Origin of the sequence: Pseudomonas sp. RL_105y_Pfl2_101 (assembly GCF_963970585.1) — a bacterium.
In the GTDB taxonomy this organism is placed as follows: Bacteria; Pseudomonadota; Gammaproteobacteria; order Pseudomonadales; family Pseudomonadaceae; genus Aquipseudomonas.
Genome location: NZ_CAXAPG010000031.1, coordinates 1 through 55316 on the forward strand (window position 1 = coordinate 1; position 55316 = coordinate 55316).

The 55316-nt window shown below is 61.1% G+C and carries 57 protein-coding genes (1 of these 57 running past the window's edge); 26 read left to right on the forward strand and 31 right to left on the reverse strand.

Annotated features, from left to right (window positions below):
• Positions 1 to 228: 228 nt before the first annotated feature.
• The 5 genes from AACY31_RS23515 to AACY31_RS23535 are packed head-to-tail and all read right to left on the reverse strand — an operon-like array spanning position 229 to position 4134.
• Positions 229 to 864, reverse strand: coding sequence for an SCO family protein (locus AACY31_RS23515; RefSeq protein WP_305387194.1), 636 nt, complete (start codon positions 862 to 864; stop codon positions 229 to 231).
• On the reverse strand, positions 861 to 1760 hold the full coding sequence (gene cyoE, locus AACY31_RS23520) for a heme o synthase (RefSeq protein ID WP_339505142.1): 900 nt from the start codon (positions 1758 to 1760) through the stop codon (positions 861 to 863). Before cyoE ends, AACY31_RS23515 begins: the two co-directional genes overlap by 4 nt.
• Entirely contained in the window at positions 1748 to 2827 is a 1080-nt protein-coding gene (locus AACY31_RS23525; protein ID WP_339482467.1) for a COX15/CtaA family protein, read from the reverse strand. Before AACY31_RS23525 ends, cyoE begins: the two co-directional genes overlap by 13 nt.
• 10 nt (positions 2828 to 2837) lie before the next feature.
• On the reverse strand, positions 2838 to 3431 hold the full coding sequence (locus AACY31_RS23530) for a hypothetical protein (protein WP_339482466.1): 594 nt from the start codon (positions 3429 to 3431) through the stop codon (positions 2838 to 2840).
• Positions 3397 to 4134: an SURF1 family protein gene (locus AACY31_RS23535; protein WP_339482465.1), complete on the reverse strand. Its 738-nt coding sequence runs from the start codon at positions 4132 to 4134 to the stop codon at positions 3397 to 3399. Before AACY31_RS23535 ends, AACY31_RS23530 begins: the two co-directional genes overlap by 35 nt.
• 70 nt (positions 4135 to 4204) lie before the next feature.
• Between AACY31_RS23535 and AACY31_RS23540 the strand changes: the two genes are divergently transcribed.
• Entirely contained in the window at positions 4205 to 4408 is a 204-nt protein-coding gene (locus tag AACY31_RS23540) for a twin transmembrane helix small protein (RefSeq protein ID WP_014335867.1), read from the forward strand.
• 7 nt (positions 4409 to 4415) lie between these two features.
• On the opposite strand, the gene AACY31_RS23545 is transcribed toward AACY31_RS23540, so the two are convergent.
• The 4 genes from AACY31_RS23545 to coxB form a co-directional block, all read right to left on the reverse strand.
• Positions 4416 to 5303 carry a cytochrome c oxidase subunit 3 gene (locus tag AACY31_RS23545; RefSeq protein ID WP_339482463.1) on the reverse strand — a complete coding sequence of 296 codons (888 nt, stop codon included), beginning with the start codon at positions 5301 to 5303 and terminating at the stop codon, positions 4416 to 4418.
• A 24-nt stretch (positions 5304 to 5327) separates the two neighbouring features.
• Positions 5328 to 5879 (reverse strand): cytochrome c oxidase assembly protein, encoded by a 552-nt coding sequence (locus AACY31_RS23550; RefSeq protein WP_339482461.1) that lies wholly within the window; start codon positions 5877 to 5879, stop codon positions 5328 to 5330.
• A gap of 117 nt (positions 5880 to 5996) precedes the next feature.
• Positions 5997 to 7583, reverse strand: coding sequence for a cytochrome c oxidase subunit I (ctaD, locus tag AACY31_RS23555; RefSeq protein ID WP_057449249.1), 1587 nt, complete (start codon positions 7581 to 7583; stop codon positions 5997 to 5999).
• 82 nt (positions 7584 to 7665) lie between these two features.
• The gene (coxB, locus tag AACY31_RS23560) at positions 7666 to 8793 is read right to left on the reverse strand and encodes a cytochrome c oxidase subunit II (RefSeq protein ID WP_339482460.1); all 1128 of its coding nucleotides are present in this window, start codon (positions 8791 to 8793) and stop codon (positions 7666 to 7668) included.
• Between the two features lie 373 nt (positions 8794 to 9166).
• Between coxB and AACY31_RS23565 the strand changes: the two genes are divergently transcribed.
• Complete coding sequence (locus AACY31_RS23565) at positions 9167 to 9817, forward strand: hypothetical protein (RefSeq protein WP_339482458.1); 651 nt, start codon at positions 9167 to 9169, stop codon at positions 9815 to 9817.
• A gap of 128 nt (positions 9818 to 9945) precedes the next feature.
• On the opposite strand, the gene AACY31_RS23570 is transcribed toward AACY31_RS23565, so the two are convergent.
• The 3 genes from AACY31_RS23570 to AACY31_RS23580 form a co-directional block, all read right to left on the reverse strand.
• Positions 9946 to 11472 (reverse strand): SulP family inorganic anion transporter, encoded by a 1527-nt coding sequence (locus tag AACY31_RS23570; RefSeq protein ID WP_339482457.1) that lies wholly within the window; start codon positions 11470 to 11472, stop codon positions 9946 to 9948.
• A 91-nt stretch (positions 11473 to 11563) separates the two neighbouring features.
• Positions 11564 to 12295, reverse strand: a complete 732-nt coding sequence (locus AACY31_RS23575; protein ID WP_339482456.1) for a carbonic anhydrase — start codon at positions 12293 to 12295, stop codon at positions 11564 to 11566.
• Between the two features lie 198 nt (positions 12296 to 12493).
• Positions 12494 to 13552 carry a PA0069 family radical SAM protein gene (locus tag AACY31_RS23580; RefSeq protein ID WP_339482455.1) on the reverse strand — a complete coding sequence of 353 codons (1059 nt, stop codon included), beginning with the start codon at positions 13550 to 13552 and terminating at the stop codon, positions 12494 to 12496.
• Positions 13553 to 13734: 182 nt separating this feature from the next.
• Between AACY31_RS23580 and AACY31_RS23585 the strand changes: the two genes are divergently transcribed.
• A complete protein-coding gene (locus AACY31_RS23585; RefSeq protein WP_339505143.1) occupies positions 13735 to 14415 on the forward strand; it encodes a dual specificity protein phosphatase family protein in 681 nt (226 codons plus the stop codon).
• On the opposite strand, the gene AACY31_RS23590 is transcribed toward AACY31_RS23585, so the two are convergent.
• From AACY31_RS23590 to prlC, 3 genes are all read right to left on the reverse strand, one after another.
• Entirely contained in the window at positions 14391 to 16406 is a 2016-nt protein-coding gene (locus AACY31_RS23590; protein WP_339482453.1) for a M3 family metallopeptidase, read from the reverse strand. The two genes, AACY31_RS23585 and AACY31_RS23590, sit on opposite strands and share 25 nt — an antisense overlap.
• Positions 16407 to 16518: 112 nt before the next feature.
• Complete coding sequence (locus AACY31_RS23595) at positions 16519 to 16800, reverse strand: YheV family putative zinc ribbon protein (RefSeq protein ID WP_339482451.1); 282 nt, start codon at positions 16798 to 16800, stop codon at positions 16519 to 16521.
• Positions 16797 to 18848, reverse strand: a complete 2052-nt coding sequence (gene prlC / locus AACY31_RS23600) for an oligopeptidase A (RefSeq protein WP_339505144.1) — start codon at positions 18846 to 18848, stop codon at positions 16797 to 16799. The genes AACY31_RS23595 and prlC overlap by 4 nt, the downstream gene beginning before the upstream one ends.
• Positions 18849 to 18947: 99 nt before the next feature.
• Here prlC and AACY31_RS23605 point away from each other — a divergent pair, with 99 nt between their 5' ends.
• Both AACY31_RS23605 and AACY31_RS23610 read left to right on the forward strand, forming a co-directional pair.
• Positions 18948 to 19493, forward strand: coding sequence for a gamma carbonic anhydrase family protein (locus tag AACY31_RS23605; RefSeq protein ID WP_339482448.1), 546 nt, complete (start codon positions 18948 to 18950; stop codon positions 19491 to 19493).
• Positions 19494 to 19520: 27 nt separating this feature from the next.
• A complete protein-coding gene (locus AACY31_RS23610; protein ID WP_339492536.1) occupies positions 19521 to 20171 on the forward strand; it encodes an HAD family hydrolase in 651 nt (216 codons plus the stop codon).
• 40 nt (positions 20172 to 20211) lie between these two features.
• On the opposite strand, the gene AACY31_RS23615 is transcribed toward AACY31_RS23610, so the two are convergent.
• The 4 genes from AACY31_RS23615 to aspA form a co-directional block, all read right to left on the reverse strand.
• A complete protein-coding gene (locus AACY31_RS23615; protein ID WP_339482446.1) occupies positions 20212 to 21204 on the reverse strand; it encodes an AraC family transcriptional regulator in 993 nt (330 codons plus the stop codon).
• A 127-nt stretch (positions 21205 to 21331) separates the two neighbouring features.
• Positions 21332 to 22336 (reverse strand): asparaginase, encoded by a 1005-nt coding sequence (locus AACY31_RS23620; RefSeq protein ID WP_339505145.1) that lies wholly within the window; start codon positions 22334 to 22336, stop codon positions 21332 to 21334.
• 135 nt (positions 22337 to 22471) lie between these two features.
• On the reverse strand, positions 22472 to 23923 hold the full coding sequence (locus tag AACY31_RS23625) for an alanine/glycine:cation symporter family protein (RefSeq protein ID WP_339482443.1): 1452 nt from the start codon (positions 23921 to 23923) through the stop codon (positions 22472 to 22474).
• A 488-nt stretch (positions 23924 to 24411) separates the two neighbouring features.
• On the reverse strand, positions 24412 to 25836 hold the full coding sequence (gene aspA / locus AACY31_RS23630; protein WP_339482442.1) for an aspartate ammonia-lyase: 1425 nt from the start codon (positions 25834 to 25836) through the stop codon (positions 24412 to 24414).
• A 179-nt stretch (positions 25837 to 26015) separates the two neighbouring features.
• Here aspA and AACY31_RS23635 point away from each other — a divergent pair, with 179 nt between their 5' ends.
• The 5 genes from AACY31_RS23635 to AACY31_RS23655 all read left to right on the forward strand — a co-directional run bounded on the left by AACY31_RS23635 (position 26016) and on the right by AACY31_RS23655 (position 29829).
• Entirely contained in the window at positions 26016 to 26933 is a 918-nt protein-coding gene (locus AACY31_RS23635) for a LysR substrate-binding domain-containing protein (RefSeq protein ID WP_339482441.1), read from the forward strand.
• 332 nt (positions 26934 to 27265) lie between these two features.
• Positions 27266 to 27757, forward strand: a complete 492-nt coding sequence (gene purE, locus AACY31_RS23640; protein WP_018604706.1) for a 5-(carboxyamino)imidazole ribonucleotide mutase — start codon at positions 27266 to 27268, stop codon at positions 27755 to 27757.
• A gap of 12 nt (positions 27758 to 27769) precedes the next feature.
• A complete protein-coding gene (locus AACY31_RS23645) occupies positions 27770 to 28855 on the forward strand; it encodes a 5-(carboxyamino)imidazole ribonucleotide synthase (protein WP_339505146.1) in 1086 nt (361 codons plus the stop codon).
• A gap of 102 nt (positions 28856 to 28957) precedes the next feature.
• On the forward strand, positions 28958 to 29203 hold the full coding sequence (locus AACY31_RS23650; protein ID WP_339492534.1) for a GlsB/YeaQ/YmgE family stress response membrane protein: 246 nt from the start codon (positions 28958 to 28960) through the stop codon (positions 29201 to 29203).
• Positions 29204 to 29292: 89 nt separating this feature from the next.
• Entirely contained in the window at positions 29293 to 29829 is a 537-nt protein-coding gene (locus AACY31_RS23655) for a DUF3299 domain-containing protein (RefSeq protein ID WP_339505147.1), read from the forward strand.
• 65 nt (positions 29830 to 29894) lie between these two features.
• Here AACY31_RS23655 and AACY31_RS23660 read toward each other — a convergent pair whose 3' ends face one another.
• Complete coding sequence (locus tag AACY31_RS23660) at positions 29895 to 30794, reverse strand: D-hexose-6-phosphate mutarotase (protein WP_339482433.1); 900 nt, start codon at positions 30792 to 30794, stop codon at positions 29895 to 29897.
• 57 nt (positions 30795 to 30851) lie between these two features.
• The gene (locus AACY31_RS23665) at positions 30852 to 31256 is read right to left on the reverse strand and encodes an acyl-CoA thioesterase (RefSeq protein WP_003177184.1); all 405 of its coding nucleotides are present in this window, start codon (positions 31254 to 31256) and stop codon (positions 30852 to 30854) included.
• A gap of 377 nt (positions 31257 to 31633) precedes the next feature.
• Here AACY31_RS23665 and AACY31_RS23670 point away from each other — a divergent pair, with 377 nt between their 5' ends.
• From AACY31_RS23670 to AACY31_RS23705, 8 genes are all read left to right on the forward strand, one after another.
• Positions 31634 to 32932, forward strand: coding sequence for an MFS transporter (locus AACY31_RS23670; RefSeq protein ID WP_339482432.1), 1299 nt, complete (start codon positions 31634 to 31636; stop codon positions 32930 to 32932).
• A 189-nt stretch (positions 32933 to 33121) separates the two neighbouring features.
• A complete protein-coding gene (locus AACY31_RS23675; protein WP_339482431.1) occupies positions 33122 to 34120 on the forward strand; it encodes a phosphate ABC transporter substrate-binding protein PstS in 999 nt (332 codons plus the stop codon).
• Between the two features lie 153 nt (positions 34121 to 34273).
• Positions 34274 to 36559, forward strand: coding sequence for an ABC transporter permease subunit (locus AACY31_RS23680; protein ID WP_339482430.1), 2286 nt, complete (start codon positions 34274 to 34276; stop codon positions 36557 to 36559).
• Between the two features lie 15 nt (positions 36560 to 36574).
• Positions 36575 to 38245, forward strand: a complete 1671-nt coding sequence (gene pstA / locus AACY31_RS23685) for a phosphate ABC transporter permease PstA (protein ID WP_339492531.1) — start codon at positions 36575 to 36577, stop codon at positions 38243 to 38245.
• A gap of 174 nt (positions 38246 to 38419) precedes the next feature.
• Positions 38420 to 39253 carry a phosphate ABC transporter ATP-binding protein PstB gene (gene pstB / locus AACY31_RS23690; RefSeq protein ID WP_339482426.1) on the forward strand — a complete coding sequence of 278 codons (834 nt, stop codon included), beginning with the start codon at positions 38420 to 38422 and terminating at the stop codon, positions 39251 to 39253.
• A 97-nt stretch (positions 39254 to 39350) separates the two neighbouring features.
• Positions 39351 to 40112, forward strand: coding sequence for a phosphate signaling complex protein PhoU (gene phoU, locus AACY31_RS23695; protein WP_339482425.1), 762 nt, complete (start codon positions 39351 to 39353; stop codon positions 40110 to 40112).
• 167 nt (positions 40113 to 40279) lie between these two features.
• Entirely contained in the window at positions 40280 to 41218 is a 939-nt protein-coding gene (locus AACY31_RS23700) for a response regulator (protein ID WP_339482423.1), read from the forward strand.
• 236 nt (positions 41219 to 41454) lie between these two features.
• Positions 41455 to 42351: a M23 family metallopeptidase gene (locus tag AACY31_RS23705; protein WP_339482422.1), complete on the forward strand. Its 897-nt coding sequence runs from the start codon at positions 41455 to 41457 to the stop codon at positions 42349 to 42351.
• Positions 42352 to 42571: 220 nt separating this feature from the next.
• Here the strand turns inward: AACY31_RS23705 and AACY31_RS23710 are convergent, their stop codons facing one another.
• The 3 genes from AACY31_RS23710 to phoB all read right to left on the reverse strand — a co-directional run bounded on the left by AACY31_RS23710 (position 42572) and on the right by phoB (position 46081).
• On the reverse strand, positions 42572 to 43912 hold the full coding sequence (locus AACY31_RS23710) for a hemolysin family protein (RefSeq protein ID WP_030138217.1): 1341 nt from the start codon (positions 43910 to 43912) through the stop codon (positions 42572 to 42574).
• A gap of 111 nt (positions 43913 to 44023) precedes the next feature.
• Positions 44024 to 45310 carry a phosphate regulon sensor histidine kinase PhoR gene (gene phoR / locus AACY31_RS23715; RefSeq protein ID WP_339482490.1) on the reverse strand — a complete coding sequence of 429 codons (1287 nt, stop codon included), beginning with the start codon at positions 45308 to 45310 and terminating at the stop codon, positions 44024 to 44026.
• An 81-nt stretch (positions 45311 to 45391) separates the two neighbouring features.
• Positions 45392 to 46081, reverse strand: coding sequence for a phosphate regulon transcriptional regulator PhoB (gene phoB / locus AACY31_RS23720; RefSeq protein ID WP_003177195.1), 690 nt, complete (start codon positions 46079 to 46081; stop codon positions 45392 to 45394).
• 152 nt (positions 46082 to 46233) lie between these two features.
• On the opposite strand from phoB, the gene AACY31_RS23725 reads away from it, so the two are divergent.
• Complete coding sequence (locus AACY31_RS23725) at positions 46234 to 46617, forward strand: COG4315 family predicted lipoprotein (protein ID WP_339482419.1); 384 nt, start codon at positions 46234 to 46236, stop codon at positions 46615 to 46617.
• A 109-nt stretch (positions 46618 to 46726) separates the two neighbouring features.
• Here AACY31_RS23725 and ubiA read toward each other — a convergent pair whose 3' ends face one another.
• Positions 46727 to 47617 carry a 4-hydroxybenzoate octaprenyltransferase gene (ubiA, locus tag AACY31_RS23730; protein WP_339482418.1) on the reverse strand — a complete coding sequence of 297 codons (891 nt, stop codon included), beginning with the start codon at positions 47615 to 47617 and terminating at the stop codon, positions 46727 to 46729.
• Positions 47617 to 48180: a chorismate--pyruvate lyase family protein gene (locus AACY31_RS23735; RefSeq protein WP_339482417.1), complete on the reverse strand. Its 564-nt coding sequence runs from the start codon at positions 48178 to 48180 to the stop codon at positions 47617 to 47619. Before AACY31_RS23735 ends, ubiA begins: the two co-directional genes overlap by 1 nt.
• A gap of 176 nt (positions 48181 to 48356) precedes the next feature.
• Between AACY31_RS23735 and AACY31_RS23740 the strand changes: the two genes are divergently transcribed.
• The 3 genes from AACY31_RS23740 to AACY31_RS23750 all read left to right on the forward strand — a co-directional run bounded on the left by AACY31_RS23740 (position 48357) and on the right by AACY31_RS23750 (position 50164).
• The gene (locus AACY31_RS23740; RefSeq protein WP_339482416.1) at positions 48357 to 48524 is read left to right on the forward strand and encodes a rubredoxin; all 168 of its coding nucleotides are present in this window, start codon (positions 48357 to 48359) and stop codon (positions 48522 to 48524) included.
• 24 nt (positions 48525 to 48548) lie between these two features.
• Positions 48549 to 49697 (forward strand): NAD(P)/FAD-dependent oxidoreductase, encoded by a 1149-nt coding sequence (locus AACY31_RS23745; protein WP_339505148.1) that lies wholly within the window; start codon positions 48549 to 48551, stop codon positions 49695 to 49697.
• A gap of 191 nt (positions 49698 to 49888) precedes the next feature.
• Positions 49889 to 50164 carry an HU family DNA-binding protein gene (locus tag AACY31_RS23750; protein ID WP_024616330.1) on the forward strand — a complete coding sequence of 92 codons (276 nt, stop codon included), beginning with the start codon at positions 49889 to 49891 and terminating at the stop codon, positions 50162 to 50164.
• A gap of 190 nt (positions 50165 to 50354) precedes the next feature.
• Here the strand turns inward: AACY31_RS23750 and AACY31_RS23755 are convergent, their stop codons facing one another.
• A complete protein-coding gene (locus AACY31_RS23755; protein WP_339482411.1) occupies positions 50355 to 51446 on the reverse strand; it encodes an aminopeptidase in 1092 nt (363 codons plus the stop codon).
• 58 nt (positions 51447 to 51504) lie between these two features.
• Here AACY31_RS23755 and AACY31_RS23760 point away from each other — a divergent pair, with 58 nt between their 5' ends.
• Together AACY31_RS23760 and AACY31_RS23765 are read left to right on the forward strand one after the other, a co-directional pair.
• Positions 51505 to 51918: a PA0061/PA0062 family lipoprotein gene (locus AACY31_RS23760; RefSeq protein WP_339482410.1), complete on the forward strand. Its 414-nt coding sequence runs from the start codon at positions 51505 to 51507 to the stop codon at positions 51916 to 51918.
• Between the two features lie 40 nt (positions 51919 to 51958).
• Complete coding sequence (locus AACY31_RS23765; protein ID WP_339482408.1) at positions 51959 to 52384, forward strand: PA0061/PA0062 family lipoprotein; 426 nt, start codon at positions 51959 to 51961, stop codon at positions 52382 to 52384.
• A 5-nt stretch (positions 52385 to 52389) separates the two neighbouring features.
• Here the strand turns inward: AACY31_RS23765 and AACY31_RS23770 are convergent, their stop codons facing one another.
• Both AACY31_RS23770 and AACY31_RS23775 read right to left on the reverse strand, forming a co-directional pair.
• Positions 52390 to 52623, reverse strand: coding sequence for a DUF1161 domain-containing protein (locus AACY31_RS23770; RefSeq protein ID WP_339482407.1), 234 nt, complete (start codon positions 52621 to 52623; stop codon positions 52390 to 52392).
• A 149-nt stretch (positions 52624 to 52772) separates the two neighbouring features.
• Positions 52773 to 53204, reverse strand: a complete 432-nt coding sequence (locus AACY31_RS23775; protein WP_339482406.1) for an OsmC family protein — start codon at positions 53202 to 53204, stop codon at positions 52773 to 52775.
• A gap of 236 nt (positions 53205 to 53440) precedes the next feature.
• Between AACY31_RS23775 and AACY31_RS23780 the strand changes: the two genes are divergently transcribed.
• Entirely contained in the window at positions 53441 to 54442 is a 1002-nt protein-coding gene (locus tag AACY31_RS23780; protein WP_339482405.1) for an LLM class flavin-dependent oxidoreductase, read from the forward strand.
• A 54-nt stretch (positions 54443 to 54496) separates the two neighbouring features.
• On the opposite strand, the gene AACY31_RS23785 is transcribed toward AACY31_RS23780, so the two are convergent.
• Together AACY31_RS23785 and AACY31_RS23790 are read right to left on the reverse strand one after the other, a co-directional pair.
• Entirely contained in the window at positions 54497 to 54718 is a 222-nt protein-coding gene (locus tag AACY31_RS23785) for a DUF1161 domain-containing protein (RefSeq protein ID WP_339482403.1), read from the reverse strand.
• A 116-nt stretch (positions 54719 to 54834) separates the two neighbouring features.
• Complete coding sequence (locus tag AACY31_RS23790) at positions 54835 to 55050, reverse strand: dodecin (RefSeq protein WP_003196424.1); 216 nt, start codon at positions 55048 to 55050, stop codon at positions 54835 to 54837.
• A gap of 155 nt (positions 55051 to 55205) precedes the next feature.
• Here AACY31_RS23790 and AACY31_RS23795 point away from each other — a divergent pair, with 155 nt between their 5' ends.
• Positions 55206 to 55316 carry the start of a DUF883 family protein gene (locus tag AACY31_RS23795; protein WP_339482401.1) on the forward strand. It continues 216 nt past the right edge of the window, so 111 of the gene's 327 nt are visible here — the first part of the coding sequence; it begins with the start codon at positions 55206 to 55208; its stop codon lies off the right edge, out of view.

Genomic DNA, 55316 nt, shown 5'->3' on the forward strand with positions numbered 1-55316 from the left:
GCAAAAAGCCTAAGGAGCTGTACGGCTTCCAAGTCCCTCCCTCGATGATCAGTCGAGAACTATCGCTTCTGTCGGAGCGATAGTCGAGATACAAGGAGCTGTCGAGTGCAACGAGGCTGCGATCTTTTGATTTTGATCGTTCACTGATGACTCAATTGTCTGGGGCAAAGATCGCAGCCTCGTTGCACTCGACAGCTCCTACAGGTGGGGCGAGTCCCCACGGCCCCGTTATTTGCGCTTGAGCATCTCCGGCAACTGCGCCACCAACTTCTGGTTATTCAACGGCGCACGAATAAACCCGCGTTGGGTACCGTCCGGGCCGATGACGGCGAGGTTGCCGCTGTGATCGACCGTGTAGTTGGGTTTGCTGGTGTCCGCCGGGATGAACGGAATGCTCACCGCGTTGGCGACCTTCTGCAGGTCTTCGATCGATGACGGGGTCAGGCCGATGAACTGCGGGTCGAAGTAGCCCAGGTACTGCTTGAGTTGCTTGGGCGTGTCGCGGTTCGGGTCGACGCTCACCAGCACGATCTGCAACTTATCCACAGCCTCGGGCGGCAGTTCGCTTTTGATCTGGCGCAGTTGGGCGAGGGTGGTCGGGCAGATGTCCGGGCAGAAGGTGTAGCCGAAGAACAGCAGGCTCCATTTGTCTTTCAACCCGTCCATCGCCACGGGCTGGCCGTCCTGGTCGGTCATTTTCACGTCCGGCAGGTTGCGGCTCTGGGGCAGCAGGATGATGCCGGCGTCGATCAGCGCCGTGGGGTCGCCTTCGCCCTTGCCGGTCAGCACTTTATTGATGGTAAGGCCGAGGATCAGCGCGATCACGGCCACGAGAATGAAGACGGTTTTCTGGGTTCGAGTCATAGGCTCAACAGTAAGTAGTGATCTACAAGCAGGGCGATGAACAGCAGGAACAAGTACCAGATAGAGTACTTGAAGGTGTTGATCGCCGCGTGCGGCCGACTGCCACGGTACAACACCACGGCCCATCGCAGGAACCTCGCACCCAGCACCAGGGCACAAATCAGGTACAGCATCCCGCTCATCTGGATCACGAACGGCATCAGGCTCACCGCCAGCAGCACCAGGGTGTACAGCAGGATATGGATCTTGGTGTAGTGCTCGCCGTGGGTCACCGGCAACATCGGGATGTCGGCCTTGGCGTATTCCTCCTTGCGGTGAATCGCCAGGGCCCAGAAGTGTGGCGGGGTCCAGGCGAAGATGATCAGCACCAGCAGCAGCGGTTCGGCGCTGACATGACCGGTGGCCGCCACCCAGCCCAGCAGCGGAGGCGCCGCGCCGGCGAGGCCACCGATGACGATGTTCTGCGGTGTCGCCCGTTTCAGGAAACCGGTATAGATCACCGCATACCCGAGCAAGGAGGCCAAGGTCAGCCAGGCCGTCAGCGGGTTGGTGAACGCCAGCAGCATGGCTTGGCCAGCCACGGCCAGCGCCACGGCGAAGGTCAGGGCGGCGGCGGGTGAGATTCGCCCTTCGGCCAGTGGCCGTTTGTGGGTGCGGGCCATCACCGCGTCGATGCGCCGGTCCACCACGTGGTTGACCGCTGCCGCGCCGCCGGCACACAGGGCGATGCCCAGGTTGCCGAACACCAGGACTGTCCACGGCACCCCGGCACGGGTGGCGAGGAACATGCCGACCAACGAGGTGATCAGCATCAGCACCACCACTTTGGGCTTGGTCAGCTCCAGGTAATCGCGCCAGATTGCTTGGCTGTGGCGTTCACCGGTCAAGGTTGCCATGGCATCTCTCCTTTTATTGTTATGGGGCTGACGCCGTGTTTAGTCGGGTTGAACCGCCAGCGCAGCGGGACTTGATGCTTGACCCGGACCAGGCTGGTACGGGCGTGATAGTTGACCAGCACCAGGGTCAGCAGCAACGCGGCGCCCCCGGCGTTGTGGGCGACGGCCACCGGCAGCGGCAGATGGAACAGCACGTTGCTGATGCCCAGGGTGATCTGCGCCGCCAGTGCGGCCAGCACCAGGCCGGCCAGCCGGGTCATGCCGACGGTTTTCAATTGCCAGGCCAGGCCCAGCAACACCACGGTCACCAGCAACGCGCCGATGCGGTGGGTCAGGTGGATGGCGGTGCGGGCGTCGCTGTCCAGTTGCCCGCCCAGGTAGTTCGGGCCGATGTGCTGGGTCAGGTGGAAGCCGTTGGCAAAATCGGCCGGTGGCAGCCATTGGCCGTGGCAGGTGGGGAAATCGATGCAGGCCACGGCGGCGTAGTTGGAGCTGACCCAACCGCCCAGGGCGATCTGACCGATCACCAGCAGCAACCCGGCCGTGGCCCAATGTTGCAGGCGCTTGGGCACGGTCAACGCCGGCAACACGCCGGACAATCTCAAGGTGAGCAGAAACAGCAGGCTCAACGTCGCGAACCCGCCCAGCAAATGCCCGGTGACCACTTGCGGCCAGAGCTTGAGGGTCACGGTCCACATGCCGAACGCCGCCTGGGCGAATACCACGGCCAGCAGGAACAGCGGCAGTTTCAACGGCAGGCCGGGGTGACGGCGGTTCATCCAGGCCCGGGCGGCCAGCGCGGTGACCAACAGCCCGAGGATCCCGGCGAAGTAGCGATGGACCATCTCGTTCCATCCCTTATGGGCTTCCACCGGGGCATCGGGAAAGTGCAGCTCGGCATGGGCCAGTTGGGCTTCGCTCTTGGGCACGCTGATGAAGCCGTAGCAACCGGGCCAGTCCGGGCAGCCGAGGCCGGCGTGGGTCAGCCGGGTGTAGGCGCCCAACAATACGACGATCAGTGCCAGCAACGTGGCAAACAGCGCGAGGCGAAATCCAGGTTTGGCCATGTCGATGCCCTCATCCGATGTTCGACAGTTTCAGCAGATGGCGCAGGTCGTTGAGCAGGTCCTTGCCCTTGACCCGGGCGTCGTAGCGCAGCACCAGGTTGCTGTGGGGATCGATGATCCACAGCTGGGCGCCGCCGGCGCCTTGGGCGCCTTTCTGATAGGCCGGCAGGTCCAGTGGATAACGTTGCAGTTGTGGGTATTCGCGCTGCAATTGCCCGTCATATTCAGCGTCCAGCGGTTGCGCGATGGCCAAGGCATGGCTGGCCCGGGAGGCTTCGCGGCCCAGGCCAATCTGCACTTGCCGGGCCAGGTACACCAGTTGCCGGCAATCCACCGCGCACTCCTGCGGCGCGGTGACCAGGATCTGCCAGCGCTGCTCATCGGCCTGTACGCCAATCTCGGCGCGGGTCTGGCCGTTGCCGATCAGTTCGCCGTGGTAGCTGCGGCTGTCGGGCACCCAGAACTGAAATTTGTACATGCCGGTGGCGAGGATCATCGGGCCGATCACCCCGAGCACGATCAGCAGCAATTGCACGCGGCCCTTGCGCCGGTTGTGCGCCACGGGTGCCTCAGACGTGTTGGTTGGATTCATGGTGCTTCCCATGCGGTCTCCCTGCGTTGTGCCATCCGAGATAAAGGAACAGGCCGAACAGTGCCGCCGCCATGGCGAACCACTGCACGGCATAGCCGAGGTGTTTTTCCGGGCCCATGGCGACCACCGGCCAATCGGTCCGGTAGGCGCCGGGGCCGCTTTGTTGGCGTAATTCATAGGCGAAGCCGTTACGGCCCAGTTCGGCCCAGAGCTTGTCCGGCTCAATGGTGGTGACCAGTCGCGGCCAGGGCGCGCCCGCCGGGTCGGCGTGGAGCTGGAAGGTCGCGCCCGGTGCGACGTAGACCCAGGCCTGGAGGCTCACCGGTTGTTCCGGCGTGTTGAACACCGGCGGGGTGCGCCGGTCCGGCCAGGGCAACCAGCCGCGATTGACCAGCAGCCACTGCCCGGTGCGGTGGTCGAGGAAAGGTTGCAGCAACTCGACGCCGACCTTGCCGTCGTGCTGACGGTTATCCAGTAGGGTGCTGTGCTCGGCGTCGAACTGACCCTGCAGTGTGACCGGTCGAAAGGCCGGGTCGGGGGTGTGCGCCAGTTCGGCGCTGTCCATCGGCGGCGCCACGCGGCGCTCGGCATGATTTTCCATGAGCACGCGCTTCTGTTCGCCCCGGCTCAATTGCCAGAACCCCAGGCACACCATGACCGGCACCAGCACGGCGACCACCAGCGACGGCACGATGCCCGGCCTGAAGTGTTTCATGGCGCCGTCCGAAAGTCGTCGAACGGGATAGCTATACTCACGTGCATCGCGCCCCCCCGGAGTGTCCCTAATGCTCAAAGCCGCCATCGTCCTGATGCTGATTGCCACGATTGCCAGCCTGTTCAGCGGTCTGTTTTTTCTGGTCAAGGACGACAGCAGTTCCAATCGCCTGGTCATCGCCCTGGCGATTCGAGTCAGCCTGGCCGCCGCCACCGTCGGCTTGATCGCCTGGGGTTTCTTCAGCGGCCAGTTGGTGTCCCACGCGCCTTGGTAGTCGTGCCTCAGAGCACGTAGACGAAGATGAACAAGCCGATCCACACCACATCGACGAAGTGCCAGTACCAGCTCGCCGCCTCGAAGCCGAACTGATGCTCGTTGTCGAAGTGCCCGCGCATGATGCGCATCAGCATGACGAACAGGATGATCGTGCCGATGGTGACGTGGGCGCCGTGGAAACCGGTGAGCATGAAGAAGGTCGCGCCGTAGATCCCCGAGCCCAACGTCAGACCCAGCTCTTTATAGGCGTGGATGTATTCCTCGGCCTGGAAGCCCAGGAAGGCGCAACCCAGCAGCACGGTGATCGCCAGCCAGATTTTCAGTGCGCCGCGATGGCCTTTTTTCAGGGCATGGTGGGCGATGGTGACGGTGACGCTGGAACTGACCAGCAGGATGGTATTGAGCAGCGGTAAACCCCAGGGGCTGATGACATCCTTGGGCGCCGGGAAGAGTTTAGGATCGGGGTTGTTCAGCAACGGCCAGACATATTCGAAGTTCGGCCACAGCATTTCCGACAGGCCCTTGGTGCCTTCACCCGCCAGGCCTGGCGCCGAGATCACGCGTACATAGAACAGGGCGCCGAAGAAGGCGATGAAGAACATCACTTCGGAAAAGATGAACCAGCTCATGCCCCAGCGGAACGAGCGATCGAGCTGTGCGCTATACAGCCCGGCGCGGCTTTCCTTGATCACCGCGCCGAACCAGCCGAACAGCATGTAGGCCAGCAGAAGACCGCCGACAAAAAAGATCAGCGGGCCGTGGGAATCCGGGCGCGCCGCTTTCAGGTCGTTGAACCAGGTCGCCAGACCGTACACCGTGACGAACATGCCGACCGTGGCGATGATCGGCCATTTGCTCTGGGCCGGAACGTAATAGTGTTCGTGAGTTGCCATTTATTGTTCTCCTTATCGGGCACGCTATCGGTCAGTGTTTAGAGCCACCGGTGGATGACGAGCGGTGATATCGAACAGCGTGTAGGACAGCGTCAGGTGCTTCACTTCCTTGGGCATGTCCCGGTCGACGATGAAGCGCATGGGCATTTCGATGCGTTCGCCGGGTTGCAGCACTTGCTGGGTAAAACAAAAACATTCGGTCTTGTGGAAATACGCCGCCGCGTTGCTCGGCGAGATACTCGGTACCGCCTGGGCGCTCATCGGCCGGTTGGTGGGGTTGTGGGCGACGAACACCATCTCGTTTACCGCCCCGGGCTTGACCACCAGCTCATCGCCTTTGGGGTAGAAGTCCCAGACCATGTCCACCGAATTGGTCGACAGGAACTGCACGCGCACCTGCCGGGATTCATCGACGGTCTGTTCGCCTTCGTACTGCCCACCGGTCTTGCCGTTGATGCCGAACGCCTTGCACATCACGTCGTAGATCGGCACTAAGGCAAACCCGAAGATGAACATGGCCACCACCACCAGCAGCAGGCGGCTGACCAGTTTTTTCATCGAAATCGAATCAGCCATGGATGCGGCTCCGTGCACTGAGCCCTGTGGGAGCGAGCCTGCTCGCGATGCAGGCGACGCGGTATGCCTGATCTACCGCTATCGCGAGCAGGCTCGCTCCCACAGAAGCTGCAGTGTTCATTTCACTTCCGGCGGCGTAGTGAAGGTGTGATACGGCGCCGGTGAAGGCACGCTCCACTCCAACCCTTCGGCACCATCCCATGGCTTGGCCGGTGCCGGCTCGCCGCCGCGGATGGTCTTGATCACGATGAACAGGAAGAAGATCTGCGTGGTGCCGAACATGAACGCGCCGATGGACGAGACCATGTTGAAGTCGGCGAACTGCAGGTTGTAGTCGGGAATCCGCCGGGGCATGCCCGCCAGGCCGACGAAGTGCATCGGGAAGAACGCCAGGTTCATCCCCACGAACGACAGCCAGAAGTGCAGCTTGCCGAGGGTTTCGTCGTACATGTGGCCGGTCCATTTCGGCAGCCAGTAGTAGGCCGAGGCGAAGATCCCGAAGATTGCGCCGGGCACCAGCACGTAGTGGAAGTGCGCGACCACGAAGTAGGTGTCCTGGTACTGGAAGTCCGCGGGGGCGATGGCCAGCATCAGCCCGGAGAAACCACCGATGGAAAACAGGATCACGAATGCCACGGCAAACAGCATCGGCGTCTCGAAGGTCAGCGAGCCTTGCCACATGGTGCTGGCCCAGTTGAACACCTTCACCCCGGTGGGCACGGCGATCAGCAGGGTGGCGTACATGAAGAACAGCTCGCCTACCAGCGGAATGCCGACCACGAACATGTGGTGTGCCCAGACGATGAACGACAGGAACGCAATGGCGGCCGTGGCGTAGACCATCGAGGTGTAGCCGAACAACGGCTTGCGGGAGAAGGCCGGGATGATCGAGCTGACGGCACCGAAGGCCGGCAGGATCATGATGTACACCTCGGGGTGGCCGAAGAACCAGAACACGTGCTGGAACAGCACCGGGTCACCGCCGCCGGCGGCACTGAAGAAGCTGGTGCCGAAGTGGATGTCCATCAGCATCATCGTCACGCAGCCGGCCAGCACCGGCATCACCGCGATCAGCAGGAACGCGGTGATCAGCCAGGTCCAGACGAACAGCGGCATTTTCATCAGGGTCATGCCGGGGGCACGCAGGTTGAGGATGGTGGCGATCACGTTGATCGCGCCCATGATCGAGCTGATGCCCATCAGGTGGATGGCGAAGATGAAGAACGTCACGCTTTCCGGCGCATAGGTGGTGGACAGCGGCGCGTAGAAGGTCCAACCGAAGTTAGGCCCGCCACCCGCTGTGAACAACGTCGAGACCAACATCAGGAACGCCGCCGGCAACAGCCAGAAGCTGAAGTTGTTCATGCGTGGCAGGGCCATGTCCGGCGCGCCGATCATCAGCGGGATCATCCAGTTGGCGAGGCCGACGAACGCTGGCATGACTGCGCCGAAGACCATCACCAGGCCATGCATGGTGGTCATCTGGTTGAAGAATTCCGGCTGCACGATCTGCAGGCCGGGCTGGAACAGTTCGGCGCGGATCACCATGGCGAACGAGCCGCCCAACAGGAACATGGAGAACGCGAACCACAGGTACAGCGTGCCGATATCCTTGTGGTTGGTGGTCAGTACCCAGCGCATCAGGCCCTTGGCGGGGCCGTGGGCGTGGTCGGCATGACCGTGGTCATCGATCACAGCACTCATGTCCTGTCTCCTTCGAACGAGTGGGCTGGGCGGCCCGGGGCGCTGAGCCCCGACCGGTTGCGAGAACGATCGTCAGGCCGGCTCATTGGCTTTCTGCCTGTTTGAGTTCCAGCACTTCTTTAGGCGTCACCATGTCGCCCTTGTTGTTGCCCCAGGCGTTGCGTTCATAGGTCACGACCGCGGCGATATCGACTTCCGACAACTGTTTGCCGAACGCGGCCATGGAGGTGCCGGGTTTGCCGTGGAAGACAATGCTCAGGTGATCCTTGATCGGCCCGGTGGCAATTTTCGAGCCCTTGAGTGCCGGGAACATCGGTGGCAGGCCCTGGCCTTCGGCCTGGTGACAGGCCACGCAAGTGGTGTGGTAGACCTTGTCACCACGCTCGATGAGCTCTTCGCGCGTCCACTCCTTGCTGGTCAGCTCCTTGAGCTGCGCGGCTTCGGCCTTGCGTTCGCCCAGCCATTTCTCATAGTCGGGCTTGCTCTTGACCTCCACTACGATCGGCATGAAACCGTGGTCCTTGCCGCACAGTTCGGCGCATTGGCCGCGGTACAGGCCGGGCTTGTCGACGCGGGTCCAGGCTTCGTTGACGAAGCCGGGGATCGCATCGCGCTTGACCGCGAAGGCGGGTACCCACCAGGAGTGGATCACGTCGGCGGAGGTCACCAAAAAGCGCACCTTGGCATCGACCGGCAGCACCAGCGGCTTGTCGACCTCCAACAGGTAATGCTCGCCCTTGGCGCTCTGGTTATGGATTTGTTCGGCGGGTGTCGCCAGGTTGCTGAAGAACTCGACGTCCTGGCCCAGGTATTTGTAGTGCCACTTCCATTGATAGCCTGTGACCTGGATATCGATGTCCGACTCGCTGGAGTCGTACATCTTGATCAGGGTGGCGGTGGCAGGAATGGCCATCAGCACCAGGATCACGAAGGGCACGATGGTCCAGAGGATTTCGACGCGGGTGTTTTCGTGGAAATGCGCGGCATTCTGGCCGGTTGAGCGGCGGTGCATGATCATCGACCAGAACATGGCGCCGAAGACGATGATGCCGATGACCACACAGATCCAGAAAATGGTCATGTGCAGGTCGAACACTGCGTTGCTGATCTGTGTCGCTCCAGGCGCCATATTCACAGTCCAGGCCGCTTGCGCCTGGCTGAAAATCGACCACAACAGGAGGCCCATCCATACGTGTGGATGTCGCGTCATTGCGGGTTCCCCTTATCGTTCTTGTTATCCCGTAGGCGTAAAGCCTGCGGCAAGGGATCGGCTCTTTCAGACTGCTTACTTGACTCGCCGCGCCTTGCTGCACATGCAATCGGGTGTCATCAGCTAACTCCATTCCAAACCGAGTATAGACAGCACCTGCAACCTCGCAACGCGATGGCGTAAATCGTTTGAAACAGCCGGGGCTTGCGTTAGAGCCTACGAATGGAGAAGGATGCGAACTGAGTGATGGCAAACCGATATAACTGTGACGCAGCACGTAAGGGGCAGTTATGAAAAATAGGTCTTAGGAGTGTTTTTGCGCCAGCTAAGTTATGTCTTCCCTATTTCATTGCCTTTGTTTCCTGGAGTTGTCATGAACACCGCCGCATTGCGCGAGCAGATCCAAAAAGCCCAACAACACGAAGCCGAGACCGGCCAATTGACCCGCCAACTGGAGGCCCAGTTACCGCATCTGCACGCCGCGATCCAATTACCAGACATCGACGCGAAGGGCGTCATGACCCGTTTTGTCACCGCTTACATCGAGCAAGTGCCAGACCTGCTGGACGCCGCCAACGAGGTGGCCCGCGAAGCCGGTATCGAATCGCAGATCAAGCCGGTGCTGAAAATCGCTGAACAGTTTTTTCTTCAGCCACCGAAGTTGATGGAAGGCCATGTTGGCCTGGACAGCCTGCTGGACGAGGCCTACCTGGCCCACCGGCTGGTGGAGGAGGTCAATGATCTGTATATCAAGCACTTCAGCCAGCCGCTGATCCCGCTGGACATGACGGTCGCCAACCTGATCGCTCACCATTTGATCGGCGAACCGTTCGCCAACCAGCTGGATGAAGCCGTGCATCACGCCGTGGATGAAATGCTCGACGAAGACAGCTTTGCGCTGGAATCGGTGGAGTCTTACCGGGATAAACTCGGCAGCCCGGACACGGGCGCTGCCTGGAAGCGCTGGCCGTGCCTGTCGCGCCAGTTGGGTGTCGGGCTGGAGCTGGATCAGCCGGCGGCTTGATCCATCAGGAATACATGAAACCCCTGTGGGAGCGGGCTTGCTCGCGAAGGCAGAGTGTCAGGCAGCATTTGGCTAACTGATCCACCGCTTTGGCGAGCAAGCCCGCTCCCACATTTGGACTTGAGGTGTCAGGCAGAGGCGGCGCCAACCCCTACGGTGGTACGCAACCGCCCTTCCAATCGGCGCTTGAGCCCGCGGGATTCGATCAGCAGCTTCGAACCCTTGCTGGCATTCGCCCGGCCCCATTCTTCCAGCAACTCCAGGCACGAGTGGTCGATGTAGCTCAGGTTATTGAGCGGCACATGCACGGTCGCACCCGTCGGTATGGAGCCCAGCACCTGGGTCAACGCCGGCACCTTGAGGAAGGTGGCTGCCCCGACCAGTCGCAGTTCCATCTCACCTTCCTGGGGCAGGTCGATCAGGCTGATTTTCAGCCGTGAGGCTTTCCAGGCCAGTTTCGCCAGGGTCAGGCCGAAACCGATCAGCACACCGGTCAGCAGGTCGGTGAAGACGATCGCCAGCGCCGTTGCGGCGTAGGTGAACATCGGCATCCGGCCATAGCGGCCCAGGCTGCGAAACGCCTTGAGGTCCACCAGTTTGAAACCGGTGTACACCAACACCCCCGCCAGGCTCGCCACCGGAATGCTTTGCAGCACGCTGGACAGCAACAGCACGAAGAGCAACAACCATAGGCCGTGGAAAATCGTCGACATCCGCGTGGTGGCCCCGGCCTGGACGTTGGCCGAGCTGCGCACGATCACCCCGGTCATCGGCAGGGCGCCGAGCAGGCCGCAGAGCATGTTGCCGATACCTTGCGCCGACAGTTCCCGGTCGAAGTCCGCACGATCACCGCTGTGCATGCGGTCCACGGCGGCCGCCGACAGCAGGGTTTCGGCGCTGGCGATGAAGGCGACAGCGAATGCGGCGATCAGCAGCGTCGGGTCGGCCAGGTTCAGCAGGTCCGCCGGGCGCAGCCAATCAATGGCTTCGGCGAGGTTCTCGGGAACTTCCACGCGCTTGACCTGCAAGGCCAGCATCAGGCTGGCGATGGTCGCCAAGCCGACACCGAGCAACGCGCCGGGAATGAAGCGCAGGCTGTGGGGGCGAAATTTTTCCCACAACCACATCACCGCGATCGTCGACAAACCGAGCAGCCCGGCCTGCCAGCCGAAGGACGGCAATGCCTGGGCCACGGCCGCCGGGAACGCCGTCAGGTTATCCAGCCCGGACGGCTTGGGCGCCGCGTCGAGCATCACATGGACCTGGGACAACACGATCAGCACGCCGATACCTGCCAGCATCCCGTACACCACCGCAGGCGCGGTGACCCTGAACCAGCAGCCCAGGCGAAAGCGCCCGGCCAACAATTGCAGCAGACCGGCCAGCAGCAGGATCGGCCCGAGCATGGCCACGCCATGCTGGCGCACCAATTCGAAGACCAACACCGCCAAGCCGGCGGCCGGGCCACTGACTTGCAGCTTGGAACCTGCCAGGAAACCCACCACCAGGCCACCGATGATGCCAGTAATCAGGCCCTTGGCCGGTGGCAGGCCGGAGGCGATGGCAATGCCCATGCACAAGGGCAGCGCCACCAGGAACACAACCACTGAAGCCAACAGCTCCCGTGGCAGAACAGTTTTTAATTGAGCACGCATGGCGACTCTCCCGAAATTTTCTTCAGGCATGGCGAAACCCTACCGCGCAAATAGCGGTAAGGCTGAACCACACAAGGATGTTTAGGAGCGGTTAGAAGCGCGCTTTGGGCGTCGCCACCGGTATTGGATGGCTGCCATCGAGCGGCAGGAAACGTCCCTGGTCCGCGTCGTAGGCTTTGATCTCGCTGGTCTCGATGTTGTACACCCAGCCATGGATGAACAACTGACCATTGGCCATGCGCGATGCGACCGAGGGATGCGTTCGCAAATGCTGCAACTGTGCGATCACGTTCTCTTCGGTGAGGATCGGCATGGTCTGTTTTTCGTCGCCACACGGACAGTTGTCGTGGACCATGGTCTTGGCCACTTCGGCGTGGCGCAGCCAGGCCTTGACCGTGGGCATTTTTTCCAGGGTGTCGGGGTTGAGCACGGCACGCATGGCGCCGCAATCGGAATGGCCGCAGACAATGATGTGCTGCACGCCGAGGGCCAGTACGGCGTATTCGATGGCGGTGGAGACGCCGCCGTTCATTTGCCCGTAAGGCGGCACGACGTTGCCGACGTTACGGGTTACGAACAGGTCGCCGGGGGAGCTATGGGTGATCAACTCGGGCACGATGCGCGAATCGGCGCAGGTGATGAACATCGCCCGGGGTTTCTGGGCGGTGGCGAGTTTCTTGAAGAGTTCTTCCTGTTGCGGAAAGATCTCGTGATGGAAATGCAAAAAGCCGTCAACAATATGCTGCAGCGCTGCATCGGCGGTTTCCGCCTCGGGTAGGGCTGGAGCCGACACAGCCAACGGCTGTTTATCCTTGTCACTCATGATTCATCCTCGTTGAGACGCCAGTGGCTGGTTAAAAAATATCCAGGTCGAGGTGTTCGACCCGTCAGTCACTCGAAGAACAAGGTAGCGGCCGAAACTTAACTCAAACTGAAATCGAAGGCTCTAGGACGACGATTACAGGGGTGGCGAAACACTGGCGCAGATCATCTCCAGCAGCCGTTCCACGGTCAACTTCAATCAGATCAAAGACATTTGTCGGCCCGGCGGACAGAAGGCATCGCAATCAAGATTGTATCCGTCGCGGCGCTCAAGCCCCAAGCGCTTGAGGGCCTTGGCGAAACGTTGGGCCAGCAGGTCGGCGAACGGCCCTTCGCCGCGCATCCGCGCCCCGAAACGGCTGTCATACAGCTCACCACCGCGGCTCTGGCGCACCAGGCTCAGCACGTGGGCGGCGCGTTGCGGGTAGTGCGCCTGTAACCACTGCTCGAACAGCGGCGCGACTTCCAGCGGCAGGCGCAGCATGACGTAGGCGGCATTCTGTGCGCCGGCGGCGTGGGCTTCGGCCAGCAGGCGCTCGATCTCGCTGTCATTGATCATCGGGATCATCGGTGCACACAGCACCCCCACGGCAATGCCCGCCTCGCGCATGACCTTGATCGCCCGCAACCGGGCCTTGGACGCCGCCGCGCGGGGTTCGAGAATACGCTTGAGCTCATCGTCCAGGGTGGTGAGGCTGATCATCACGTGCACCAGGCGTTGTTGCGCCAGCGCGGTCAGCAGGTCCAGGTCGCGCAGGATCAGCGAACCCTTGGTGACGATGGTCACCGGGTGCCGATAGCGCAGCAGCACCTCGAGAATCCGGCGGGTTATCCGTTGTTCGCGTTCGATAGGCTGGTAGGGGTCGGTGTTGGAACCCAGTGCGATTGGCGCGCATTGATAGCCGCGCCGGGACAATTGTTCTTCCAGCACATCGGCGGCATTGGTCTTGGCGATCAGCTTGGTTTCGAAATCGAGCCCCGGCGACAGGTCCCAATAGGCATGGCTGGGCCGCGCATAGCAGTAGATGCAACCGTGTTCGCAGCCTCGGTATGGGTTGATCGAGCGGTCGAAAGGGATATCGGACGAGGTGTTGCGGGTAATGATGGTCTTCGCCGTTTCGATGCGCACTTCGGTGCCTTGGGTCAGCGGGACTTCCTGATACCAGCCGTCATCCTCGGCCACCGAGCGACTCGGGGCGAAGCGGTTGTGCGGGTTGGTCGCGGTGCCGCGGCCGCGGGGTGGCAGGGAGGGGGGCATGGGAGTACTCCAAAAGCTGTATGCGCATACAGTATTCGTTGCATTCGAATAAGACCAGTGCCATTCAGCAGCCCGAGTCCCCGATCATCGTTCACAACGCTTTGACGTTCTCCTCACAGGCTTTTAACCGCTGCGAGCCGAAACTGTTGATCTCGCATTCCTTCGTTTTCGGTCGTCCGTGCATGCTCAAGCTCTGTTCCCGTTCACTGCTCTGCCTGGCCCTGCTCATCGGGCTCGCCGAGATCCGCGCCCAAGCGGCCAATACCCCTGACGCGAGGCCCGCTGAATGGGCGCAGCCGGTGGAAAAGGACTACAACCTCTACCAGATGTCTGCGACGCTCTACCGCAGCTCCCTGCCGGACGGCGCAGCGCTGCCCTTGCTGACCAAACTCAAGATCGGCACGGTGATCAACTTCCTGCCGGAGTCGGACAAGCGCTGGTTGTCCACCCCCGGCATCGAGCAAGTGCAGTTGCCCTATCGCACCAATCATGTCGATGACAGCGACATCCTCAAGGCTTTGCGCGCCGTCCAGGCGGCCGAAGCCAAGGGACCGGTGCTGATGCACTGCAAGCACGGCTCGGACCGCACTGGCCTGGTCGCCGCCATGTACCGGGTGGTGGTGCAGGGCTGGAGCAAGGAGGATGCCTTGAACGAAATGACCGAAGGGGGCTTCGGTGACAGTCATCACTTCAAGGACGGCGTGCGCTACATGATGCAGGCCGATGTCGACAAACTCCGCGTGGCGCTGGCGAATGGCGATTGCAGCACCAGCGTCTTTGCCCTGTGCTCCCTGGAAAGTTGGGTCAACTCGACCACGACGACGCGTCACCTCGATCCTCAGGTCCTTGCACCCGCACGATGATCGGTCGCCTGCATGAACGCGGCGATGGATTCGGACAACGGTCGTGAGTCACCCGCTTCGTATATCGCTTGGCGCAACGCCCGGCCTGTGGCCCTTTCGAACAATCCATTACGCTTGAAGCGCTGGAACACCCGCTCGGCCAAGTCTTGCGACCAGATGTAAGCATAGAGGCCGGCGCCATAACCGGTGACCATGTAATCCAGACCGTTGGGCCAGCGCTCGTTGGCGGATGCTGGTAAATGCCCGACTTGTGCGCTGATCTGGTCGAACACTTGCTGGGCTGTGCGCCCATCGCCGTGGCTGCGGTGCAACTCCATATCGAATAGTGCATCGCGCAATGACCTGGCGCTCTGCCAACTGGTTTGAGTGGTGAGGTACATCAACAACTGATCGGCAATAGGGTCCGGCAGGGGAGCCCCGGTCTGGTGATGCCTGGCTATCCGGAGCAGGCATTGCCTGGAGAGGCACCAGCGCTGCAGCAGGTTTCCGGCAAACTCAGCGGCGTCCCGGGACAGCTCGGAAATGCCCGAGATGTCGCGATAGTCCGCTCGACTCAGGACATGGTGCAAGCAATGGCCGAACTCATGAAACAGGATGCTCAGGTGCCGGTGGTCCAGCAGCACCGGGTTCGAATCGGAGCCGCGCGGCAACCAGGCATGCAACGTCGCGACGGGGTAGCGCGGTCGGCCCTCGGCCGTGATGCGGTGGTTTCGCAGGGGGGAGGTGTGGGGATAACCGTTGAGTCTTCCATTTTCAAATGGATCGAAATAAATAAATCCGAGGGTATCGCCCCGCTCGTGGATTTCAAACACGCGAACCTGCGCATGCCAGGTGGACAGATCCTGTCGCTCGGTGAAATCGATGCCGAACAGATCGTGGGCGATCAGCAGCAATTGGTAAAAAGTTGATCTCAGCTCAAACCAGGCGCTAGCCGTCTGTTCTGAAACCCCTGTCGTTTGCCGACGAATTTTTTCCGCCAAGTACTGATAATCCCAAGGCTGGAGTTCGCCGAAGCCTTCCTGTCCAGCGAAGGTCTTTAACTGGTCGGCGTCCTGCTCGAATACCTGTTGTTGCCGCCCAAGCTTTTCCATCAGGAACGACATGACCTGCTCCGGCGACTGTGCCTGCTCCGGCTCGATCGCCAATTGGGCGTAATTCGAATAGCCCAGCAGGATGGCGGTTTGATGACGGTCCTTGAGCAACTGCCGCAGTACCTCGCCATTGTCGAAGATGCCGGCATCTGGTCCTTGATCCGAAGCGCGATGGCTATAAGCGATATAGATTTGCTCGCGCAGAACGCGATCCTCAGCATAACGAGTGACTATGCGAAACGATTCGTCCGTCAGCTTCAACAACCACCCTGTGCGACCTTTTTCACGTGCGTGCTCGGCCATTTGCTCTTTGAAAAACGGCGGCAAGCCCCGCAATCGAGCCTCATCGTCGAACGTTTGGCTCCAGGCCTTGTTGGCCTCTTCCAAATGCTTCATGAACAACATTTCGGCGCCACGGATACGCAGTTTCAGATCTTTCAAAGCGGCTTGTACGTCGGGTGCGAGTGAGTTCGGGCGAAGCCGCCGCAGGATTTTAGCCAGCGTTCTTTTTCTCGCGGGTGAGAAATGCACGGCTATCTGACTGTCAGCCAGGCGTTGATAGAGCTGGGACAACTCGAGATTTTGACTCAGTGTGCGGCGGAAATTATTCAGTCGTTCCCGACAATCGTCTGAAACCTGCTCCCAGGCGTCTGCGGTCCAGGTTGAGGCCAGGCGATCCAGCACGTAGCCGAAACCTCTCAGCCGCGCATGGATTTCATCCATGGCCAGCACCAAGTCATCCCAAGTGGGATAGGGCGTTTGAGTTCTGATGATCTCGGCCACTTGAGCGCGGCTTTCGGCGATGATCTGGTCGAGGGCGGGGGGGAAATGTTCGGCTTGAATTTCTGAGAAGGGCGGCAGGACATGGGGCTGTAGCAGTGGGTTACTGGCGTGGCGCATGGAGACTTCCTGTCAATCTGGACGTGTCAGGCCAGTCTGAAGAGGAAGGGATTTGACGCTGCGGTATATATGTATCGCTTCCGGGCCGTGGGGCCCGGAAGGTGATACCGGATCATTCCGTCGGTTTTTTCTTCAACTTGGGGTTGGGGAAAAACTGCACGGCCTGGACCTTGGCGTCCGGCACCTTGAGCGCCGAGGTATTGACCCGGGTGCCCAATTCCTTGGGCACCGACAGGCCTTGCTCGTTGAGTGTGTCGCAATAACCGCAGGCCACACATTCACGGTGCGGCACGCCGTCTTCGTTCCACATCATCAATTTGTCCGGCTCGCTGCAGGCCGGGCAGACCGCCCCGGCGATAAAGCGCTTTTTGGTAATCACAGGTCCCTCGCTCATGCTGCCGCGTCCTCGGTCAGGCCGCTGTGGCGCAAGAGTGCGTCAATCGACGGCTCACGGCCCCGGAAGTCGACGAACAGCACCATCGGCTCCTGCGAGCCACCGCGCGCCAGGATCGCCTCACGGAAGGCGCGCCCGGTGTCAGCGTTGAGCACGCCGTCCTCTTCGAACCTGGAGAACGCATCGGCCGACAACACTTCTGCCCATTTGTAGCTGTAGTAACCCGCCGCGTAGCCGCCGGCGAAGATGTGGGCGAAGCTGTTGGGGAAGCGGTTATAGGCCGGTGGACGCATGACCGACACTTCGTCGCGCACGCCCTCGAGCACTTGCAGCACGCTACGGCCGTCGCCGTGGGTGGCGTGCAGCTCGAAGTCGAACAGCGAGAACTCCAGCTGGCGGACCATCATCAGGCCGGACTGGAAGTTTTTCGCCGCGAGCATTTTTTCCAGCAGGTCCTGGGGCAGCGGCTCGCCGGTTTCGTAGTGGCCGGAAATCAGCGCCAGGCCTTCAGGTTCCCAGCACCAGTTTTCCATGAACTGGCTTGGCAGCTCCACGGCATCCCAGGCCACGCCGTTGATGCCGGACACGCCGGCGTGTTCGACGCGGGTCAGCAGGTGGTGCAGGCCATGGCCGAATTCGTGGAACAGGGTGGTGACTTCATCGTGGGTCAGCAGGGCCGGTTTGCCACTGTCGGCCGGGGTGAAGTTGCACACCAGGTTGGCCACCGGGCTTTGCAGGACGCCGTCGATGGTGCGACGACGGTCGCGGGCGCCGTCCATCCAGGCCCCGCCACGCTTGTTGGCGCGGGCGTAGAGGTCAAAGAAGAAGCGGCCGACGTGCTGGCCGTTCTCCTTGATTTCGAACAGGCGCACGTCCGGGTGCCAGGTGTCGAAGCCTTTCAGTTCGGCGATCTCGATGCCGTAGAGGCGTTGCACGATGGCGAACAGGCCGCCCAGTACCTTGTCGATCGGGAAGTACGCACGCAGCGCTTCCTGGGCCACGCTGTAACGCTGCTGGCGCAGTTTTTCACCGTAGAAACCGCTGTCCCAGCTTTGCAGGTCGGGGCAGCCCTGTTCGGCGGCGAAGGCCTTGAGTTGTTCCAGGTCCAGGGCGGCGAATGGCTTGCTGCGCTTGGCCAGGTCCCGCAGGAAACTGAGGACCTGATCGCTGGATTCGGCCATCTTGGTGGCCAGGCTCAACTCGGCGAAGTTGGCGAAGCCGAGCAGTTGGGCCAGCTCCTGGCGCAGGTCGAGGATCTGTTCCATCACCGGGCCGTTGTCGTTCTGGTCGGCATTCGGGCCCTGGTCCGACGCGCGAGTGCAGTAGGCGGCGTAGACTTCTTCACGCAGGGCGCGGTCTTCGGCGTAGGTCATTACTGCGTAATAGCTGGGGAACTCCAGGTTGATCAGCCAGCCGTCCAGCTCTTTGGCCTGGGCAGCGGCGGCCATTTGTGCCTTGGCCGAGTCGGTCAGGCCGGCGAGGGCGGCCTCAAAGGTGACGTGCTTGGTCCAGGCCTGAGTCGCGTCCAGCAGTTGATTGGAGAAGCGGCTGCCCAGCTCGGACAGTTTGCTCTGTACCTCGGCATAGCGCTTCTGCTGCTCGGGCGGCAGGTCGATACCCGACAGGCGGAAGTCACGCAGGGAATGTTCCAGGATGGTTTTCTGCGCGACGTCGAAGTCGGCGGCTTCAGGGCTGTTCGCCAGGGCTTCAAAGGCCTGGAACAGCTCGCGGTTCTGGCCCAGTTCGGTGGAGTAGGCACTCAGCGCCGGCAGGCAGGCCTCGTAGGCTTCGCGCAGTTCAGGGCTGTTGCGCACCGCGTTCAAATGGCTGACCGGGCTCCAGGCAGCGCCCAGGCGATCATTGAGCTCGTCCATCGCCAAGACCAGGCCGGCCCAGGTAGGCTGCTGGACTTGGGTCTTGAGGAGTTCGGTGATGGCGGCGCGGTTGTCAGCCAGGATCTGCTCGATGGCCGGTTGCACGTGCTCGGCACGGATCGCCGAGAATGGCGGCAGGTCATAGGGCTGTAAAAGAGGGTTGTTCACGCTCACGGTCGACACCTTGGCTGGAAGAAACATGGGCCCATCTTAATTACAATCGACGTTCACCGCAGCTAGCAGCGCCTATCACCGGATAAGAGAGAGCCTATCGTGACCCTTCGCACGTACCAGAACCACCGCCCGCGGCTAGCCCGTGGCGCTTTTGTCGACAGCACCGCAGTGGTGATCGGCGACGTTGAAATCGGCGAAGACAGCTCCGTCTGGCCGCTGACAGTCATTCGCGGTGACATGCACCGCATCCGTATCGGTGCGCGTACCAGCGTCCAGGATGGTTGTGTGCTGCACATCACCCACGCCGGCCCCTTTAACCCCGAGGGTTTCCCGTTGCTGATCGGCGACGACGTGACCGTCGCCCACAAGGTCATGCTCCATGGTTGCTCCGTGGGCAGCCGGGTCCTGATCGGCATGGGCAGCATCGTCATGGACGGCGCGGTGGTCGAAGACGATGTGATCATCGGTGCCGGCAGCCTGGTACCGCCGGGCAAGCGTCTGGAAAGCGGTTTTTTGTATGTGGGCAGCCCGGTGAAGCAGGCCCGGCCGCTGACGGACAAGGAGCGCGCCTTCTTCACCTACAGCGCGGCGAACTACGTGAAGCTCAAGGACCTGCATCTGGCCGAAGGCTACGACCAGGACTGAATCGCCCCGCCACTTCCAGGAAAGTTCATGCATTACCCAACCGTACTGTTCGACCTCGACGGCACCCTCACTGACCCCCGCGAGGGCATCACCCGTTCGATCCAATTCGCCTTGAGCAAACTGGGCATCGACGAACCCGACCTGACCCGCCTCGAGCCTTTCATCGGCCCGCCGCTGTTGCAGGCCTTCATGCAGTTTTATGACTTCGACGAAGCGAAGGCCTGGGAGGCGGTGAATTTCTATCGCGAACGCTTTAAGGTCACTGGGCTGTATGAAAACCGCGTCTTTGATGGCGTGATGCCGTTGCTGGAAACCTTGGGCGGCCAAGGGCGCCAGTTGTACATAGCCACCTCCAAACCCTGGGTCTTCGCCCGGGAAATCGCCCGCCACTTCGACTTCGCCCGGCACTTCAAGGTGATCTACGGCAGCGAACTGGACGGCACCCGCTCCAATAAAGTCGAGCTGATCGCCCACCTGCTGGCCGAAGAAGGCCTCGACCCGGCCAGCACCCTAATGATCGGTGACCGCAAACACGACCTGATCGGCGCCCGCAGCAATGGCTTGGATGCGGCGGCGGTGGGGTATGGGTTTGGCAGCCATGAAGAACTCAGCGCCGAGGCCCCGGCGTATCACTTCGAGACGGTGGATGCGTTGCATCAGGCGTTTTTGCGGGGTTAGTCATATTGCCATCGCGGGCAAGCCTTGCTCCCACAGGGCGTCAGGCCCTGAACTGGCTGGGCGCCACCCCGCTCCAGCGCACGAAGGCATGACGGAAGCTGGCGGTTTCACTGAAGCCCAGTCGTTCGGCGATTCGGTAGATCGGCAATTGGTCCTCGCAGAGCATCTGCTTGGCCCGTTCGAAGCGCAGTTCGTCCAGCAGTTCCTGGTAGCTGCAGCCCAGGTCCTTGAGGTGGCGCCGCAAGGTGCGGGCCGAGCAGTTCATTTGTTCGGCCAGGCCTTCCAGCCCGGGGGCGGCGTCCAGTTGGGTGTCGAGCAACTGGCGGATCCGACCCAGCCAGGCCTGGCGTCCGGTGAACTCGGTGTTTTGTCGGCGGCAGCGCTCAGCCATGGCGTGATGGGTGATGGGGTCGGCCAGGGGCAAGGGTTGGTCGAGCCAGTGGCGCTCGAAGGCGAACGCGTTATCGACGCTGTCGAAGCGCACCGGGCAATCGAAGAGCGCGGCGTAGCGCGCCTGGTAATCGGGGGCCGGATGTTCGAAGCGCGCAGCGTGCAAGGGCAGTGCATGGCCAAGGAGGTCGTTACAGATGATCTTCAACGAAACCATGCAGAACTCGGCATTGAACGCCGCCAGGGCCGGGCTCTCCCGATAATCGCTGGCGCTGAACCAGATGCACTGGCCGTCATCGTCCAGGTTCAGCTCGAAGAGTGTTCCCAATAGCGCCGGATAGTGCAGCGCCAGGCGCAAGGCGTCACCTAAGGTGGCACTGGTCAGCAGCGCATAGCCGAGCATGCCGTAGGACGAAACGTGCATGCGCAGGCCCAGCTCCAGGCCGATGTCGCGCTTGAGGGCGACGGCGTTGGCGCAGACCTGCATCTCCTGGTTGGTGGTGATACGCGTATCGGCCCGGCTCAGGTCCGCCGTGCTGATGCCGCTGCCGGCGAGCAATGCCTCACTGGATAGCCCTTGGTTCTTGAAGGTGCTCAGCACCAGGGAGACGGCGTTGAGGGTGGTGAGGTGGGAATGAAGCATGTCCGTTTCCAGCCTGGGGAAGGCTGGAAACGGAGCAAGTTACATGCCGGGTGAACATCGGAAGGTCAGCACAGCATCCAATGTGCGAGCCTGTGGGAGCAAAAACTCCCACAGGGTTTGTCGGGTGTCAGCTCAGCTCGCCACACAGGTCCAGCTCTACCAGCCGCCGAACTTCTTCCACCGGCAGCCCCGCGCCAATCAAGGCCTGCAGCTTGCCGAACGCGGCTTCGCGGGTCATGCCACCGCCAGACAACACCCCGACACCCCGCAAGCGGCTGCCAGCTTCATAGACATCCAGCTCGACGCCCCCTTCGTGGCATTGGGTCACCGCCACGACCACCACGCCGCTGTCCCGCGCCCGCTCGAGGCTGGCGAGGAAGGCCGGGTTATCGCTCGGCCCGGTGCCGCTGCCGTAACATTCCAGCACCAGGCCCTGGAGGCCGCTGCCCAGCAGGCCATCCAGGATCTCGGCGCTGATGCCGGGAAACAACGGCAGCGCCGCGATGTTCGCCAGTTGCTTGGGCTGGTTGTAATTCAACTGCGCCGGCAGGGAGGACACCTGGGTGCCGCCGCCCTGGCGTTCCAGGCGCTTGAACGGGTGGCGACCGAAGCTACGCACCTTCGCGCAACGGGTCGGCGCCAGCAGTTCACCGTGGAAGTACAGGTGCACGCCCGGCGCCAGGCCTTGGCCGAGGGCGACCAGCGCGCCGCTGAGGTTTTCCCAGGCGTCGCTGTCGGTCACGCCGGCGGGCAGCATGGAACCGGTGAAGCAGACCCGCGCATGCAAGCCCAGCAGTTGGAAACTCATCGCCGCGGCGCTGTAGGCCAGGGTGTCGGTGCCGTGCAGGATCAACACGCTGTCGCAGCCTTGCACGTCCACGGCATCAACCACCGCTTCGCGCAGTTGCTGCCAGTAAGCCGGGGTCATGTTGGCGCTGTCGATCAGCGGCGACATTTCCCGGAAGCGCCATTGCGGCACGACGAGTTCGGGTTGGCTGTGCAGGTAATCACGCATCCGCGCTTCGAAACCGGATGCCGGGGCCAGGCCGTGGGCGCTGGCCTGCATGCCGATGGTGCCGCCGGTATAGAGCACCATGACGTGCTGGGCGGCAGGGTAGGTCAAGCCATTCATGGGGTTGTTCTCCGAGGACGAAAACGGCAGCTTGGGTTAGCTGCCACAACATAAGGTCGAGCATGACGCCGACCTTAGGCTGTGTCACGCCGGGCGCAGGGGATGCGCCCGGTTCTTTCCAAACAGCTTTACCGATCAGCGTTGCGCTGCGGTCAGGCCAGCAACAGCGGCGTCAGGTTTGGCAACCGGTGCCGCTGGGTTGGCAGGCCAAGCCTTGCGGTCCAGATCCAGGTCCGGGAACTTGCTGGAGTCAAAGACAGGGGTCTTGATGCCAGCCGAACGTTGCTCATCGTAGTCACGCAGGATGCGCATGCCGACCTTGAACAGCAGGAACAGCGCGATCAGGTTCACGAACGCCAGCAGCGTCATGGTGATGTCGGCGAAGGCGAACACGGTGCCGAGGTTTTCGATGGCGCCCCAGAAAATCAGGACCAGGACCAGCGCACGGTAGGCGATCAGGGCCTTGCGGTTTTCACCCAGCATGAAGCGCAGGTTGTTCTCGCCCAGATAGTAGTTGTAGAGGATCGAGGTGAACACAAACAAGGACAGGGCCACGGAGATGAATATCCGTCCCCAGTCACCCACGACGGCCGCCAGGGCGTTCTGGGTCAGGGCAATGCCGTCGCCTTCGAAGCCTGGGGTGTAGAAGCCCGACAGCAGGATCAGCAGCGCGGTGCAGGTGCAGATCAGGAAGGTGTCCAGGAATACGCTGAACGCCTGTACTACGCCCTGGGCTACCGGGTGCTCGACCGACGCGACGGCGGCCACGTTAGGCGCGCTGCCCAGGCCGGCTTCGTTGGCGAACACGCCACGCTTGACGCCCATGACGATGGCGCTGCCGATCAGGCCGCCAAAGGCCTGGTCCAGACCGAAGGCGCTTCTGACGATGGTCGCCAGCATCTCCGGTACATGTTCGAACTGCAGCACGATCACGTAGAGGGTCACGCCGATGTACGCCAGGGTCTTGACCGGTACCAGCAGGTCGGCCACCTTGGCGATGCGCTTGATCCCGCCGATGAACACCAGGCCCAACAGTACCGCCAGGCCCAGGCCGGTGTAGGTGGTGTCGAAGCCGAAGGCGTTGTTCAGGGAATGGGTGACGGCGTGGGCTTGCAGGCCGTTGAAGGCGAAGCCGAAGGTGACCAGCAGCAGGACCGCCATGATCATGCCCAACCAGCGCTTTTGCAGGCCGTGCTGGATGTAATAGGACGGGCCGCCACGGAACTGGCCTTCGGAGTCGCAGCGCTTGTAGAGCTGGCCGAGGGAGCACTCGAAGAAGCTGCTGGACATGCCGACCAGAGCGGTCACCCACATCCAGAACACCGCACCAGGACCACCGAGGGTCACGGCGATGCCGACACCGGCGATGTTACCCGCGCCGACACGACCGGCCAGGCTGAGCATCAAGGCTTGGAAAGAACTGAGCTGGCCAGCACTGGCCTTCAGGCTGTCACGGAACACCGCGAACATATGAAAGAAGTGACGGAACTGGACGAAACGCGAGCGGATCGTGAAGTAGCTCCCGAGCCCGACGATGAGCGCAATCAGCACTTTCCCTGAGAGGAAGTCGTTGATGACTTCAAGCATGAGTATTCCTCGCTGTTTTTTGTTTAAGCAAATGCTGGCCATTTGGAAACATCGCGTTACATCGGTCGGCGCGCGGCCCAACAGTTGAGGCGATGTTTCGTCCCGGTCCATTTTCGCGGGTTTGTTATTAGTTCGGTTTTCGCATGTTTAAGGGGTCCGCTGCAGACGACCACTCATGCGAAGAGGGGCGGCACTATACCTATCAGTGCGGTGCCCGTCTGCACAGTTGTGGTGCGTCCGACGAAACGAACCCTTTGAAACACCTGGCCTTTTGGTCAGGTTATTGTGGGGGCGAGCCTGCTCGCGTTGACTGGCGACGCGGTTTACAACGGGCAGCGCGTCGTTGTTTATCACGAGCAGGTTCCTTCCCACAGGTTCAGTCATCCTTTGCTGCTATCAATTAAAAAAAGGGCTTGGGGAAGATCCCCAAGCCCTCAAAAGGTGAGAGGTGTCTAGTCCCTCGACCTGGTGAGCGGTGGTCGTGTCGATCACGCTTTGAGCGGGACCAGACGCGGAGCAATCATGTTTTCCGGGCGCAGGATGTCGTCGAGCATGGCGTCGTCGAGCAAGCCTTCTTCGCGCACCAGTTCCAGCACGCCGCGGCCACTTTCCAGGGCAACACGGGCGATGCGGGTGGCGTTTTCATAGCCGATGTACGGGTTCAGGGCGGTGACCAGGCCGATCGAGTGCTCGACCAGTTCGCGGCAGCGTGCTTCGTTGGCGGTGATGCCGACGATGCAGTGCTCGCGCAGCATGTCCATGGCCCGTTGCAGCAGGCGGATCGAGTCGAAGATCTTGAAGGCGATCAACGGCTCCATCACGTTCAGTTGCAATTGACCGCCTTCGGCCGCGATGGTCAGGGCCAGGTCGTTGCCGATGATCTGGAATGCCACCTGGTTGACCGCTTCCGGGATCACCGGGTTGACCTTGCCGGGCATGATCGAACTGCCTGGCTGGCGGGCCGGCAGGTTGATTTCGTTGATGCCGGTGCGTGGGCCGCTGGACAGCAGGCGCAGGTCGTTGCAGATCTTCGACAACTTGACCGCGGTACGCTTGAGCATGCCGGAGAACAGCACGAAGGCGCCCATGTCGGAAGTGGCTTCGATCAGGTCGGCGGCCGGAACCAGCGGCTGGCCGCTGATGGTCGCCAGGCGCTGCACGGCCAGGGCCTGGTAGCGCGGGTCGGCGTTGATGCCGGTGCCGATGGCGGTGCCGCCCAGGTTCACTTCGGTGAGCAGTTCAGGCGCCAGGGTTTTCAGGCGCGCCAAGTCTTCGCTCAGGGTGGTGGCGAAGGCGCGGAATTCCTGGCCGAGGGTCATCGGCACGGCGTCTTGCAACTGGGTGCGACCCATTTTCAGGACGTGGCTGAATGCTTCACCCTTGGCCGCGAACGCCTGGATCAGGCTGTCGAGGCTGGCCAGCAAGGCGTCGTGACCCAGCAGCAAACCCAGGCGGATCGCGGTTGGGTAGGCGTCGTTGGTGGACTGCGCCATGTTCACGTCGTTGTTGGGGTGCAGGTACTGGTACTCGCCTTTCTGGTGGCCCATGGCCTCCAGCGCGATGTTGGCGATGACTTCGTTGGCATTCATGTTGGTCGACGTGCCGGCGCCGCCCTGGATCATGTCCACCACGAATTCTTCGTGGAAATCGCCGCGGATCAATCGTGCACAGGCTTCACTGATGGCGGCGTGCTTGGCTTCGCTGAGCTGGCCCAGTTCGCGGTTGGCGTCAGCGGCGGCCTGTTTGACCATTGCCAGACCGACCACCAGCTTAGGGTAATGCGAGATCGGGACGCCGGAGAGACGGAAGTTGTTTACCGCTCGCAGGGTCTGGATGCCGTAATACGCTTGCGCTGGTACTTCGAGTACGCCAAGCAGGTCTTTTTCTGTGCGGAAGGATGCAGCGGAGGACATGATGGAAATCATCTCGATAAGAACCCGGTCTGAGCCGGAACGCTGCGAATCCTAGGCTCTCGAAAAAAATAGGGCCAATGCTGTTAAGCACTGGCCTATGCATATTCGGCATAATGTTGGCGTGACGTCGGCGGTGCGACGAACGTGTGACCTGTTTTGGTGCGTGTAAGGGAGACGTGATGAATCTTGAAAGCAAATGGCTTGAGGACTTCAGTGCCCTGGCCGCTACCCGCAGTTTCTCCCAGGCGGCCGAGCGGCGTTTTGTGACGCAACCGGCCTTCAGCCGGCGAATCCGCAGCCTCGAGGCGGCGCTGGGGCTGACCTTGGTCAACCGTTCACGCACACCCGTCGAACTGACGGCGGCGGGGCAGTTGTTCCTGGTGACGGCGCGCACGGTGGTCGAGCAACTGGGTGAAGTGTTGCGCCATTTGCATCACCTGGAAGGCGGGCAGGGCGAAGTCATACAAGTGGCCGCTGCTCACTCCCTGGCGCTGGGCTTTTTTCCGCGCTGGATCGCGCAACTGCGCAACGAAGGAATGAACATCGCCACGCGGCTGGTGGCCACCAACGTCGGCGACGCCGTCCACGCCTTGCGTGAAGGGGGGTGCGACCTGATGCTGGCCTTCTACGATCCGGATTCGGCGATGCAGATGGACCCGGAGATCTTCCCATCGCTGCACCTGGGGCAGACTGAAATGCTGCCGGTGTGCGCCGCCGATGCCAACGGCAACCCGCTGTTCGACCTTGAAGGTGAGGCCAGCGTGCCGCTGCTGGCCTACAGCGCCGGGGCCTTCCTCGGGCGTTCGGTCAACCAGTTGTTGCGCCAGCGGGCGCTGCGTTTTACCACGATCTACGAGACGGCCATGGCCGATAGCCTCAAAAGCATGGCCCTGGAAGGCCTGGGCATCGCCTGGGTGCCGCACCTGAGCGTACGCGCCGAACTGGCCCGGGGCGAACTGGTGATCTGCGGCGGCTCGCAATGGCACGTGCCATTGGAGATCCGCCTGTACCGCTGCGCCCTGGTGCGCAAGGCCAATGTGCGGTTGTTGTGGCGCAAGCTCGAAGGTGGTGTAGCGCAGGGTGCCAACGGATCTTGAAAACAACGCAGAACCCTTTGTGTGAGCGGGCTTGCTCGCGAAGGCGGTGTGCCAGTCGCCCTCATCTTGGCTGACCCACCGCCTTCGTGAGCAAGCCCGCTCCACAAGGGGTTGTGGTGATGGTTCGCTGACCTGAGAGTCAATAAAGCCGCCACTTCACCCCAAACGACAGATGGTCGGCGAAAGTGCGTTTAACGCACCATTTTCGGTATACTGCCCGGCCTTCGGTCGGTTCGCCCGGCCATAATTCGTACAACAAGCCACGCCGGTTTCCTGCGTGGCTTGTTGTTTTTTGACGCGCCTGCGGGCGCCCAGAGAGAAGAGGCACGACGATGAGTGCACTGGTTGGCGTGATCATGGGCTCCAAGTCCGATTGGTCCACCCTTAGCCACACCGCCGATATGCTGGAAAAGCTCGGCATCCCTTACGAGGTGAAAGTGGTCTCCGCCCACCGTACCCCGGACCTGCTGTTCCAGTACGCCGAAGAGGCCGAGGCGCGTGGCATCGAGGTCATCATCGCTGGTGCCGGTGGCGCCGCCCATTTGCCAGGCATGTGTGCGGCCAAGACCCACCTGCCGGTGCTGGGCGTGCCGGTCCAGTCTGCGATGCTCTCGGGCGTCGATTCGTTGCTGTCGATCGTGCAGATGCCGGCCGGCATCCCGGTCGCGACGCTGGCCATCGGCAAGGCTGGCGCGATCAACGCAGCCCTGCTGTCGGCGAGCATCCTGGGTGCCAAGCACCCACAGTTTCATACCGTGCTGAAAAAATTCCGCGCTGAGCAGACAGACAGCGTCCTGGACAATCCAGACCCACGCATTGCCTGAGGTTGTTGACGAATGAAGATCGGTGTAATCGGTGGCGGCCAGTTGGGTCGCATGTTGGCCCTGGCAGGTACACCGCTGGGGATGAACTTCGCTTTCCTGGACCCGGCGCCGGACGCCTGCGCCGCGGCACTGGGTGAACACCTGCGGGCCGACTACGGCGACCAGGATCACCTGCGCCAATTGGCCGATGAAGTCGACCTGGTGACCTTCGAGTTCGAAAGCGTCCCGGCCGAAACCGTGGCCTTCCTGTCCCAGTTCGTCCCGGTCTTCCCGAGCGCCGAAGCCTTGCGGATCGCCCGTGACCGCTGGTTCGAAAAGAACCTGTTCAAGGACCTGGGCATCCCCACGCCGGCCTTCGCCGACATTCAGTCCCAGGCCGACCTGGACGTCGCAGTCGCGGCCATCGGCCTGCCCGCCGTGCTCAAGACCCGCACCCTGGGTTATGACGGCAAGGGCCAGAAAGTCCTGCGCAAGCCTGAAGACGTGGTTGGCACGTTTGCCGAACTTGGCAGCGTGGCCTGCCTGCTGGAAGGCTTCGTGCCGTTCACCGGGGAAGTTTCGCTGATCGCCGTACGCGCCCGTGACGGTGAAATCCGCTTCTACCCGCTGGTGCACAACACCCACCAGGACGGCATCCTCAAGTTGTCCGTGGCCAGCACCGATCATCCATTGCAGGCCCTGGCCGAGGACTATTCGAGTCGGGTGCTCAAGCAGCTCGACTATGTCGGCGTGATGGCGTTCGAGTTCTTTGAAGTGGACGGCGGCCTCAAGGCCAACGAAATCGCACCTCGGGTACACAACTCCGGGCACTGGACCACCGAAGGCGCCGAGTGCAGCCAGTTCGAAAACCACCTGCGGGCGGTGGCTGGGCTGCCGCTGGGGTCGACCGCCAAGGTCGGTGAGAGCGCGATGCTCAACTTCATCGGCAAGGTCCCGGACAGCGAAAAAGTCCTGTCGATCGCTGACTGCCATTTGCATCACTATGGCAAGGCGTTCAAGGCTGGACGCAAGGTCGGTCACGCCAACCTGCGTTGCGCGGACCGGGCAACGCTGGCCCAGCAGATCATCAAGGTCGAGGCGCTGATCGCCGAGCAATAATCCGCAGCGTCGGTGGAACCATTCGTCGGCGAACCTCTCTCATGGCTAAGTGCCAAAGTCTGTCCAGGCTTTGGCATCGCCCTCCAACCAGAGGGCAATGCCATGGGAATCATCGGAACCATTTTTATCGGCTTGATCGTTGGCCTGCTGGCACGCTTCCTGAAACCGGGCGATGACAGCATGGGCTGGATCATGACCATCCTGCTCGGCATCGGCGGTTCGTTGGCAGCCACTTACGGCGGTCAGGCCCTGGGCATCTACCATGCCGGCCAAGGTGCTAGTTTCATCGGGGCCCTGGTGGGCGCGATCGTGTTACTGGTGATTTACGGCCTGATCAAAAGAAACTGATCCCATTGCATCAAGGCCCCCTCCGCGTGGCGAGCAGAGGGGGCTAGAATGCTCGGCGTTTCACTTTCCACTCATTGCCGAGCCCTTTCATGCGCCGTCTCTTGTTGACCCTTCTTCTGCTGGGCAGTGGCCTAGCCCATGCTGGCGAACTGCCGGAAACCGACTGGCTCGAACTGATGCCCAAGTCGGACCAGAAAGCCCTCGAGGCCATGCCCGAGATTGACCACGACTCCCCGGAAGCCAGCGGCACCTTCACCGAAAAAGGTGGCCTGAAGCAAAGCAAGGGCTTGCCGGCGGTGATGTATTCGACCAGGACCGTGGCGGCGATGAACGATAAGCGCATCCGCATCGGCGGTTATCCGGTGCCGCTGGAAACCGACGCCAAGGGCCGCAGCTCGCTGTTTTTCCTGGTGCCTTACCCCGGCGCCTGCATCCACGTTCCGCCACCGCCGCCTAATCAGTTGGTGCTGGTGCGCTATCGCAAGGGTCTGAAGCTGGACGACATCTATACACCGCTCTGGGTGACGGGCACGTTGAAAATCGAAAAGGTCGACAATGATCTGGCGAGTGCGGCGTATGCGCTGGAGGCGGAGAAGGCGCGCGTGGTGCAGGAGGCGGATTTGTAGGTCTGGTACGAGTCCACTGTTGGGAGCGAGCCTGCTCGCTCCCACATGGGGTTTTTCAGGGTGTGTTAGAGCGGCTTGCTGCAGAGGCTCACACCGAGGGTATGGCTGGCCTGCGGCAGTAACGTCACCACATCGTCCAGCACGTTCGCGGTCTCGATGCACAGCATGCGCTGCCAGCCGTCGTCGGCCATGTCGCTGAAGGTCTGGGCGCGTTCGGTCCAGGGGTTCCAGATCACCGCCGAGCGCGAACCGCTGCTGGTCAGCTCGATCCGTCGTTGCCAGTGCGGGTCAATAATGCTCAGCTTTGGCGGGGTATCGAGGTAGATGCGGTCGGTCTCGCCAGCAAAGTGCAGGTCGCCGGCCTGGGTGACGGTTTTCCAGCCATCCAGGGTCTCGATGTAGCTCAAGCCATCCACACCTTCGACCTGCACGTTACGTACGTCGCTCACGGCAAAGTAGCTGTGCAGCGCCTGGCTGAGGGCGACGGTTTCGCTGCCACGGTTATGGCTGGTGAGGCGGATGTGCAGTTGCTCGTCCATCACGATGGCCAGCGTCAGGTCGACCTGGTGAGGCCAGCCCGGGAGGCCGTTCTCGGAGTAGGGCAACACGAATTCCACCTTGAGGCTTTCGCCTTCGACTTCAATGCCCTTCAACGCCCAATCCATCGTCCGGACCAGGCCGTGGGCGGTGGCCGGGTCGTTGCTCACGCGCATGGCCTGGACGCTGTCGGGGTTGCGTGTCAGGTTGCCGAACCACGGCCAGCACACCGGCACGCCTGCGCGGATGCTCTTGCCGGCCTTGAACGTGGCCTGGTCGTTGAGCCAGATCAGCGGCGGCTGGCCGTCCACTTGATAACTGAGGATATGTGCGCCTTGTTGGGCCACCAGCAACTCGGCCTGACCGTGGCGGATGCGCCAAGCGTTCAGTTCATCCAGTTTGACGGCTTCGACGTTGGGCGTAGGCATGTTGCAAATCTCGCTCGGGAACAGGGACTGCAATGGACCGCAAAACGGTCGCCGTGTTTAACGGGCGCGCGGCGGAACCGAGCGGGTGCGACCGCTGCCGTCGATGGCGACGAAGACAAATACCGCCTCGGTCACCTTGCGCCATTCACTGGACAGCGGGTCGTCGCTCCAGACCTCGACCATCATCTGGATCGAGCTGCGGCCGATTTCCAGCGCCTGGGTATAGAACGACAACTGCGCACCCACCGCCACCGGCACCAGGAACGCCATGCGATCGATCGCCACGGTGGCCACGCGTCCGCCCGCCACTTTGCTGGCCATGGCGGTGCCGGCCAGGTCCATCTGGGACACCAGCCAGCCGCCGAAAATATCGCCGAAGCCGTTGGTCTCGCGAGGGAGCGCGGTGATTTGCAGGGCCAGGTCGCCTTGCGGGATTGGATCTTCTTGTTCGAGCTCTATCATGCCGGGGGTGCCTCTGACCCGTAACGCTGTCTTGTACTTCAGGTGAATAGCCGTCTTTGTAAAAAACGATTCAGCCCGAACATACTGCGTTCGTCACGTTTTTCGTAAAGGCGTGCCAAAGGGAAACTCTGCGAAACCGGCTGGTTTTGGTACTACGCCACCAACGACGTTTTCGCACAGCAACCCCTTACAGAGTACTGCAAGGTTGCGAGTATATCGGGCGATAGACGTCGAGACGACCACTCGGTTCTGATTTTGACTATCAAATACGCACCTCTATGTGCTTTTTCGAACAATTTGCTATCGTGCCGGACCTGCCCAGGCCCCCAACCCGTGTTGGCAGGGTTGCAGAACCCACTATAAGAGAAGCCCTTGCCATGACCACTGCGCCTTCGAGCACGGCGACGCCCGCACAATCCGCACGTCCATTGACCCGCAACGATTACAAGACGCTGTCGCTTTCTGCCCTGGGCGGTGCGCTGGAGTTCTACGATTTCATCATTTTCGTGTTCTTTGCCACCGTGGTCGGCAAATTGTTCTTCCCTGCCGAAATGCCCGAATGGCTGCGCTTGATGCAGACGTTCGGCATTTTTGCCGCCGGTTACCTGGCCCGGCCGCTGGGCGGGATCGTCATGGCCCACTTCGGCGATCTGCTGGGGCGCAAGAAGATGTTCACCCTGAGCATTTTCATGATGGCCGTGCCGACCCTGATCATGGGCCTGCTGCCCACTTATGCACAGATCGGCATGTGGGCGCCCATCCTGCTGTTGCTGATGCGCGTGATCCAGGGCGCGGCCATTGGCGGGGAAGTGCCGGGCGCCTGGGTATTCGTTTCCGAACACGTTCCGAGGCGCCATATTGGCTATGCCTGCGGCACGCTGACCTGCGGCCTGACGGCGGGGATTCTGTTGGGTTCGCTGGTCGCCACGGCCATCAATAGCCTATATACGTCGGTGGAAGTGGCCGATTACGCCTGGCGGATTCCGTTCCTGCTGGGTGGCGTGTTCGGGCTGTTTTCGGTGTACCTGCGCCGCTGGTTGCACGAAACCCCGGTGTTCGCCGAGCTGCAACTGCGCAAGGCCCTGGCCGAGGAAGTGCCGCTGCGGGCCGTGCTGCGTGATCATCGCGGCGCCATCGCCATTTCCATGCTGCTGACCTGGCTGCTGTCGGCCGGCGTCATTGTGGTCATCCTGATGACACCGACCGTGCTGCAGACGGTGTACCACTTCAGTCCGACCACCGCGTTGCAGGCCAACAGCCTGGCGATCGTGTTCCTGAGTTTCGGTTGCATCGGTGCAGGTGTGCTGGCCGACCGTTTTGGTGCTGGCCGGGTGTTTGTCTTCGGCAGTGGTTTGCTGTTGATCACCTTCTGGACCTTCTACCACTGCCTGTTCGACCACCCCGAATGGTTGTTCCCACTGTATGCCTTGAGTGGCTTGCTGGTAGGTACCATCGGCGCGGTACCTTATGTCATGGTCAATGCCTTCCCGGCCGTGGTGCGCTTCAGCGGCCTGTCGTTCTCCTACAACCTGGCCTATGCAATCTTCGGCGGGTTGACGCCGATGATCGTGACCCTGCTGTTGAAAGAGAGCTCGATGGGGCCGGCATATTACGTGGCGGCCATCTGCGGGATCGGGATTGTGGTGGGTGGGTATCTTTGGAAGAAGGGGCGCTAGGTCCGAATCGCTCACTGGCTGCACTGGCCTCATCGCGAGCAAGCTTGCTCGCGATGGAGAGCGCCACGAATCATCGTGTAGAACTCGATACTGGCCTTTCATCCAATTGTCATATTTCAGCCATAGAGTGTTCACACGGCTTACCGATACTTGGCCGACTTAACACACCCTATCTGCTAGGAGTAAGGCATGAAACTGAAGCGTTTGATGGCGGCAATGACGTTTGTCGCTGCTGGCGTTGCAACTGCCAATGCGGTTGCCGCTGTAGACCCTGCGATCCCGAGCTACACCAAGACCACCGGTGTGTCGGGCAACCTGTCCAGCGTCGGCTCCGATACCCTGGCCAACCTGATGACCTTGTGGGCCGAGAACTACAAGAAAGAATACCCGAACGTAAACATCCAGATTCAGGCCGCCGGCTCCTCCACCGCGCCACCGGCGCTCACCGAAGGCACCTCCAACCTGGGCCCGATGAGCCGCAAGATGAAGGATAACGAGCTGCAGGCTTTCGAAACCAAATACGGTTACAAGCCTACCGCCATCCCGGTTGCCGTGGACGCCCTGGCGGTATTCGTGCACAAGGACAACCCGATCCAGCACCTGACCATGGAACAGGTCGATGCGATCTTCTCGTCGACTCGTCTGTGCGGCGCTAAAGCCGACGTGAAAACCTGGGGCGACCTGGGTGTGACCGGCGACCTGGCCAACAAGCCGGTTCAGCTGTTCGGTCGTAACTCGGTATCCGGCACCTATGGCTACTTCAAGGAAGAAGCCCTGTGCAAAGGCGACTACAAGCCAAACGTCAACGAACAACCAGGCTCGGCTTCGGTCGTGCAGTCGATCAGCTCTTCGCTGAACGGCGTTGGTTACTCGGGCATCGGCTACAAGACCGCCAGCGTGAAGACCGTGGCCCTGGCCAAGAAAGGCAGCACTGAGTTCGTTGAAGACAGTGAAGAAAACGCCCTGAACGGCAAGTACCCGCTGTCGCGCTTCCTCTACGTTTACGTCAACAAAGCACCGAACAAACCTCTGGCCCCGCTGGAAGCCGAGTTCGTGAAGCTGGTCCTGTCCAAGCAAGGCCAGGAAGTCGTGGTCAAGGACGGTTACATTCCGCTGCCAGCCAAAGTCGCCGCCAAGGCACTGGCTGACCTGGGTCTGCAAGAAGGCGGCAGCGTCGCCAAGAAGTAATACCTGAGCCCAGGCTAACGCCCGGACTCCTGTGGGAGCGAAGGTTGCTCCCACAACCCCAATTCCTGTCCGCTGCCGCTCCCTGCTGGCGGCGGATTTGTTGCGTCACTGCATTGTCATCTTTCTGTCATACAGGATCGCTAGGGTGTGCGAATGAATGATCTGGCCAATTCCACAATGACTACGACTTCCCCTCCTAAGCGCATTGACTTCAATACGCCTGAGCTGCAACGCAAGCGCCGCATTCGCGCGCTCAAGGACCGCCTGACTCGCTGGTACGTGCTGATCGGCGGCCTCGCTGTCCTCGCTGCCATTACGTTGATCTTTTTCTTCCTGGCCTACGTGGTGGTGCCCCTGTTCCAGGGGGCGGACCTGACCGCCGAAGACTCGATCACCCCGGCCTGGATGCAAGACGCCGGCAAGCCCTTGATGATCTCCATCGAAGAACAGAACCAAGTCGCCATGCGGGTTTCCGACAAGGGGCAGGCGCTGTTTTTCGACCTCAGCAGTGGCGCCGAACTGCGCCGCGTCGACCTGCCAATTCCGGCTGGCGCCAGCGTGACCGCCATTGGCGAAGACCAGCCTGGCAGCCCATTGGTGGTAATCGGTCTGTCCAACGGCCAAGCCCTGGTATTCCGTCACACCTATAAGGTCACCTACCCGGACGGCAAGAAAACCATCTCGCCTGCCGTCGAATACCCCTACGGCGAGACGCCGATCGCATTGAACGAACAAGGCGCGGCCCTGGAACATGTCGGCCTAAACGCCACTGATTCGACTCTGCTGCTGGCTGGTTCCAGCGGTGCCCAACTGCAAGTGCTGTCGCTCACCAGCGAAGAAAACATGATGACCGGTGAGATCACCAGCGAGCAGACCCGCATCGACCTGCCGCAGATGACCGAGCCGGTGAAGAACATCTTCGTCGACCCGCGTCAGCAATGGTTGTATGTGGTCAACGGGCGTGCCCAGGCCGATGTGTTCAGCCTGCGGGACAAGAGCCTCAACGGCCGCTACAAACTGCTCGAGAACGCCGACGCCCAAGTCACCGCCAGCGCCCAGTTGGTGGGCGGGATCTCGCTGATCATCGGCGACTCCAAGGGTGGCCTGGCCCAGTGGTTCATGGCCCGCGATCCGGACGGCGAGTCGCGCTTCAAACAGATTCGTACTTTCCAGATGGGCAGCACGCCGATCGTTGAAATCAGCGCCGAAGAGCGGCGCAAGGGCTTCGTTGCGCTCGACGCGGCCGGCAAGCTTGGGGTGTTCCACAGCACCGCCCACCGCACCCTGCTGGTGGAGCAGGTGGTCGACGGCCAAGGCCTGTTCGGCATTTCACCACGGGCCAACCGCCTGATCGTGGAGCAGGGCGGCAAGCTGCAACCGCTGACGCTGGACAACCCGCATCCGGAAGTCTCGTGGAGCGCGTTGTGGAGCAAGGTCTGGTACGAAAACTACGACGAACCCAAGTACGTCTGGCAATCGACCGCCGCCAACACCGATTTCGAACCCAAGCTGAGCCTCTCGCCGCTGACCTTCGGTACCCTGAAAGCGGCGTTCTACGCGATGCTGCTGGCCGCGCCACTGGCGGTTGCCGCGGCGATCTACACCGCCTATTTCATGGCCCCGGGCATGCGTCGCAAGGTCAAGCCGGTAATCGAGCTGATGGAAGCCATGCCGACGGTGATCCTCGGGTTCTTCGCCGGCCTGTTCCTGGCGCCGTACGTCGAAGGGCATCTGCCGGGTATATTCAGCCTGCTGATGTTGCTGCCGATCGGCATCCTGGTCGCCGGTTTCGTCTTCAGCCGCTTGCCGGAATCCATTCGCCTGAGAGTGCCGGACGGCTGGGAAAGCGCCCTGCTGATCCCGGTGATCCTGTTCGTGGGCTGGCTCTCGCTGTACATGAGCCCGTACATGGAAGCCTGGTTCTTCGGCGGCGACATGCGCATGTGGATCTCCCACGACCTGGGCATCACCTACGACCAGCGCAACGCTTTGGTGGTCGGTCTGGCGATGGGCTTCGCGGTGATCCCGAACATCTACTCCATCGCCGAAGACGCCGTATTCAGCGTGCCGCGCGGCCTGACCCTGGGTTCCCTGGCCCTCGGTGCCACGCCGTGGCAGACCATGACCCGTGTGGTGATCCTCACCGCCAGCCCCGGCATCTTCTCGGGGCTGATGATCGGCATGGGCCGTGCAGTGGGCGAGACGATGATCGTGCTGATGGCCACCGGGAACACCCCGGTCATGGAAATGAACCTGTTCGAAGGCCTGCGTACCCTGGCGGCCAACGTGGCGGTGGAGATGCCTGAGTCGGAAGTCGGCGGCAGCCATTACCGCGTGCTGTTCCTGTCGGCCCTGGTGCTGCTGCTGTTCACCTTCGTCATGAACACCCTCGCCGAGCTGATCCGTCAGCGTCTGCGCAAGAAATATTCGTCGCTTTAAGAAAGGTAGAAGTCTGTGAAACAGAACTCCCTGAAAGGATGGTTCAAGAGCGGCGCCCCCGGCGTCTGGATCAGCGGTGGCGCTGTGTCCATCGCGGTCATCATGACCCTTGGCCTGCTGGCGGTGATCGCCGTGCGCGGCCTGGGCCACTTCTGGCCGGCGGACCTGATCCACGCCAACTACAACGTGCCGGGCATGCCTGCGCACTTGGTGGTCGGCGAAGTCGTGCAGAAAGAAGAAGTGCCTCGTGAGCGCCTGAAAAGCGCTGGCCTGCCGGTGCCGGACGAAGGCCCCGAGTTCATGACCCGCGAACTGATCAAGGTTGGTAACCGGGACCTGAACGGCACTGACTTCACCTGGATCGTCGGCGACTGGCTGACCAACCAGACCACGCCGCCGGAGCTGATGGCGATCGAGCGCCGTGAGTGGGGCAACTTCTACGGCTACCTGGTCAACGTCAAGGAAGACGGTAAGGTCGTCGCCGAAGGCGAAGCCGCCTGGCCGCAACTGCAGGCTCGCGTAAAGCGGGTCAACCAGTTGGCCGCTGAGCTCAAGACCCTGGAAAAAGTCGACATTGGTGCAATCAACGCCGGCCTGGAGCGGATCCGCCTGCACGGGCGCAAACTGGAGCTGGACGGCAAGCTTGATGCCGCCGCCCAAGCCGACCTGGAAAGCGAGCGCGCTGAACTCAATGCCCGTTACAAGGACATCGAAGTACGCCTGTCCGACCTGCATGCACAATTCAACCGTGACAGCCTGACCGCCCGGGATGCCAACGGCAAGGAAGTGGAGATCGGCATCGGCAAGGTGGTACACGCCTATCAACCGAACGGCATGGGCACGTTTGCCAAGCTCGGTTTCTATTTCAGCAAGGTATGGGAGTTCCTCAGCGACGACCCCCGTGAAGCCAACACCGAAGGTGGCATCTTCCCGGCGATTTTCGGCACCGTGATGATGACCCTGATCATGGCGATGATCGTGACGCCGTTCGGCGTGCTGGCGGCGGTTTACCTGCGTGAATACGCCCGTCAGGGCCCGATGACCCGCCTGATCCGCATCGCGGTGAACAACCTGGCCGGCGTTCCAGCCATCGTCTACGGTGTGTTTGGTTTGGGCTTCTTCGTCTATGTGCTGGGTGGTTCGGTCGACCGCCTGTTCTTCCCCGAGGCCTTGCCGGCGCCGACCTTCGGCACCCCGGGCCTGCTCTGGGCATCCCTGACCCTGGCGCTGCTGGCGGTGCCGGTGGTGATCGTGGCCACCGAGGAAGGCCTGGCGCGGATCCCGCGTACCGTGCGCGAAGGCTCCCTGGCCCTCGGCGCGACCAAGGCCGAGACCCTGTGGAAAATCGTCCTGCCCATGGCGAGCCCGGCGATGATGACCGGGATGATCCTCGCCGTGGCCCGTGCCGCCGGTGAGGTGGCACCACTGATGCTGGTTGGTGTGGTGAAACTGGCCCCGTCGCTGCCCCTGGACGGTAACTACCCGTACCTGCACCTGGACCAGAAGATCATGCACCTGGGCTTCCATATCTATGACGTGGGCTTCCAGAGCCCGAACGTCGAAGCGGCGCGACCGCTGGTGTACGCCACGGCGCTGCTGCTGGTGCTGGTGATCGCCACGCTTAACCTGTCGGCGGTGTGGATCCGTAACCACCTGCGCGAGAAGTACAAAGCACTGGATAGCTGATTACACATTGATCCTCTGTGGGAGCGAGCCTGCTCGCGATGGCATCACCTCGGTTCAAAGCCAAACCGAGTCGCCTGAATCGCGAGCAAGCTCGCTCCCACACAGACACAGACACAGATTGGATGGCCGCTCAGTGGCCAACCAAACCGAATTTGTTAGCACAGGGAGCCTCCCATGCAACACGAAGCACATACACACGGCATCAACATGTCGGCCCTGGGCCGCGACAAGCAAAGCCTGGACCTGGCCCAGGAAACCGTCGCCATCGAAGTGCCCGGCCTGAGCCTGTTCTACGGTGACAAGCAGGCACTGTATGACGTCAGCCTGAACATCCCGAAACAGCGCGTCACCGCGTTCATCGGCCCATCGGGCTGCGGCAAGTCAACCTTGCTGCGGACCTTCAACCGCATGAACGACTTGGTGGACGGTTGCCGCGTTGAAGGGGAAATCAACCTCTACGGCAACAACATCTACCGTAAGGGCGAAGATGTGGCCGAGCTGCGCCGTCGCGTGGGCATGGTGTTCCAGAAGCCCAACCCGTTCCCGAAAACTATCTACGAGAACGTCGTCTACGGCTTGCGCATCCAGGGCATCAACAAGAAGCGCATCCTCGACGAAGCCGTGGAATGGGCGCTCAAGGGCGCGGCGTTGTGGGATGAGGTCAAGGACCGCCTGCACGAATCGGCCCTGGGCCTGTCCGGCGGTCAACAGCAACGCCTGGTCATCGCTCGCACCATCGCCGTGGAACCGGAAGTGCTGTTGCTCGACGAACCCTGCTCGGCCCTGGACCCGATCTCGACGCTGAAAGTCGAAGAACTGATCTACGAGCTCAAGTCCAAGTTCACCATCGTCATCGTGACCCACAACATGCAACAGGCGGCGCGGGTTTCCGACTACACGGCGTTCATGTACATGGGCAAGCTGGTGGAGTTCGGTGACACCGACACCCTGTTCACCAATCCGGCCAAGAAACAGACCGAAGACTACATCACCGGTCGTTATGGCTAGTCGAGGCTGCTGCATAACCGCACTGCGCTATCAGGATCAACATTTAACTGCTTGAAGCTTGCAGCTTGAAGCTTGCAACTTTCGCGGAGCGAACAAGATGATTTCGAAGGAAGGCCTTACTCACCACATTTCCGCACAGTTCAACGCCGAGCTGGAGGAAGTGCGCAGTCACTTGCTGGCCATGGGCGGGCTGGTGGAAAAGCAGGTCAACGATGCGGTGACCGCGCTGATCGAGGCCGATTCCGGCCTGGCCCAGCAGGTGCGCGAAATCGATGACCAGATCAACCAGATGGAGCGCAACATCGACGAGGAGTGCCTGCGTATCCTGGCCCGTCGTCAGCCGGCGGCTTCCGACCTGCGCCTGATCATCAGCATCTCCAAGTCGGTGATCGATCTTGAACGGATCGGCGACGAAGCCACCAAGATCGCCCGTCGTGCCATTCAGTTGTGCGAAGAAGGCGAGGCGCCGCGCGGTTATGTCGAGGTTCGCCACATTGGCGACCAGGTGCGCAACATGGTTCGCGATGCTCTGGATGCCTTTGCCCGCTTCGACGCCGACCTGGCGTTGTCGGTGGCCCAGTACGACAAGATCATCGACCGCGAATACAAGACCGCCCTGCGCGAGCTGGCGACTTACATGATGGAAGACCCGCGCTCCATCTCCCGAGTATTGAGCATCATCTGGGTGCTGCGTTCTCTGGAGCGTATCGGCGATCATGCGCGCAACATCTCGGAACTTGTCATCTACCTGGTGCGCGGTACCGACGTGCGGCATTTGGGGCTCAAGCGCATGAAGGAAGAAGTTCAGGGCACCCCGTCCGAAACTGCTAATGTTCCGGGTAAAACTGACGATAAGTAAGATTGCCAGGAAAAGCGCCCGGCCTTCTGGTCGGGCTTTTTTTTGGGTTTTTTTTAATCGAAAGCAGCACCCCGCGAACGAAAAGTCCCGGCGTGACTGACGGTTTTTGGCAATGTGCCATCAGTAAAAGCGGTATGCTTGCCGGGATTTTTTAGAGGTGTATCTGGATGAGTAAGGTCAGTGTGTTGGTCGTGGACGATGCTTCGTTCATTCGTGACCTGGTGAAGAAGTGCCTGCGCAACTACTTCCCGGGTGTGCGCATCGAAGACGCGGTGAACGGCAAGAAAGCCCAAACCCTGCTGGCTCGCGAAGCGTTCGACCTGGTGTTGTGCGATTGGGAAATGCCGGAAATGTCCGGTCTGGAACTGCTGACCTGGTGCCGCCAGCAGGACAATCTCAAAGGTATGCCATTCGTGATGGTCACCAGCCGCGGCGACAAGGAAAACGTGGTCCAGGCGATCCAGGCTGGCGTTTCCGGCTACGTCAGCAAGCCGTTCACCAACGAACAGTTGCTGACCAAGGTCAAGCAGGCCCTGCATAAGGTCGGCAAGCTCGACACGCTGATGAACAGTGCCCCGACCAAGATGAACTCGGCCTTCGGCAATGACTCCTTAAGCGCCCTGACGGGTGGCAAGGCTCCGGTTGCGGCTGTTGCTTCGGCGCCTGCGGTAAACCCTTTTGCCAAGCCGGCTGCCGCCGCTGCGGCCCCGGCGCGTGGCTTGCTCAACAACCCACCGGTCAAGGCGCCGGTAGCCGCTGCTGCGTCGAGCAACCGCGGCCAAGGCCAGTTGCGGCTGTCCAGCGGTACCCAGCAATGCGTGATCAAGGCCCTGAGCCTCAAGGAAGCGCTGTTGGTGGTCAAGCGCTCCGACACCCTGCCGCAAGTACTCGAAGGTGCTGTGCTGGACATGGAGCAAGGCGACAACGCCGAAACCGCTCGTCTCAACGGCTACCTGCACGCCATCGTCGCCCATGAACAGACGCCCGACAGCGAATGGCTGCAACTGACGTTCCGCTTCGTCGACAAAGACCCGCAGAAGCTCGACTACATCTCCCGCCTGATCGCTCGCGGTACCGCGCAGAAGCACTTCGTACCAGGCGCCTGATTCGGCGTCGCCCTTGAGTCCGCTATCGCGAGCAGGCTCGCTCACAGTGATCTCAGTTGTCCACAGAATGTGTGTCCACAGCAGATCTAGTGTGTGCGAGCCTGCTCGCGATGGGGTTGTCAGTTTCGACACGGCACGATCTGCCCACCTATTTTGAAACATCCGTCGACTACGCGGGTCCATCCCAGCTGCTAGGCTGCTGTGCAGGCCTTCATTATTCGACAGAACCTTTACCCATGCTCGCATCCCTGCTGTTTGCCTGTGGTCTTGTCCTGGCCTCCACCTCGGCCGTGGCCATGACGATCTACAAATCCACCGATGCCAATGGCGTGGTGTCCTATAGCGACCGTCCCAGCAAGGGCGCCCAGGTGTTCGTGTTCCGCGACCGCATGGTCGAGCGCCTGGAGCGGCAGGTGTATCTCGATATCAAGAAGCAGAACGGCGCGGATGCGGTGTTCGTGCGCAACGATTTGTATGCGCCGGTGGAGATCGAGTTGAGTTTCGCCGGGCTGCGCAACGTCAGCGGGGCACCGAGCCGGCCGATTCGGCGAGTGCTGCCGGCGCGCAGCAACCTGCGCCTGGTGCTGCTCACGGCCACTCGGCCCGGTAGGCCACTGGTGTATACCCCACGGTTCGAATATTCCTTGGGCGACCCCGCAGGCGCGGCACAGGCCTATCGGTACCCGTTGCCGTGGCGTGGCGGACCGTTCCGGCTGAGCCAGGGCGCCAACGGCCAGTACAGCCATTACGGCCCGAAGAACCGCTACGCCATGGACATCGCCATGCCCGTAGGCACGCCGGTCATCGCGGCGCGGGGTGGCGTGGTCATCAAGACCGAAAACGAGCAGACCGGCCGTGGAGACGACCCTTCGGGCAACTTCGTGCGGGTGCTGCACGATGACGGGACCATGGGCGTCTACCTGCACTTGCAGAAAGGTTCGGTGAGCGTACGGGAAGGGCAACGGGTTGGGGTGGGCGCGCCATTGGCGTTGTCGGGCAATACCGGCAACAGCTCAGGCCCGCACCTGCATTTCGTGGTGCAGCGCAATACCGGGTTGGGGCTGGTGTCGATTCCCTACCAGTTCAATCAACCGGTGGGCGACCTGCCCAACTTTGCGGTAGGCAAGCAATAGCATCGGCAGATGCGAAGGCGTTTCGTGGTGGGGGATTTATCGTGGGAACAAGGCTTGCCCGCGACGAAGGCGACGCGGTCTTTCAGCTCTGTAGGCGCTGGCGAAGCCGGTGATCTTTTGATCTTTCGCTCCGGACTCTATTGGCCGTTAGAAGATCGCAGCCTCGCTTCGCTCGTCAGCTCCTACAGACCCAGTCATGCACTCAGCTTGGGATTGATGCTCAATCGAGCATCAACACCTTTGCCAGAATGATCTTCGGCCCTTTCATCTTCTTGATGATGATCCGCAGACCTTCGACTTCCAGCACTTCTTCCTCTTCCGGTACGCGCTTGAGGGTTTCATAGACCAACCCAGCCAGGGTTTCGGCTTCGATGTGGTCCAGGTCGATCCCCAGTAAACGCTCAACCTTGAACAGCGGCGTATCACCCCGTACCAGCAGCTTGCCCGGCTGATAGGCCAGGATGCCGCGTTCGGCTTTGCGGTGTTCGTCCTGGATGTCGCCCACCAGCACTTCCAGTACGTCTTCCATGGTCAGGTAGCCGATGATGTTGCCGTCGGCTTCCTCGACCACGGCGAAGTGCGAGCCGCCCTTGCGGAACTGCTCGAGCAATTGCGACAGCGGCATGTGCCGCGAGACGCGCTCCAGCGGCCGGGTCAGTTCGGCCAGGTTGAACGACTCGGGAATGTGATCCAGGGCCGCCAGTTCCAGCAGCAGGTCCTTGATGTGCAGCAGGCCGACGAACTCCTGACGCTCGCTGTCATACACCGGATAACGGCTGAACTTGTGGCGACGGAACATCGCCAGGATTTCCTTGAGCGGCGCGTTGAACTCCAGTGTCACCAGGTCTTCCCGGGAGTTGGCCCAGTCCACGACTTCCAGCTCGCCCATTTCCACGGCCGAGGCCAGTACGCGCATGCCTTGGTCACTCGGGTCCTGGCCACGGCTGGAGTGCAGGATCAGCTTCAGTTCTTCACGGCTGTAATGGTGTTCGTGATGTGGGCCGGGTTCGCCTTGGCCGGCGATGCGCAAGATGGCGTTGGCGCTGGCGTTGAGCAGGTAGATCGCCGGGTACATGGCCCAGTAGAACAGGTACAGCGGCACGGCGGTCCACAGCGACAGCAGCTCGGGTTTGCGAATGGCCCAGGATTTGGGCGCCAGTTCACCGACCACGATGTGCAGGTACGAAATGATGAAGAACGCGGTGAAGAACGACACGCCCTTGATCACTTCCGGCGACTGTACGCCGACCGCGCCGAGCAACGGCTCAAGGATGTGGGCGAACGCCGGCTCACCGACCCAGCCCAGTCCCAGGGACGCCAGGGTGATACCCAGCTGGCACGCCGACAGGTAAGCATCGAGCTGGCTGTGGACGGTGCGCAGGATGTGTCCGCGCCAGCCGTTCTGCTCGGCAATGGCTTCGACCCGGGTCGAACGCAGCTTGACCATGGCGAATTCGGCCGCAACGAAAAAACCGTTGAGCAAAACCAGGATCAGCGCAAAAAGAATCATGCCGAATTCGGCGAAGAGTGTGACGAGGGACAAGCCAGGGGAAGGGTCCATGATGGGGTTTTGCGGGTTCCGTAAAGTCGTAGGAATAAAAATGTGCACCTGAAAAGGCAGGCGCAAGTCAGCCAATGTAGCGGCTGACTCGGCGGTTGCCTAGGGGGGCGTTTAATCAGCGGGGCGGGCGAGGCGTGCGCGAACCGCCTGGGCCGGGGCGAAATGGCAGGTAAAGGTGCTGCCATGGCCGGGTACGCTGCTGATTTCCATACGGGCGCGGTGGCGCAGCAGGACGTGTTTGACGATGGCCAGGCCCAGCCCGGTGCCTCCGGTATTGGAGTTGCGGCTGGAGTCGACACGGTAGAAGCGTTCGGTCAGGCGCGGCAGGTGTTTGCTGTCGATGCCAATGCCCGAATCGCGCACGCTCAGGTGCGCGCCTTGCTCATCGCCCCACCAGCGCACATGGATCCGGCCTTGCTCCGGCGTGTATTTGACCGCGTTGAACACCAGGTTGGAAAACGCACTGCGCAGTTCCGCCTCGCTGCCTTTGAGCTGCACGGCCGCGTCGGCTTCCAGGGTGATGGTCTGCTGCTTGGAGCCGGACAGTTCCTGCGCATCTTCGACAATGGTTTGCAACAGCTCGTCGATGGGCACTGGATGGTTGTCCGACGGGTAATCGGTGGCTTCCAGCTTCGCCAGCAGCAACAAGTCGTTGAGCAGGGTTTGCATGCGCCCGCTTTGCTGGTGCATCTGCTGCAAGGCTCGGCTCCAGCGCGGGTTCACCTCCTCGACGTTGTCGAGCAGGGTTTCCAGGTAGCCGCAGATCACGGTCAACGGCGTGCGCAGTTCGTGGGAAACGTTGGCGATGAAGTCCTTGCGCATCTGTTCCAGCTGATGAATACGCGTGACGTCGCGCACCAGCATCAAATGCTCATTGTTGCCATAGCGCGTGATGTACAGCTGGATGCGTAGCCGATCATTGGTGGGCGAAGGGATCTCCAGCGGCTCGGCGTAGTTGGCCTGCTCGAAATATTCCTTGAAACGCGGATGGCGTACCAGGTTGGCTACCGGCTGGCCGCTGTCCTGTGGCGTCTTGAGGCCTAACAGGGTCTCGGCGGCACGGTTCCACCACTCCAGGTTGCCGTCGCTGTCGAGCATGATCACCGCGTCTTTCAGCGCGGCGGTGGACTCCTGGACCCGGTCGATCACGGCCTGCAGGCGCCCGCGAACGCGTTGGTCGCGCCGTTGCAGGTGGTAGATGCTGTCGAACACCTCACCCCACAGGCCATAGCCGTCGGGTGGTGCTTCGTCGGGTTGGTGCAGGCGCAGCCATTCATGCAGGCGCAGCAATTGCTTGAGTGTCCAGGCCAGGTAAAGCCCCAGGCCGGCGGCCAGGCTCCAGCCGTAATAACCGCTGATCAGGCCGATCAGCAAACAGCCGGTCACCAGCAACAACATGTGGCGAATCAGGGTGCCATGCCAGTTTTGGTTCACGTGACGCGCGTCCTTGTCAGCTTTGTCGGGCGGTAAGGGCTCGGATCAGGCCTTGGTCGAAAAACGATAACCGGTGCCGCGCACGGTTTGTACCAGATTTTCATAGGCATCGCCGAGGGCCTTGCGCAGACGCCGGATGTGCACGTCTACGGTGCGCTCCTCGACATAGACGTTGCCGCCCCAGACCTGGTCCAGCAGTTGGCCGCGGGTGTAGGCACGCTCTTGGTGAGTCATGAAGAATTGCAGCAGTCGGTATTCGGTCGGGCCCATCTCGGCGGGTTTGCCATCGATGGTCACGCGGTGGCTGATCGGGTCGAGCAGCAGGCCACCGACTTCGATGGGGGCTTCGCCGTCTGTCGGCCCGGCGCGTCGCAGCACGGCCTTCAGGCGAGCGACCAGCTCCCGGGGGGAAAACGGCTTGGTGATGTAGTCGTCGGCGCCGACTTCCAGGCCCTGGATTTTGTTGTCCTCTTCGCCCTTGGCGGTGAGCATGATGATCGGAATATCACCGGTCAGCTCATCGCGCTTGAGGCGCCGTGCCAGTTCGATGCCAGACGTGCCGGGCAGCATCCAGTCCAGCAGGATCAGGTCGGGCTTGCGGTCGACGATGATGGCGTGGGCCTGTTGAGAGTTTTCTGCTTCCATGCAGTCATAGCCGGCCATCTCCAACGCAACGGCGATCATCTCGCGGATGGGCGCCTCGTCGTCGACGATCAGAATGCTCCTGCCAACCATGGGTTAATCCTCTTGTCATTTAACTGTCTTGCGCCGCATTAGATAACGGAATTATTGCAGTCGTGTGACATTTGTTTCGGCACCCGGCAGTGTAGAGGATCCTGGACTAAGCTTTTCAGTCCGAATTCTGACAACTACAAAGGAAGGTTTCCATGACACAAATGACTGTTTCTTTCAAAGCCCTGCTGATGGCTGCTGCCCTGGCACTGCCTGGATTGGCGATGGCTGCCGATCCTGCGATGGAGAAGGACGGCATGTTTACGGACCATAAGGGCATGACCCTTTACACCTTCGCCAAGGACTCGGCCGGCAAGTCGGTGTGCAATGACAAGTGTGCGGCCAATTGGCCTCCGCTGATGGCTGAGGCGGGTGACAAATCCATGGGGGACTGGACCGTGATCAAGCGTGATGATGGCTCAATGCAGTGGGCCTATCAGGGCATGCCGCTGTACACCTTCGTGATGGACAAGAACGCCGGAGACATGACCGGCGACGGTAAAATGGACGGCGCCTGGAAAGTTGCCAAGGCCAAGTAATGGCTAAAACCGTGTAGGAGCGAGCCTACTCGCGAAGGCGTCTGTTCGGCCGGCATCCTTGAATGACTTGGCGCTTTCGCAAACAGGCTCGCTCCCACAGGTTTGGGAATCACCTCAGGGCGTAATCCAGCACAATCCCCACGAAAATCGCCAAGCCGGCCCAATGGTTGTGCAGGAACGCCTCGAAGCAACGTATCCGGTCCCGATCACGGGTGTACCAGAATTCCCAGGCGAAGCACGCGGCAGCGGCCACCAGCCCCAGGTGGAACCAGCCGCCCAGTTGAAATTTCGCACCGGCCAACAGCAGGCAACCCAAGGCCAGGCCTTGCAACGTCAGGATGATCACCCGGTCGGCATCGCCAAACAGGATCGCCGTGGACTTCACGCCGATGCGCAGGTCATCGTCCCGGTCGGTCATCGCGTAATAGGTGTCGTAGCCCACCGTCCACAGCAGGTTGGCGATGTACAGCAACCAGGCTGCGGCCGGCAGATGACCGGTTTCGGCGGTGAACGCCATCGGCATGCCCCAGGAGAACGCCGCGCCCAGCACCACTTGTGGGTAATAGGTATAGCGCTTCATGAACGGGTAGCTGAACGCCAGCGCCAGGCCTCCGAGGGAGAGCAGGATGGTCGGTGCGTTGGTACACAGCACCAGCAGGAAGCTCACGCTCATCAGCACGGCGAAGAACACCAGTGCCTCTTTCGAACTGATCTTGCCGCTCACCAGCGGGCGTTGCTCGGTGCGCTTGACGTGACCGTCCACCTTGCGGTCGGCCCAGTCATTGATCACACAGCCGCCGGCGCGGGTCAGCACCACGCCGAGGACGAAAATCACCACATTGGCGATGGACGGCGAGCCTTCACCGGCAATCCATAGCGCCCACAACGTCGGCCACAGCAGCAGGTAGATGCCGATGGGCTTGTCCATGCGGGTCAGTTGCACGAAGTCCCAGGCCCGTGGGTTCAGGCGGTTCAAGGATTTGAGCAGTTGCACATACATCAGCAATTCTCCGAATAGGCACGGGCAACGGCCCACAGCTGCGGCAGGAAAATTTCCGCCACCAGCACGCTCAACGCACCGCGATCGAAACGTGAACGGCGACCCCACAGCCCGCTGGCGCGCACTTGTTCCGGCAACCCGGCGTCGGGGTAATGGCAGACCTCGATGGCTCGGCGCTGGAACGCCTGGTCGCAAAACAGCAACTCCCCCAGGGAACGGCTGCCCAGTTCGTCCATCTGCAAGCCGTCACCCTGCAAGGCGCTGCGCGCCGCCACACTGCGGGCGAACACCCAAGGTTGGTCGCGGCCGCGCAGATACACCTCGCGTACCCAGCCCTCGCTGCCCTCGACCAGGTCCAGAGCCGCGCATTCGTCGGTGCGCAATGGCTGCCAGCCTTCGAACAACGGCGTTACGCTGAAATGGCCGTCCGACAGGCGCGTTAGGCGTCGGGTCAGGGAGCCTTCGTCGAACAGCCAATCGAGTACACCCGCATCGGGGCGGGGTGACAGCAGGGGCTGGGGCAGCCATTGGAGTGTAGGAAATATCGAATTTGTATGCGGCACAGAGGTCTTCAATGGCAGCAAATGAGGGCGCGAGCTTACCATGGCAGTCGCGGGTTTTGATTGACCCGGCCTGCTGCCCTGCTGATCCTGCTTGCATCTGTCGCAAGCGATCAGTACAAAACGGCCCTGAGCCGGAAAATACCGGCCAAGGCCTGACATCTTGAGGAAGTATTGGAATGAAGAAGTGGCAATGTATCGTCTGCGGCCTGATCTACAACGAAGCCGAGGGTTGGCCGGATGATGGCATCGTGGCCGGCACTCTCTGGCAAGACGTCCCCGAAGACTGGCTGTGCCCGGACTGCGGCGTCGGCAAAATGGATTTCGAAATGATCGAAATCAACTGATCGTTCCCCCCACTGGAGAGCAACATGAGTGCACCTGTCGTCATCGTCGGTACTGGGCTGGCCGGTTACAACCTGGCCCGGGAGTTTCGCAAGCTCGACAGCGAAACCCCGCTGCTGCTGATTACCGCGGACGACGGTCGCTCGTATTCCAAGCCGATGCTCTCCACAGGCTTTGGAAAAAACAAGGATGCCGACGGCCTGAGCATGGCCGAGCCGGGGGGTATGGCCGAGCAACTCAAGGCTGAAATACGCACCCACACCCGTATCAGCGGCATCGATCCTGGCCATAAACGGCTGTGGATCGGCGAAGAGGCGGTGAGCTACCGTGACCTGATCCTGGCCTGGGGCGCCGAAACCGTGCGCGTGCCGGTGCAGGGCGATGCGGCGCAGCTGATTTTTCCGATCAACGACCTGGAAGACTACGCACGCTTCAGGGCCGCCGCCGCCGGCAAGCGCCGGGTGTTGTTGCTTGGTGCTGGACTGATTGGTTGCGAGTTCGCCAACGACCTGAGCCTGGGCGGCTACGAAGTGCAACTGGTGGCGCCGTGCGAGCAAGTCATGCCGACGCTGCTGCACCCGGCCGCAGCTACTGCGGTCCAGGCCGGGTTGGAAAGCCTCGGCGCGCGTTTCCACCTGGGCCCCGTGCTCAACCGCTTGCAGACGGTCGCCGACGGGCTCGAGGCGCACCTGTCCGACGGTCAGGTGATTGCCTGTGACCTGGTGGTTTCGGCCATCGGCTTGCGCCCTCGTATAGACCTGGCGGCGGCCGCCGGCCTGGCGGTCAACCGCGGCGTCGTGGTCGACCGCCACCTGGAAACCTCTCACGCCAACATCTACGCCCTGGGCGACTGCGCCGAGGTCGACGGCTTGAACCTGCTGTATGTCATGCCGCTGATGAGCTGCGCCCGGGCCCTGGCCCAGACCCTGGTCGGCAACCGGACGGCCGTCAGCTACGGCGCCATGCCAATTACTGTAAAAACCCCGGTGTGCCCTCTGGTGGTGTCGCCACCACCGCGAGGCAGCGAGGGCGTGTGGAGCGTCGAAGGCCAGGGCGCGGACATCAAGGCGCTATGCCGCGACGCTCAAGGCAACCTGCTGGGCTACGCGCTGACAGGCTCGGCGGTCATGGAGAAACTGGCACTGAACAAAGAACTTCCACCCCTGCTGGCGTAAATACTGGTCGTTCTGTCGCAAAAGCCCTGCTTTTGGTCCCACAAAGGTCGCCCGGACACTGGCGCTGTTTTCGGCACCGTGCCATCCTCACTCTCGTCTGCCGCAGAGTAGAGCCTGCGGCGCCTTAGGGGCTGTTCCAAAGAGAACGGCACGGACATAACAACAAAAAAACCGTCAAAGGGGCTTCATTCATGCGTAAACCAGACCTCGCCGCCGCCATCGCGGAAAAAGCAGACCTCACCAAAGAACAAGCCAATCGCGTCCTCAACGCCGTCCTCGAAGAAATCACCGGCGCCCTGCACCGCAAGGACAGCGTCACCCTGGTGGGCTTCGGCACTTTCCTGCAACGCCACCGCGGCGCACGCACTGGCAAAAACCCACAGACCGGTGAGCCGGTGAAGATCAAGGCCAGCAACACCGTTGCCTTCAAACCAGGCAAGTTCTTGAAAGACAGCGTCAACCCGTAATTGCTGCAAGTACCTCGCTCAGGGGGAAGAAAGCGGCAATCAAAAGGGCATACCGATGAATCGGCATGCCCTTTTTTGTGCGTTGTGTAGGCGCTGCCGCAGGCTGTGATCTTTCACTTGAGGCTCAAGCGTCAGGGAAAAGGTCGCAGCCTCGCTTCGTTCGGCAGCTCCTACACGCGATGACGTGTGCCTAGTTCGCAGAGGTTTTCGGCGCTGCCAACGCCTTCAAAGCAGCCTTGCGTTCGTCGATCGGCAATTTGCCGAGTTTTTCCACCGCCGCATAAAACCCAACCCAGTCCCCGCCCTCCCGCCTGAATAGCGCCGCAAACGCCGGCACCCACTGGTCGTACAGCCCGAACGGTAGCAACCGCGCGTTGTTCAGTGGGGCATAGACCCAGGCATCGTAGCGTTTGTCGCCGGCCCATTGAGTGTCGCGCAACTGCTCATAGTCGGTGCGCAGGCGTTCGAATACCTGTGCCTTGCGTTGGCGCATCTGTTCGGTCGACAGGGGGTGGGTGTAGAGCTCTTCCAGGCGCTGGCGGGTGTCGAGGATCAATTGGATAAATTGGTCGCGCTGGCGCACCTGCTTGCCGTTATCCGGCGCCAGCCCACGACTGGCGCGCCATTGCCGGCTGCCTTCTTGCTCGACGAAGGTGGCGAAGGACTCATTGAATTCGGTGTCGTCCTTCACATAAAACCGCTGGTGCGCCAGTTCATGGAAGATCAGCGTCGCCAGGCGTTCGTCGCCCCAATGCATCATCGAACTCAGGATTGGATCGTTGAACCAACCCAGTGTCGAGTAGGCCTCTACACCACCGATCGACACGTCCATGCCCTGCAAGCGCTGCAATGCGGCCTCGCCACGGGCGGCGCCCTGGCTGTAATAACCGCGATAAGCCACGCATCCGGCAATGGGGAAACAATGATTTTGCGGCGCCAGGGAAAACTCTGGCGTGGTGAAAACGTTCCAGACTACGAACGGCCGACCAATGTCTGCATACAGGCGATAGCTTCTATTGTTCGGTAAATGCAGGTGATCACTGGCGAACGTCCGTGCCTCACGTGCCTGGATCAGGTGCGCCCTCAGTTGGGCATCGCGAGCAGGGTCGGCAATGACCTGGTCGATAGGCTCCCGGGCCTGCAACAATCGCAGTTGCCCGCCGACGAGCTGGCTGTAATAACCGGCGCTTGTGCAACCGTTCAGCAACAAAAGCAGGAGGCCTGGAAACAAAGTCTGGAAAACACGGTCGAGTAACCGATGGCTTGAACGCGGCCTGGTCAATTGGAATCACCCTGGGAAGTCTGCCCACAAGACTATCTCGCTTGCCTGGAGCTTCGCTATGCGCGTGTTGATGCTGACGAGTGGCCTGTTGCTGCTGACCGGTTGCGCCGGTTTGCCTGATCCTGATCCATCCCAAGCGTGGATCGACCTGGGAAACCAGCAGGACACCGCGCTGCAAGCGCTAAAAGTCGATGACAAGACCTCCATCGACCGGCGTTATTTCGAAGTGCAACCCGGCAGCCATGAGCTGACGGTGCGTTATCAATTTGCCGTCGAGCCCGGCAACATTGGCCCGGAGGCCGAGCCGCTATGGCGTGATTGTCGGTTGAACGTGAAGTTCAAGGACTTCAATGCGGGCCAACGTTACCAATTGCAGGCCGGCAGCATTGGTTTCCGGCCATGGGCCAAGCTTTATGATCAGCAACGCAAAGTGGTGGGGCAAGGTACGCCGGCGGGCTGCCAACAAACGTGATTGGCGCTATTCTCTGGGTCTGATTTTCAGGAAGTTCACCATGCGCTTACCTTTATTGTTACTGGCCCTGGTCTCCATGAGCGGTTGTGCAACGAGCCCGCTGCCCCAGGTCGACCCGAACATGGCGTGGATCGATTTTGCTACCCCCATGCCGGGCGGCAAAATGCTGATGGCTGAAAGCCTGGATGGCCAGCGATTGCGAGATGGACGGTTCTTTCAGGTTTCGCCGGGCAGCCACGAACTGAAAGTTCGCTTCGACTTCGAGGTGTTTAGCGGTGGTGGGCTGGGTATGCAAGCCGAGCCACAAGAGCGGCTGTGCTACATGCTCGTGCGTTATGACCATTTCGAGGCCGGCCAGCGCTATCGACTGGAGGCTCGCAACCTGGCGTTTACACCCAGCGCCCGGCTCTATGACGCCAAGCGTCAAATCGTGGCCGAAGAGCGACAAGTCAATTGCGTTCCGTAGGACGACTAGCGGTCGTTCTTCTGGTAGATGATTTTCTTCGTGCCGTTTTCGCAAGTGCCCACCACCATGTTCTGGTCGTGGACTTCGTCGTTGGTGACGATTTCCAGCGTGTAGGACGACACGTTATTGGCCTGGATCTTCGCTTCGATTTCCGCTTTCAGCTCTTCGCAGGATTTGGGGGCTGCAAGGGCTGATGCAGCGAATGCGCAACCGATGATCACCAGGGCTGATCGTTTCATGTTCGAATTCCTCATGGCAGCACGCACTGCCTGTGCGCTGAAACTGCAGGCTTCATTCGATCATAATTGCGCCAGGGTAAACAGCTCGACCGCATTCATGAAATCGCAGCCTTCGGCAGCGCCTGCGAAGGCTGCGACCCTTTCATGCGTCAGTTCACCAGTGTCGCATCCAGGGTGATCTGGGCGTTCAGTACCTTGGAAACCGGGCACCCTTCCTTGGCCTTCTTGCTCAGTTCGTCGAATTGCGCCTGGCTGGCGCCGGGGATTTTCGCTTTGAGCACCAACTTGACTGCCGTGATCGCGAAACCGCCATCGACCTGGTCCAGGGTCACTTCAGCGTTGGTGTCGATGCTGTCGGCCTTGAGCCCGGCATCACCGAGGATCATCGAAAAGGCCATGGAAAAGCAGCCGGCATGGGCCGCGCCGATCAATTCCTCTGGGTTGGTGCCCTTGCCGCCTTCGAAGCGCGCCTTGAAGCCATAGGGCGCATCGCGCAGCACACCGGTTTCCGTGGAAATGGAGCCGATACCGGTTTTCAGGTCACCTTCCCAATGAGCCGATGCTTTCTTGATGATAGCCATGTCTGCCTCCTGAAGATCTGGCGCGAGAGACGCGCCTGGGTATTTTTTAGCTGTCTGGGTTGTGAGGATAGACCGCCCGGAAAAGTTCACCTTGTCGATTAGCTGACAAATTTAGTAGGAAAATTCTTCGCGGCTATTGAAACTCGGGTATATGCCCACATTGCATGGAGCACACCTGTAGAAACGGCAGGCTTTTGCCCTGGAAAAGCCCGGAACGCCGTTGGAGATCCCAGCCCATGAAACAGCTGTCCGAAGTGAAATTCTCAACCCTCGACCTGGTGCCTGTTCGCGCCGATGGCAATGCCGCCCAGTCCTTGCGCAACTCGTTGGACCTGGCGCAGCACGTGGAAAAGTACGGTTATACCCGCTTCTGGGTGGCCGAACACCACAACATGGACGGTATCGCCAGCTCCGCGACGGCGGTGCTGCTGGGGTATCTGGCGGGGGGCACTTCGACGATTCGTGTCGGCTCCGGCGGCGTCATGTTGCCCAATCACGCGCCGTTGATCATCGCCGAACAGTTCGGCACGTTGGAAAGCCTCTACCCGGGTCGAATCGACCTGGGGCTGGGGCGTGCGCCAGGTTCCGACCAGATGACTGCCCGGGCGCTGCGTCGCGAGCGCTCCGGCAGCGCGGACGATTTCCCCGAAGACGTGACCGAGCTGATGCGTTATCTGGGCCCGCGCACCCCGGACCAACGCATCATCGCCATGCCCGGCACCGGCACCAATGTGCCGGTGTGGCTGCTGGGTTCGAGCCTGTTCAGTGCGCAATTGGCCGGTGAACGCGGTTTGCCCTACGCATTCGCCTCCCATTTCGCACCGCGCTATATGCACGAGGCGATTCGCGTCTACCGCAACCACTTCAAGCCGTCGGCAGTGCTCGACAAGCCTTATGTGATGCTTGGCGTGCCGCTGGTGGCGGCGGATACGGATGAACAGGCCGATTACTTGGCGACGTCGGTGTACCAGCGGATCCTGGCGTTGATGCGTGGCCAGAGCCTGGTGCAGCGTCCGCCTGTCGAAACCATGAACGGCCTCTGGTTGCCCCATGAGAAAGAGGCGGTGGGTGATTTCCTCGGCCTAGCCATGGTTGGCAGCCCGCAGAAGATTCGCGCCAAGCTACAAGTGCTGATCGAGCAAACCCAGGCCGATGAGCTGATTTTCACCAGTGATCTGTACGAACACGCCGATCGTTTGCACTCATACGAGTTGCTGGCGCAGGTCATGAAAGGCTGAATGACGCGCATAAAAAAGCCGACGCATTGCGTCGGCTTTGACGTTCGAAAAGAATCACTTTTTATAGATGATTTCTTTCGTACCACCCTCACAGGTGCCTACGACTTTTCCGTCAGTCGCTGTGCCTTTCTCGACGATTTCCAGCGAATAACCTGACACGCCCTTGCCATCCAGCTTCGCTGCGATTTCGCTTTTCAGCTCTTCGCAGGGCTTGCCGGCCGCAAACGCACCACCGGCAAGGCTCAGCAAGCCCAGGGCCACCATCAACTTGTTCATCGCTCGCACTCCTTGGTCGGATCAAATAGGGCAGGTAATGGAAAAAATAGAATGCGCATGCCATAGCGCATCGCCATCTCCTATGGCACTCCGCCAGCGTGCAAGTTCATCGTTCCTCAGCTATTTACAATCCGGAACCCGACTTTGAGGGTGACCTGAAAGTGCGCGGCCCGGCCGTTTTCGATATGTCCACGGGTTTCCGTGACTTCGAACCACTCCAGGTGCTTGAGGCTTTTGCTGGCCTCGGCCAAGGCGTTGTTGATGGCGTCTTCAATGCTGGTGGGAGACGAGCCGACCAGCTCGACTTTTTTGTAGGTGTGATGATCACTCATGAGGTTCTCCTTGGTTGTGTTTAACAGCCTAGCAGCGATTTTTCGTCATACGTGTGTCGCCGTTTGCGCGCTGAAGTTCAGATTTACTGCACTTTCAGAAACGCGCGCAGTCCCAATTCACACACGCCACTCAACCACTGCAGGAGAGAGCCACCATGGCCAGCAATTCGTTACGTAAAGCCTCGTTGCAAAGCATGGAAGCGGAGATCGAGAGTCTGCTTAAGTCGTTGGAGAGCCTGAAGGACGATGCTTCGGACGAGTCGCGT

Excerpts from the sequence above, each read along its gene's own strand:
- AACY31_RS23515 (WP_305387194.1), bottom strand. The coding sequence starts at position 864 with ATGACTCGAACCCAGAAAACCGTCTTCATTCTCGTGGCCGTGATCGCG.
- cyoE (WP_339505142.1), bottom strand. The coding sequence starts at position 1,760 with ATGGCAACCTTGACCGGTGAACGCCACAGCCAAGCAATCTGGCGCGAT.
- AACY31_RS23525 (WP_339482467.1), bottom strand. The coding sequence starts at position 2,827 with ATGGCCAAACCTGGATTTCGCCTCGCGCTGTTTGCCACGTTGCTGGCA.
- AACY31_RS23530 (WP_339482466.1), bottom strand. The coding sequence starts at position 3,431 with ATGGGAAGCACCATGAATCCAACCAACACGTCTGAGGCACCCGTGGCG.
- AACY31_RS23535 (WP_339482465.1), bottom strand. The coding sequence starts at position 4,134 with ATGAAACACTTCAGGCCGGGCATCGTGCCGTCGCTGGTGGTCGCCGTG.
- AACY31_RS23540 (WP_014335867.1), top strand. The coding sequence starts at position 4,205 with ATGCTCAAAGCCGCCATCGTCCTGATGCTGATTGCCACGATTGCCAGC.
- AACY31_RS23545 (WP_339482463.1), bottom strand. The coding sequence starts at position 5,303 with ATGGCAACTCACGAACACTATTACGTTCCGGCCCAGAGCAAATGGCCG.
- AACY31_RS23550 (WP_339482461.1), bottom strand. The coding sequence starts at position 5,879 with ATGGCTGATTCGATTTCGATGAAAAAACTGGTCAGCCGCCTGCTGCTG.
- ctaD (WP_057449249.1), bottom strand. The coding sequence starts at position 7,583 with ATGAGTGCTGTGATCGATGACCACGGTCATGCCGACCACGCCCACGGC.
- coxB (WP_339482460.1), bottom strand. The coding sequence starts at position 8,793 with ATGACGCGACATCCACACGTATGGATGGGCCTCCTGTTGTGGTCGATT.
- AACY31_RS23565 (WP_339482458.1), top strand. The coding sequence starts at position 9,167 with ATGAACACCGCCGCATTGCGCGAGCAGATCCAAAAAGCCCAACAACAC.
- AACY31_RS23570 (WP_339482457.1), bottom strand. The coding sequence starts at position 11,472 with ATGCGTGCTCAATTAAAAACTGTTCTGCCACGGGAGCTGTTGGCTTCA.
- AACY31_RS23575 (WP_339482456.1), bottom strand. The coding sequence starts at position 12,295 with ATGAGTGACAAGGATAAACAGCCGTTGGCTGTGTCGGCTCCAGCCCTA.
- AACY31_RS23580 (WP_339482455.1), bottom strand. The coding sequence starts at position 13,552 with ATGCCCCCCTCCCTGCCACCCCGCGGCCGCGGCACCGCGACCAACCCG.
- AACY31_RS23585 (WP_339505143.1), top strand. The coding sequence starts at position 13,735 with ATGCTCAAGCTCTGTTCCCGTTCACTGCTCTGCCTGGCCCTGCTCATC.
- AACY31_RS23590 (WP_339482453.1), bottom strand. The coding sequence starts at position 16,406 with ATGCGCCACGCCAGTAACCCACTGCTACAGCCCCATGTCCTGCCGCCC.
- AACY31_RS23595 (WP_339482451.1), bottom strand. The coding sequence starts at position 16,800 with ATGAGCGAGGGACCTGTGATTACCAAAAAGCGCTTTATCGCCGGGGCG.
- AACY31_RS23610 (WP_339492536.1), top strand. The coding sequence starts at position 19,521 with ATGCATTACCCAACCGTACTGTTCGACCTCGACGGCACCCTCACTGAC.
- AACY31_RS23615 (WP_339482446.1), bottom strand. The coding sequence starts at position 21,204 with ATGCTTCATTCCCACCTCACCACCCTCAACGCCGTCTCCCTGGTGCTG.
- AACY31_RS23620 (WP_339505145.1), bottom strand. The coding sequence starts at position 22,336 with ATGAATGGCTTGACCTACCCTGCCGCCCAGCACGTCATGGTGCTCTAT.
- AACY31_RS23625 (WP_339482443.1), bottom strand. The coding sequence starts at position 23,923 with ATGCTTGAAGTCATCAACGACTTCCTCTCAGGGAAAGTGCTGATTGCG.
- aspA (WP_339482442.1), bottom strand. The coding sequence starts at position 25,836 with ATGTCCTCCGCTGCATCCTTCCGCACAGAAAAAGACCTGCTTGGCGTA.
- AACY31_RS23635 (WP_339482441.1), top strand. The coding sequence starts at position 26,016 with ATGAATCTTGAAAGCAAATGGCTTGAGGACTTCAGTGCCCTGGCCGCT.
- purE (WP_018604706.1), top strand. The coding sequence starts at position 27,266 with ATGAGTGCACTGGTTGGCGTGATCATGGGCTCCAAGTCCGATTGGTCC.
- AACY31_RS23645 (WP_339505146.1), top strand. The coding sequence starts at position 27,770 with ATGAAGATCGGTGTAATCGGTGGCGGCCAGTTGGGTCGCATGTTGGCC.
- AACY31_RS23650 (WP_339492534.1), top strand. The coding sequence starts at position 28,958 with ATGGGAATCATCGGAACCATTTTTATCGGCTTGATCGTTGGCCTGCTG.
- AACY31_RS23655 (WP_339505147.1), top strand. The coding sequence starts at position 29,293 with ATGCGCCGTCTCTTGTTGACCCTTCTTCTGCTGGGCAGTGGCCTAGCC.
- AACY31_RS23660 (WP_339482433.1), bottom strand. The coding sequence starts at position 30,794 with ATGCCTACGCCCAACGTCGAAGCCGTCAAACTGGATGAACTGAACGCT.
- AACY31_RS23665 (WP_003177184.1), bottom strand. The coding sequence starts at position 31,256 with ATGATAGAGCTCGAACAAGAAGATCCAATCCCGCAAGGCGACCTGGCC.
- AACY31_RS23670 (WP_339482432.1), top strand. The coding sequence starts at position 31,634 with ATGACCACTGCGCCTTCGAGCACGGCGACGCCCGCACAATCCGCACGT.
- AACY31_RS23675 (WP_339482431.1), top strand. The coding sequence starts at position 33,122 with ATGAAACTGAAGCGTTTGATGGCGGCAATGACGTTTGTCGCTGCTGGC.
- AACY31_RS23680 (WP_339482430.1), top strand. The coding sequence starts at position 34,274 with ATGAATGATCTGGCCAATTCCACAATGACTACGACTTCCCCTCCTAAG.
- pstB (WP_339482426.1), top strand. The coding sequence starts at position 38,420 with ATGCAACACGAAGCACATACACACGGCATCAACATGTCGGCCCTGGGC.
- phoU (WP_339482425.1), top strand. The coding sequence starts at position 39,351 with ATGATTTCGAAGGAAGGCCTTACTCACCACATTTCCGCACAGTTCAAC.
- AACY31_RS23700 (WP_339482423.1), top strand. The coding sequence starts at position 40,280 with ATGAGTAAGGTCAGTGTGTTGGTCGTGGACGATGCTTCGTTCATTCGT.
- AACY31_RS23705 (WP_339482422.1), top strand. The coding sequence starts at position 41,455 with ATGCTCGCATCCCTGCTGTTTGCCTGTGGTCTTGTCCTGGCCTCCACC.
- AACY31_RS23710 (WP_030138217.1), bottom strand. The coding sequence starts at position 43,912 with ATGGACCCTTCCCCTGGCTTGTCCCTCGTCACACTCTTCGCCGAATTC.
- phoR (WP_339482490.1), bottom strand. The coding sequence starts at position 45,310 with ATGTTGTTGCTGGTGACCGGCTGTTTGCTGATCGGCCTGATCAGCGGT.
- phoB (WP_003177195.1), bottom strand. The coding sequence starts at position 46,081 with ATGGTTGGCAGGAGCATTCTGATCGTCGACGACGAGGCGCCCATCCGC.
- AACY31_RS23725 (WP_339482419.1), top strand. The coding sequence starts at position 46,234 with ATGACACAAATGACTGTTTCTTTCAAAGCCCTGCTGATGGCTGCTGCC.
- ubiA (WP_339482418.1), bottom strand. The coding sequence starts at position 47,617 with ATGTATGTGCAACTGCTCAAATCCTTGAACCGCCTGAACCCACGGGCC.
- AACY31_RS23740 (WP_339482416.1), top strand. The coding sequence starts at position 48,357 with ATGAAGAAGTGGCAATGTATCGTCTGCGGCCTGATCTACAACGAAGCC.
- AACY31_RS23745 (WP_339505148.1), top strand. The coding sequence starts at position 48,549 with ATGAGTGCACCTGTCGTCATCGTCGGTACTGGGCTGGCCGGTTACAAC.
- AACY31_RS23750 (WP_024616330.1), top strand. The coding sequence starts at position 49,889 with ATGCGTAAACCAGACCTCGCCGCCGCCATCGCGGAAAAAGCAGACCTC.
- AACY31_RS23760 (WP_339482410.1), top strand. The coding sequence starts at position 51,505 with ATGCGCGTGTTGATGCTGACGAGTGGCCTGTTGCTGCTGACCGGTTGC.
- AACY31_RS23765 (WP_339482408.1), top strand. The coding sequence starts at position 51,959 with ATGCGCTTACCTTTATTGTTACTGGCCCTGGTCTCCATGAGCGGTTGT.
- AACY31_RS23770 (WP_339482407.1), bottom strand. The coding sequence starts at position 52,623 with ATGAAACGATCAGCCCTGGTGATCATCGGTTGCGCATTCGCTGCATCA.
- AACY31_RS23775 (WP_339482406.1), bottom strand. The coding sequence starts at position 53,204 with ATGGCTATCATCAAGAAAGCATCGGCTCATTGGGAAGGTGACCTGAAA.
- AACY31_RS23780 (WP_339482405.1), top strand. The coding sequence starts at position 53,441 with ATGAAACAGCTGTCCGAAGTGAAATTCTCAACCCTCGACCTGGTGCCT.
- AACY31_RS23785 (WP_339482403.1), bottom strand. The coding sequence starts at position 54,718 with ATGAACAAGTTGATGGTGGCCCTGGGCTTGCTGAGCCTTGCCGGTGGT.
- AACY31_RS23790 (WP_003196424.1), bottom strand. The coding sequence starts at position 55,050 with ATGAGTGATCATCACACCTACAAAAAAGTCGAGCTGGTCGGCTCGTCT.